This window comes from Ruegeria sp. CK3, from assembly GCF_056536565.1.
Genome location: NZ_JBQFPV010000001.1, coordinates 391,172 through 444,029, shown reverse-complemented (window position 1 = coordinate 444,029; position 52,858 = coordinate 391,172). Strand labels below are relative to the sequence as shown.

The following is a 52,858-nucleotide window of genomic DNA, read 5'->3' as shown; positions in this document are numbered from 1 at the left end:
ACCGCGCGCATCTCGTCAGCGTCATGACAAAACGCGCCGTCCAAGACTGCTCGTAAACACAGAAACAACAAACCCAAAAGCCCCGGGCAAAACCCCGGGGCTTTTGCTATGGTTTTCTAACCTTCGGTAGCTTTGCAGGTTGCCAATAGGCGCCGGTGTCTTCGCGCGTTTTCTCATAGGCTTCCACGCGGCGCAGTGCGTTTTCTCCGCCGGCTGTGAATAGGTGGCTGAGCAGGCATTCCAGAACGGCCATCGCTCCGGAGAAGCTAGAGAAGTGGTGCATCGACCGCGTGCTGATCTGCAGGCTCAGGTCCGGGCGAATACCGGGTGCGATCATGTCGCTGTCCGAGATCAGGATGATCTTCAAACCTCGGTCCGCGGCGAAGCGCATGGTTCGGATCGTCTCGGACGAATAGGGTCGAACGGTTATGGCCAGCAGACAATCATTCGGCCCCGCATCCAGCAGATCGTCGGTTGCGGACCCCATGTGACGCGGGATCAGTTGTAAACCCGGATGGGCCATGCGGCCTGCATAGTGGAAGTAATGAGCGAGCGCATAACTTGCGCGCGTTGCTGTTATGAAGCAGCGGTTAGCGTTTAAGATAAGCTGGATCACGGCGCTTGTTTTCTCCGGATCCATCAAACGTAGGGATCTTGCCACGACGTTCATTTCATTGCGCGCAAACCCTGCCTGAGCGGTGTCGTACGAAGCATCTGTTCGATCCTCGCTCAACCAATCCTGATCCAAGCGGGTCTCGCCATCCGTGACCAGGGCTCGCCGAAAGGGGCTGCGAAAGCCGTTGTAGCTATCAAAGCCCATCCGCTGGGCGAGGCGGACAAGAACGTTTGAGCTGACACCGATCTTTGTCGCGGTCGTTCGGATCGGGTCGAGGCCAAAGTCGCCCGGATGGTCTATCACATATTTAGCTGCCGCCTGTAGTTGCGGCGGCATTTGGTCGATTGATTGCCGGAGAGCAGAGATCAGAGGGCTTAGGGCGTCGGTCATAAAACAGAAGAAAACATATGTTTTGAAAATAGCCAATTGAAAACGATCTGTATGAGCGTAGATCGACCCGAAACAGAACGGAGAGTTTCATGACGTCCGAAGCAAGAAAACCCTATGTGCTTGTTGCCCCCAATGGGGCGCGGCGGGGGCATGCGGATCATCCTCAGCTACCAGTGAGCTTGCAGGAAACCCTTCAAACCGCGCATGACTGCCACGCAGCCGGAGCGGACGGGCTGCATCTGCATGTCCGGGATTCGGAGGGGCGGCACTCTTTGGATGCGGGGCTGTATAGTGAAGCCCTAGGCGAGTTGCGCCAGCAGTTGCCGGGTCTGGAGGTGCAGATCACGACCGAGGCCGCGGGGGTCTATGATGCAGAGGCTCAATTCGAATGCTTGCGGCAGGTGCGACCCACTTGGGCCTCGATCTCTGTGCGCGAAGTCGCGGAGATAGCAGATCGGGTCTACGGTCTTTGCCATGATCAGGGGACGCGCGTTCAACACATCCTCTATGATGCTGAGGACGCGACTTTGTTGGCGCGACTACAGGCTGAAGGCGTTGTGAGGGCCGGGCAGGTGGATCGCCTGTTTGTTTTGGGCCGGTATGCGACGGGGCAGGAATCCGAGCCTGAAGATTTGGATCAGTTTCCGAAGGAGGGTGGTCCGTGGATGCTCTGCGCGTTTGGGGCAAAGGAACACGCGTGTCTGCTGAAGGCCGCACGGCAGGGCGGGGATGTGCGCGTCGGGTTTGAGAACAGCCTGACGGATTCCTCGGGTCAAACTTGGCCGAACAATGCAGCGTCGGTTGCAGCAATCGTGTCGTTGATCAAAGGAGAACAAGAATGAGCCATGTGTTTCCGCGCCATACCAAAGCCCAGTTGCCAATCGCGGCGGGCGGCGACGGGTGTTACCTGATTGACGCCGACGGCAATCGCTATCTGGATTGTGGCGATGCGGCCGTGTCTTGTTTGGGGCATTCCAACCGCGCGGTGATCGAAGCTGTTCAGCAGCAGGTTGAGCAGATTGCCTTTGCCCATAGCGGTTTCATGACCTCGGAACCAGCGGAAGAGCTGGCCGATCTGCTGATCCAGCATGCTCCGGGCGATCTGGACCGAGTGTATTTGGTGTCCGGCGGCTCCGAGGCGACCGAGGCGGCGATCAAGCTGGCGCGCCAGTATTTCCTTGAGATCGGTCAGCCTGAACGTCGCCATGTGATCGCGCGTCGCCAAAGCTATCACGGCAATACACTGGGTGCGTTGTCTGCCGGCGGCAATGCTTGGCGGCGGGCACAGTTCGCGCCGATGCTGATCGAGATGACCCATATCTCGGCGTGTTATGAATACGCGGAAAAGCCCGAGGGTGAGAGCAGCTTTGACTACGGTCAACGCGTCGCGAATGAGTTGGAGCAGGAGATTCTGCGCCTCGGTCCGGAAACCGTCATGGCGTTTATGGCGGAACCGGTTGTCGGGGCGACCCTCGGTGCTGTTCCGGCGGTCGAGGGGTATTTCAAGCGTATTCGCGAGATTTGTGACCAATACGGGGTTCTGCTGATCCTCGATGAAGTGATGTGCGGAATGGGGCGCACCGGGCATCTGTTTGCTTGCGATCACGATGGTGTCGCGCCGGATATTCTATGCATTGCCAAAGGGTTGGGGGCTGGATATCAACCGATTGGAGCGATGCTCTGCACGGATAAAATCTATGATGCGATCCAACGCGGCTCGGGCTTTTTCCAGCATGGTCATACCTATATTGGCCATCCGGTGGCGACGGCTGCGGCTTTGGCGGTGGTTCGTGAGTTGACCAGCCGAGACCTGCCCGCCCGGGCCGGTGTGATGGGGGATAAGCTTCAGTCAGCGCTGGAAGCGGCTTTTGGTCAGCACGCCCATGTTGGCGATATCCGTGGTCGGGGCCTGTTTCGCGGTATTGAACTGGTAGTGGATCGTGAAAACAAAACTCCGTTCGATTCCGCGTTGGGGGTGGCTGCAAAGATTAAAAAGGCTGCGATGGCCGAGGGGTTGATCTGCTATCCGATGTCGGGAACACGCGACGGCAAGGCCGGAGATCACATCCTGCTGGCTCCGCCCTTCGTCATCGAAGAGGAGCAGATAGACGAGCTTGTCACCAAGCTTGGCCGGGCGATCGCCGCCGTGATCTGACAATCCGGTGACAGCCCTTTTCGCGCCACGCAGTTTCGCTAAGTTTGGCGCGAACTGAAAAGAGGGCACGGCCATGGTTCAGGATATTTGGCAGAGTTTCAGAGAGTTACCCCTCTGGGTACAAATCTGGGTGGCCGTGATTTTGGTTCCGGTTAACGTTATGCCGATGTTCTTTCTGGACCAGCCGCAGGGGGTTTTGATTGCCGCTCTAGCGATCACGGGAATGGCGTTGAACCTGCCGATCATGATTGCCGCGCGTGGGATGAGCGAGGCGATGGCCCTGCCGCATATCTTGTGCTGGGTTCCGCTGGTGATTGTGGTGGTGGGGCTTCTGAGCGCAGCAGAAACGCTCAACCCGACCTACATTCGATTCCTGTGGCTGCTGCTGGTTGTCGAAGTCATCTCGTTGGTATTCGACGTGCGGGATGCGGCCCATTGGATGCGCAGCCGAAAGGCGGGATGAAAAAAGCCCCTTCAGCGATCGAAGGGGCTTGGGAATTTGCAGTGATGGGCCGAATTACTTCTGCGGCAGCGGGCCGATCATCATGATCATCTGACGGCCTTCCATCTTGGGCATATTCTCAACCTTGCCCAGTTCCTTGATGTCTTCGGCGACGCGCTCCAGCAGTTCGCGGCCCAAGTTCTGGTGCGCCATCTCACGGCCACGGAAGCGCAGGGTGACTTTGACCTTGTCGCCCTTTTCCAAGAACTTATAGACGTTCTTCATTTTGACTTCATAGTCATGCGTGTCGGTGTTGGGTCGGAATTTGACCTCTTTCACCTCGATGATCTTTTGTTTCTTGCGGGCTTCGCTTTCGCGTTTTTGCTGTTCGTACTTGAACTTGCCAAAATCCATGATCTTGCAGACCGGCGGGTTCGCATTGGGCGAGATCTCGACAAGGTCGAGGCCGGCATCGGCGGCAAGTTGCATGGCTTTGGCGGGATGAACCACCCCGACATTTTCACCTTCGGCACCAATCAGGCGGATTTCGGGGGCACGTATCTTTTCATTGACGCGCGGGCCAGTGTCTCTCTGCGGCGGCGCGTTGTGGGGTCTGCGAGCTATGGGTTCATTCCTTTGATGATTGCAGAATTTCGAGGTGGGAATTTAGACGGGTGCGCGCAGTGTTTCAAGCAGCATAAAGGCTTAAAGACTGGAATTTCCCACGATTGAACACTGGAAACCGCTGGCCAGGACCCGATGGACCCGGCCAAACAGGTTGATCAGCCGACAAATGCTTTTTCGATCACGAACTCTTTGGGCTCCGAGTTTGCACCTTCGCGCAGGCCGAATTCCTCGAGGATTTCCTTGATGTCCAGGTTGAACGCCAGCGAACCGCAGACCATCGCACGGTCGGTTTCCGGCTTGATACCGCCTTCGATCCCCAGATCGGCAAACACGGTGCCGTCCTTCAGCAGGTTGGTGATGCGCCCCATCTTTGGGCTCTCTTCCCGAGTCGTTGTCGGGTAATAGCGGATCTTGTCGGCAAAGCCTTCGCCTATCAGCTCGGCCAGCATTTCGTCCTGACGGATGTTCTCGATCAGTTGGCGGCCATATTCCAGCTCGGCCACTTCGCGGCAGGTGTGGGTGATGATCACCTCGTCATAGTCCTCATAGGTCTGAGGCTCGCGCAGCAGCGAGGCGAAGGGGGCAAAGCCGGTGCCGGTGGCGAAGAACCACAGGCGTTTGCCGGGCAGCAGGGCGTCATGCACCAGTGTGCCCACGGGCTTGGGCCGCAGGATGATCTGATCGCCGGGTTGGATGTGCTGCAGCTTCGAGGTCAGCGGGCCGTCCTGCACCTTGATCGAGTAGAACTCGAGCTCTTCGTCCCAGGACGGAGATGCAATTGAATAGGCGCGCAGCAGCGGTTTCTGCCGACCGGTTTTCGGATCAGGATCGCCCATCAGGCCGATCATCACGAACTCACCCGAGCGGAAGCGCAGCGTCGCAGGGCGCGACACCCGGAACGAGAACAGGCTATCGGTCCAGTGTTTGACCTCGGTCACGGTCTGGGCGTCCGGCAGAACGGGGGCCTTTACGGCGGTTGCTTCACTCACGGGCTTCATCTCTGTCATCGTTTCGCTATCGGTCTGCTAAACCGACATCTCCGTTTAATCTTTGATCCAAGTCAGGAAAAGGGGCGAAATGCCCCTTAAGTGTCACAAGCTGGCGAAGTGGGGTCAGCCCCGCAGGCGAGCTTGATAGTTGTTTTCTTCCCAGTTGGCGCGAGCCAACCACTGATCTTCAGGCTGACGCGAGGCAAGGGCGTCGTTGATCTCGACCTCGTCAAAGCCGCTGCGGCGGGCCATGGCGTATTGATCGGCCAGAACGTGCCCTTTGGCGCGCAAACGGCCCGTATAGCCTTTCAGGCGCAACACGCGGGCAATGGTGAAACCGCGACCATCCGCCGAGGACGGGAAGTCCACCCGCACCATCTGTGCATTGCCAAGGCGCTCGATCAGCTCATCCGGGTCGGTGTCCGAGGCCACATCAAGCGCCACAACATCATTGGCCGCGTCCTCAAGCGTGACAAAGCCGTCGGTCCAGTCATCGGGGGAGAACCCCTCATCCGATACAATTACGTTCATGTTTTTTCTCCGGCGCGCACCATTTTGCCATCGACGAAATGGATGCCGCATTCTTCTTTGTTCTGGTCGCGCCAACGTCCGGCGCGGGGGTCTTCGCCTTCCTTGACCGGCGACGTGCAGGGCGCACAGCCGATCGAGGGATAACCTTTGGCCACCAGCGGATGGCGGGGCAGGTTGTTTTCATCCATATAGGCGCGCACGTCCTCGGGCGCCCAATGGGCCAGCGGGTTGACCTTGATCCGGCCAGTGCCGTCCTCGACCTCAAAGAACTCGAGCGCGGCGCGGGTGCCCGCCTGAAACCGCTTGCGACCGGTGATCCAACCGCAATAGCCGGTCAGGGCCTGTTGCAGCGGGAAAGTCTTGCGCAGGTTGCAGCACGCATCCGTATCCCGCAGACGCAGTGCGCCATAGGGGTCCTCACGCTGAATGTCCTCATCCTCGGCGCGGATGATCTTGACGTTCTTCAGGCCGAGGCGCTCGCTGACTTCCTGTTGATATTCAAGCGTTTCCGCAAACAACATCATGGTGTCAACAAACAGGACCGGCGTCATCTGGTCGACAACGGCAGCCATGTGCAACAGAACAACCGACTCGGCCCCAAAGCTTGAGACCAGAGCCAGATCGTCGATTTCCTCAATCGCTCCGTGCATGACGTCATGCGCCGAGTGATGGCGGAACCGGGCGTTCAGCGCGTTGACCTTTTCGGTCAGTTCAGCGCGGTCTTTACCCAGTTCCGTCTGGATCAGGTCAAGCGGCATTGGCCTGTGCCTCGGGGTAGAGTGCAGCCTTGAAGGGCGCCATACCGACGCGGCGGTAGGTTTCCAGGAAGGTTTCTTCCGCGCTCTCCCGCTGGTTTAGATAGGTGTCGACGATGCGCTCGACGGCGGGAACGATCTCATCATAGGCAAAGCCCGGACCGGTGCGGTCACCAATAGCCGCGGTCTCGGTGCCGTCGCCGCCCAGAGTGATCTGGTAGTTTTCTACGCCAGCGCGATCCAGACCCAGAATGCCGATATGGCCAACGTGGTGATGCCCACAGGCGTTGATACAGCCCGAGATCTTGATCTTCAGGTGGCCGATATCATGCTCCAGCTTCAACTCGTCAAAGCGGGTCGCGATCTGTTCCGCAACCGGGATCGAGCGGGCCGTGGCGAGCGCGCAATAGTCCATGCCGGGGCAGGCGATGATGTCGCTGATCAGACCGATATTGGCAGTGGCCAACTCGTGCTCTTTCAGCTTGGCGTGGATCGCGGGCAGGTCCGATTTGTGGACATGCGGCAGGATCACGTTCTGCTCATGGCTGATGCGCAGTTCGTCATAGGCGAATTCTTCGGCCAGATCGGCCATCACGCGCATCTGCTCGGCGGTTGTATCGCCCGGCGTTTTACCGTGCTTCTTGATCGATATCGTGACGATCGCGTGGTCCGCGTTCTTGTGCGGCGCGATGTTGGTGTCGACCCACGACTGGAAGACCGGATCATTGGTGTAGGCCGATTCAAAGGACGCAACCGAAGCTTCGCGGAAGGCAGGAGCCGCAAAATGGCCCTCGATCTCTTCCAACAGAGCCATGTCGGCGCCTTTGAATTGAGGACGAACCTGCAAGAAGCGTTCGTTGACCTTGGCGCGGATGGCGTCGATGCCATGTTCGTGCACGGTGATCTTGATGCGCGCTTTGTATTTGTTGTCGCGGCGGCCGATTTGGTTCCACACTGAAACAGTGGCTTCGAGGTAAGCCAGCAGGTCGTCGAAAGCGACGAACTCAGACAGTTCCTTGCCGATCATCGGCGTGCGGCCCAGACCACCGCCTACGATCACACGAGCGCCCAGAACGCCGTCACGTTCGACCAGTTGCAGGCCGATATCATGTGCCTTGATCACGGCGCGGTCGTTTTCCGAGCCGGTGATGGCGATCTTGAACTTACGCGGCATGAACTGGAATTCCGGGTGGTCGGTCGACCACTGGCGCAGCAGTTCGGCATATGGGCGCGGGTCGGCGACCTCATCCGCGGCGGCACCGGCGAAATGGTCGGCGGTCACGTTGCGGATGGTGTTGCCCGAGGTCTGAATGGCGTGCATGCCAACCTCAGCCAGCGCGTCCAGCATATCCGGCACGTCTTTCAGTTTCGGCCAGTTGTACTGGATGTTCTGACGGGTGGTGAAATGGCCATAGCCTTTGTCCCACTTCTCAGCCAGCAGGGCCAGTTGGCGCATCTGCGCGCTGGACAGCGTGCCATAGGGAATGGCAACGCGCAGCATGTAGGCGTGCAGCTGCAGATACAGGCCGTTCATCAAGCGCAGCGGCTTGAACTCATCTTCAGTCAGTGAGCCGTCGATGCGGCGTTCGACCTGTGCGCGGAACTGACGGTTGCGCTCGGCCAGGAATGCTGTGTCAAACTCGGAGTAGCGATACATGTGTAGCTGTCCTTAAATGCAGCCCCGAAACCTTGGGGCCTTAATGGGGAGAAAGGGGCCGGAGGTCAGGCCCGGGGCTGCGACTGTGTTTCCTGCTTGCCATGGGCATAGTTCGAGGGTCCGGTGCGGCGGAACTCCTCTCGGAAATGGGTGGGTTCGGGGCCGTTTTCACTTGCAACGGCATCGGCCAGATATGCGCCGACGATCTTGTTCGCTTGACGCGCGGCGTCCAGCAAACGGACCTGTGCATGGGCCTCATCGGTGATCAGCTCGGCCTCGGACAGTTCACGCGACCAGCGGTCATCTTCGGTTTGATAGATCACGTCACCTTCGAGCAGATCGTTGGCAGTGACAACTTTGGGGGTAAAAGCGCGGGCCATCAGGCATGCTCCTTTTTGAATTCAGTCAGGGCCAGGGCCGCTTGGCGCGGAGCGAGACCATAAAACATGAGGGCTGGGCCGTTCATCTCGGCAGCAGCCAGATCCTTGGGTAAACAGTCCAGATTGGTTTCCAGAATGCGTTGGTCAGGGCGCGAGGCGTTCTCGATCAGCGTCACAGGCGTCTGTCGGTCGGCACCGTGCATGATCAGGCGCCCCTGAATGAAGCGTGCTGATTTCTTGCCCATATAGACCGCCGCAACCGATCCCTCGCGAGCAAGGGCCGCCCAGTCGTGATCCGCGAACCCCTTCATATCGTGGCCGGTCAGAAACCGAACCGAGGAGTTGCGACCACGACGCGTCAGGCTTTGACCGATCCCGGCCACGGCGGCAGAGGCCGCAGTGATACCCGGCACGATCTGCCACGGGATACCTGCTGCCGCGACCGCCTCAATCTCTTCATCCAGACGTCCAAAGACGGTCGGGTCACCCGATTTCAAACGCACAACGCGCTTGCCGTTGAGGGCGTAGGAGACCAGCAGCGCGTCGATGTCGTCCTGTTTCCACGACGGACCGAATCCCGCCTTGCCGACGTCGACCAAAACGGCGGATTGACCAGCCAGTTTCAGGACCTCTGCGCTGATCAGGCGATCATGCAGTACGACATCTGCCCGCTCAAAGGCTTTGACCGCCTTGAGCGTGAGCAAATCCAGATCACCGGGTCCAGCGCCGACAAAATCGACGTGGCCCAGGTTCTTTTGTGACTCCGACTGCGTCATCTTCTGTTCCAGTTGGTTTGACTTGTCTTGATATATAGGAAATATTCCCGGTATCACGCCATATGTCGCGCTAAATAAGGACGTGCGTTCTTTTGAATTTGAAATTTGGAACGCTGGTTTCGAAACGCAAGGAAAATTGGAATGTCGGTGCGAATAGATGACACAGATCGGAAAATTCTGGCTGAGCTGCAGCGCGATGCCAGCCAATCTCTGGACGAAATAGCGGCGCAGGTCGGCAGTTCCAAGACGCCCGTTTGGAATCGAATCCGTAAGTTAAAGGGGGCCGGTATCATAGGTCAGCAGACCGTTTTGCTTGATGCCGAAGCGCTGGGTTTCGAGGCCACGTTCTTCGTCTTGATTCGCACCTCTGAACACGAGGCTGAATGGCAGCGCAAGTTCCTGAAGGCCCTGCGTGATCAACCTGAAGTCCAAGAGGCCCATCGCCTGGCAGGGGACATTGACTATATCCTGAAAGTGAGGGTCAAGAATGCCCGCGCCTATGATCAGTTCTACCAACAACTGATCTCAGAGGTACGTGTTCACAACGTGACCGCGCTTTTATCGATGGAGGAGATCAAGTCGACTACAATGCTGCCCCTCAACGCTTTGGTTGAAAGCTGACAATGGGTTGGGGGCGCTGCCCCCGTCGCCCCTGAAGGGGCGACTCCCCCGGGATATTTTTAGCCAGATGAATAAAGGATCCCATGCTTCATCTGGCCCTAAATATCCCCGCCGGAGGCATCGCGCGTCAGCGCGGTTTTGCCGAGTCTTTAGCCTATCCGGAGGTTGATTTGAATCTCCTTCGCAGCGGGACGCAGTCTGGCGCGCAGCTTGTTGGAAGTTGTGCAGACTTGCCATAAGGCGCCGCCAATGCAAGACCGTAGGACATGCAACGCATTTTGGTCATTGCCGGATTTTTACTGATGGTCGGAGTTTTGTCTTCGGCCGTATGGTCCTATGGCTACCGGCAGGCTGTGTTTCAACTCAGCGAAAAGGCCGAGGCGGATTTGGATCTGGCTGCGGATCGGTTGACGACGCAGTTGCAGGTTTATCAGGAACTGGCAGTGCTGATGGCCAGCCACCCCGTGCTTGAGGATCTGGATACACTATCCGGACGCGCCACCGCGCAGGCTTTGCTGTTGGAGGTCGCGGATAAAACGGCGGCGGTCGATGTTCTCTATGCCGACCGCTCCGGGACGGTTCTGGCCTCTGCGCATGAAGGTGTCGCGGGCTCGGTCCAGGACAATCCGGCTTTCATACGCGCCATGCAAGGCGCGCTGGGAAGCGCACATGGTATTCTGCCGGGACCCGGCAATCGGATATTCACCTATGCTGCACCCGATTTCGATGAGAGCGGAGCGGTGATTGGGGCTTTGATCGTAATTGCCGACGTTGAGGACATCGAACAAACTTGGCGCGGCAGCACAGAAGCGGTGTTCTTTGTTGACCACTCCGGTCTGGTTTTCATTTCAAACCGGTTGGAATTGCTGATGTGGCAACGCGTGGGTGAGGAGGTTGGCTTGACCCCTCCGGATGGCCAGACGGTTTCTTTTCATGCGCGGCGTTTGGGGCCATATGAACTCTGGACACTGGATTGGAGCCCATATCTGCCGCGACGGGCTTTGCATCTTGTCAAGAAATTGCCAGTGATCGGCATGACCGGCGAGGTCTTGATGGATGTCGCTCCGGCCCGGCGATTGGCCGGCTTGCAGGCCGCGACAGTTGCAGCCCTCTGTTTGGCTTTCGGCGCGTTGCTGTTTCTGGCAACTGAGCGGAGGCGCACGCTGACAGAGGCAAACGCAGTGCTGGAAACCCGTGTGGCAAAACGCACCAAGGATCTGACGAAAGCAAACGCCGCGCTTCGCCGCGAGATCACGGAGCGGCAGGAGGCTGAAGCCGCCTTGAAGCGGGCGCAGGCCGATCTTGTGCAGGCCGGTAAGCTGAGCGCTCTGGGACAGATGTCCGCCGGGATCAGCCATGAATTGAACCAGCCTTTGATGGCGATCCAGCAGTTTGCCGACAATGGCTCGGCCTTCATGGAGAGGGGGAAATCCGAGAAGGCCGCGGAAAATCTGGGTCGAATTTCCCATATGGCGGCGCGTATGGCGCGCATCATCAAAAACCTGCGCGCATTTGCCCGCAATGAAAGCGAACCGATGGGCCGTGTGGATCTGGTGCAGGTTCTGAACGCTGCTGTCGAGTTGACCGAAGCTCGGCTGCGTTCCGAAAATGTGTCGCTGGACTGGTCCGCGCCCGAACATCCTGTCTTTGCCTGGGGTGGCGAGGTCCGTTTGGTGCAGGTTTTTGTGAACCTGATCAACAACGCAGCCGATGCGATGAGTCAGCAGGAAGATCGCCGCATTCAGATCGAGATTCATCCGGGCGAAAGGCTTTCAGTTACCGTGCGGGACATCGGGCCGGGGATCGAGAACACGGAAAAGCTGTTCGAGCCGTTTTATTCGACCAAGGCTGTTGGCTCATCCGAAGGGATGGGGCTTGGGCTTTCGATCTCATACGGTCTGGTCCAGAGCTTCGGGGGCAACATCCGTGGGATCAACACGGAAGAAGGGGCAGAGTTCACAGTCGAACTGGAGCCCTGCGAGAAGGAACAGGCTGCATGACTCGGGTCGTTTTGCTGGTGGATGACGACGCGGCCGTGCGTGAGGCATTGGCCCAGACCCTCGAACTGGCGGAGTATCAGCCGATTGCGGCGGGGTCTTTTGTGGCCGCCAAAGACCACATTCGATCTGATTTTCCAGGGGTGATCCTGTCAGACATCCGGATGCCAGGGCGGGATGGGTTTCATCTGCTTAGCTACGCGCAAGAAATCGACCCGGAGTTGCCGGTTGTTTTGTTGACAGGCGAGGGTGACATTCCGATGGCGGTTCAGGCCATGGGGCAGGGGGCCTTCGACTTTCTGGAGAAACCCTGTGCCGCGGCGGACCTTTTGGCAGTTCTGGATCGGGCGTTTGATGCCCGTGCGCATATCATCCAGCAGCGGGCGCTGAAATCCGAGTTGGAACGCGGAGACCCGGCGGCGCGGCTTTTGTTCGGCCTTTCGCCTCAGGCAGAGGCCTTGCGTGAGCGGGTACGCAGTGTTGCTCCGACTGGCGCCGAGGTTCTGGTCACCGGCCCGGCGGGCAGCGGGATTTCCAAGGTTGCCGAGGTTGTGCATCTGATGTCGCCCGTTGGGCAGGGACCCTTCGTCAAACGCGCGGCGGCCGGATTGAGTGTCCAGGAATTCACCCGTGCCTGCGAAGATGCCAAGGGCGGGTCCCTGTTTTTGGACGAGATATCGGCCATGCCGCAAGCGACTCAGTATGAAGCGCTGGACGTGATTGAGCGCGGCGCAGGGGCGCGGATCATCGCGGGCACGACCTCGGACCTGTCTGCGATCTCGGCCGAGGGCCGGTTCAACGCCGATCTCTACTACCGTCTGGATGTGATGCGCGTGCGCATACCGTCTCTGGCGGAGCGCCCGGAGGATATCCCAACGCTCTTTCGTCACTATGTCGCCCAGGCCGCCGAGCAGGCGGGGATTGCTGAACCGGAAGTATCACCTGAGCATCTCGCGGCGTTGATGGCCAGCGATTGGCCGGGCAATGCCCGCTCTTTGATGTCGTCGGCCATGCGTTTTGTTTTGGGGATGCCCGAAGAGGTGGCAGAGGCGACCGATCTGGGCTTGAACGAGCAGATGGCACGGGTGGAACGTTCGTTGCTGATCGCTGCGTTGGGGCGGCACAACGGAAAGGCCTCAGACGCGGCGAAGGCGCTGAAGCTGCCGCGTAAGACGTTCTACGACAAACTGGCACGATATCAGATTCGGCCCGAAGACTACCGTCGATAGGTAGGCCTCCCACCAGCTTTGCCCTCATTTGCATGCGGTTAGAGCTGTCGGGCCAAGCAGTCCGCAATGGCGGACTGCGGGTGGTGTCAAAGCGATTCGGGGGTGATTCGAAAAAACTGTGCGGAATTCCGCACGGCGTCGTCGAGAGATGTGCGAGATTTCGCACATGTACGATCATGGTCAAATTTCGTGTTTTAAAATTAGGTTTTAATGCACTGTTTTAAAAAGATAAAACCTGACACCCCAAAGTCTGTTACAAATTGTTGTTTCGTCGTGAAGCAGTCGGTTCACTGCCGTCCATACGGTGCCGAAATGGGGCCGATGAGACAATTCGAGGAAGTCTGGGAGGAAAACAGATGAAATTCCTAACAACAGCAGCCACAGCGCTGGCTTTGACGGTAACGGCGACGGCGGGCATGGCTGCGTGTGACGATGGTGAGATCGTCGTAAAGTTCGCGCATGTGACGAACACAGACAAGCACCCCAAAGGTATCGCTGCCTCGCTGCTGGAACAGCGCGTCAATGACGAGATGCAGGGCGTTATGTGCATGGAGGTCTATCCGAACTCGACGCTCTACAATGATGACAAGGTTCTTGAGGCGATGCTTCAGGGCGACGTCCAGCTGGCCGCACCCTCGCTGTCCAAGTTCGAAAAGTTCACCAAGCAGTTCCGCCTCTTCGACCTGCCGTTCATGTTCAAGAACATTGACGCAGTAGATGCCTTCCAGGCCTCGGATGCCGGTCAGGCAATGAAGGACAGCATGCAACGCCGCGGTCTGCAAGGGCTGGCGTTCTGGCACAATGGCATGAAGCAGATGTCGGCGAACAAACCGCTGGAAACGCCTGCCGATGCAGATGGTCTGAAATTCCGCGTGCAGTCCTCGGACGTGCTGGTCGCGCAGATGGAAGCCATCGGTGGCAGCCCGCAGAAAATGGCGTTTTCTGAAGTCTATGGCGCGCTGCAACAGGGCGTTGTCGACGGGCAGGAGAACACCTGGTCCAACATCTACGGCAAGAAGTTCTTTGAGGTGCAGGACGGCATCACCGAGACCAACCATGGCATCATCGACTATCTGGTCGTGACCTCGGTGGACTGGCTGGACAGCCTCGCCCCCGAAGTGCGTGATCAATTCCTGACCATTCTGGCTGAGGTCACCGAGACCCGTAACAAAGAGGCCTTTGCCGTGAACGAAGCTGCCAAAGCCTCGATCACCGAAGCGGGTGGCATCATTCGTCAGCTGACGCCCGAGCAGCGTCAGGCCTGGGTCGACACAATGAAGCCGGTTTGGGACCAGTTCGCGGATGACGTAGGTCAGGACAAGATCGACGCTGCTCAGGCCATTAACGCTGGGTTCTGATCCCGGTTCAGGCCGCGCGCTGGGGACTGGGGAGTAATCTGCGCGCAGGCCGGGCGGGCCAAACAAAGGCCCGCCCCAACACTCTCATCATCATAAAAAATGTGGGGACAGATAGATGTCTGGTGCGAAATCCGGCCCGGCTGGGCTGGTCGACCATATCGAAGAAACCCTGATCGCGGTGCTACTTGGCCTGATGACGGCCGTGACCTTTGCCAATGTGATCGCGCGGTTCTTCTTCAACTCGAATATCCTGTGGGCGCTTGAGCTGACGGTCTTCCTGTTTGGGTGGCTGGTGCTTTTGGGCGCGTCCTATGCCGTCAAGAAACACGCTCATCTGGGCGTTGATGCGATCCTGAACATGCTGGCCCCTGCGCCGCGTCGAATTCTGGCGCTGATCTCGGTGGCCTGTTGTCTAGCGTTTTCGCTGCTGTTGCTGAAGGGGTCCTATGACTATTGGGCTGTCTTCGCGGATCTGCCGCCAACCTCGGGACGTTGGTTTCCCACGGGTCTGAACTTTGACGCGCGCAGTCAGAGCTTTTACGAAGTTGACGATATCCCGATGATCGCGCCTTTCCGCTTTCTCGAGGACTTGATCAACTACGGCGAATATTACGAGAAGCTGCCCAAAGTTGTTCCTTATTTCATCCTGCCATTGTCGATGTTGCTGCTGGTGATCCGCTTTGCGCAGGTCGCTGTGCAGATCTGGCGGGGTGAGGCGGACCGTCTGGTCGCCAGCCACGAGGTTGAGGATGAGATCGAAGAGGTTCGTGCGCAGCAAGGAGAGCATGACTAATGGACGTTGTACTTCTATTTTCCATGGTCATCGGCCTGCTGCTGATCGGGGTTCCGATTGCGGTGGCGCTTGGCCTCAGCTCGACCCTGTTCCTGCTGATATACTCAGACAGCTCACTGGCTTCGGTTGCGGGCACATTGTTCGAGGCGTTCGAGGGGCACTTCACCCTGCTGGCGATCCCGTTCTTCATCCTCGCGTCGTCCTTCATGACGACCGGAGGTGTCGCGCGGCGGATCATCCGTTTCTCGATTGCCTGTGTGGGGCACCTTCCGGGTGGTCTGGCGATTGCGGGCGTGTTTGCCTGTATGTTGTTCGCTGCGCTTTCGGGGTCGTCGCCTGCAACAGTTGTGGCGATCGGCTCAATCGTCATCGCGGGAATGCGTCAGGTTGGCTATTCCAAGGAATTCGCCGCTGGTGTGATATGTAATGCCGGTACGCTGGGTATCCTGATCCCGCCGTCGATTGTAATGGTTGTCTACGCGGCCGCCGTTGAGGTCTCGGTCGGGCGTATGTTCCTTGCGGGGGTCATCCCTGGCCTGATGGCGGGTTTGATGCTGATGATCACCATCTACGTCATGGCCAAGGTCAAGAACCTGCCCAAGGGCGATTGGAAGGGTTGGGGTGAAATCTTTGTCTCTGCCCGCGAGGCCGGTTGGGGCCTGTTCCTGATCGTGATCATCCTCGGCGGTATCTACGGGGGCATATTTACCCCAACTGAGGCTGCTGCGGTGGCTGCTGTCTATGCCTTCTTCATCGCGAGTTTTGTCTACAAGGATATGGGCCCGCTTAGCACCGAAGAAGGTACGCAGAACCTGTCGCTGCTGAAAAAACCCTATGCGTTGCTCACGGCTTTTTTCCACCCTGATACCAAGCACACGCTGTTCGAGGCCGGCAAGCTGACCGTCACGCTGTTGTTCGTGATCGCCAACGCGCTGATCCTCAAGCACGTGCTGACGGATGAGCAGGTGCCGCAACATATCGCCAGCGCCATGCTGTCGGCCGGGCTGGGTCCGGTGACCTTCCTGATCGTGGTGAACGTGATCCTGCTGATCGGTGGTCAGTTCATGGAGCCCTCGGGCTTGCTGGTGATCGTGGCACCGCTGGTTTTCCCGATCGCGATCGAGTTGGGTATCGATCCGATCCATCTGGGGATCATTATGGTGGTCAACATGGAGATCGGGATGATCACGCCTCCGGTCGGACTGAACCTGTTCGTGACCTCGGGCGTTGCCGGGATGCCGATGATGGGCGTTGTGAAGGCCGCGCTGCCGTTCCTGGCTGTGCTGTTCGTCTTCCTGATCATGGTGACGTATATCCCGTGGATATCGACCTTCCTGCCCAACACCTTCATGGGACCGGAAATCATAACGAACTAGAAATGGCTATCGAGTGCGAACCGGGCGAGTTTTCTCGCCCGGTTTTTTCGTGCCTTGAAGAAGGGTGCAGAGTACCTAACTAGAGCGTCAGAGGACGACCTCCCCACAAAGGGTGATCATTCGGGACGACCCGAAAATCTAAAAGGGGTCCTCGATGTCCTGGATTTTTCTTTTACTTGCCGGCCTGTTGGAAATTGTCTGGGCCGTTGCCATGAAGCAATCGGCCGGTTTCACGCGGATTTGGCCCACGGCTGTGATGGGCGTTTCAATGATCGGGTCCTTCGCGTTACTGGCGCTCGCGATGCGAACCCTGCCACTGGGGACGGCCTATGTAATCTGGACAGGTATTGGCGCGGTAGGCGCGTTTCTGGTTGGCATCATGTTTCTGGGCGAGGCCGTCACCGCCACGCGTATCTTCGCAGCAGTTTTGATTGTTGCGGGCCTGATCACGATGAAACTGGCCTGAGGGTCCTTAGGCCGTTTCCAGCGCTTCAACGATGCCCGAAAAATCGGCTGCTTTCAGGCTGGCCCCACCGACCAACGCGCCATCCACATTGGACACGCCAAAAATCTCGGCTGCGTTGGACGGTTTGACCGAACCACCATAGAGCAGACGCACCGAGCGCCCGACGCCCTCGCCAAAACGGCGCTCAAGTCGGGCGCGGATGAAGTCATGGACCTCTCCGATCTCGTCCAATGTCGGAACCTTGCCGGTGCCGATGGCCCAGATCGGTTCGTAGGCGACAATCAGGTTCTCACCGGTGGAGCGGTCCGGGATCGACCCCGACATCTGACCTCCGATGATGTCCAGCGTATTGGCGGCCTCGCGCTGTTCAAGGCTTTCGCCGACGCAGATGATCGCCTGGAGGCCAGCCTCCATCACGGCGTTGGCCTTGGACCGCACATCTTCGTTCTGTTCGCCATGGTCCTCGCGCCGTTCGGAATGCCCTAGAATCACGGCAGTGGCCCCGGCGTCTTTCAGCATCTCGGCGCTGGTGTCGCCGGTATGCGCACCCGAGGGTGCGGCGTGGCAATCCTGTCCACCGACGGCAACGCCCGTGCCTCGGGTGCGTTCCGCGGCCCGGTGCAGCAGCGTGGCGGGGGGGCAGATCAGAACATCAACGCTGGGCGAGGGGTGTTTCAGGGCCAATGCGTCCAACTCGCTCAGCGCAGCGCTGGTTCCGTTCATTTTCCAGTTTCCAGCCGCCAGTTTGCGCCGCATCTCCGCGTCTCCCTTGTCGCTATCTTGAGGTTTTTCCATGCGATATCACCCTTGGCCCGGCCTTACAATTCCGGTTGCAGTTCTGATACTGGAAAGGCAGGGTCCGCGCAGCGATTCCGAGGGTCCCATGATCGACAAACTTAACCTTGAAAAATTGGACAATCAGGACATTGATGAGCTTGCCAGATTGCTGCGGGCCGTCGGACAGGTGGGGTTTCTGACCGTCGGCAACACCGGGCTGAGCGCCGAGCGGGTTCAGGACGTGATTGAGGCCTACAACGCCTTTTTCCATTTGCCTGAGCAGGAGAAGAAGTCGGTCGATATGGCTTCAACCGGGTCGAACCGGGGCTGGGGCGCGCCGCAATCCGAACAGGTCGATCCAAACGCAAATCCCGATTTCAAGGAAGTGTTCGATTGCGGTTTTGAACTGCCTCTGGAAAACCCATATCGCGTTGAGAATCTCAGCGTCTATGCCCCCAACCTTTGGCCTGCAAAGCCCGAGGGGTTCCGCGAGGCTGTTCAGTCCTATTACACTGACGCCTGCGATGTCGCGATGCGCGTTCTGCGCGCAATTGCGGTGGCTCTGGGGCGCGGCTCAGACAGTTTCGACGACGCTTTTGACACGCCCATGGCGTTGCTGCGTGGGAACTATTACCCGCAGCGTCCGGATTGGGCTGGGGAGAAGGATTTCGGCATCGGCGCGCATACCGACTATGGCTGCCTTACCCTTCTGGAAACAGATGGCACTGCGGGGCTGGAGGTGCGGATGCCCGATGGCAGCTGGGAAAAGGTCGAGGCCGAACCGGGCGTGTTCATCATCAACTTTGGTGAGATGCTGGAATTCTGGACCGCTGGCCGCGTCAAAGCGACCGAGCATCGGGTGGTTGGTGGCACTAATGAGAGGATCTCGGTCCCGCTGTTCTTCAACCCGTCCTACCACACGAATGTGGCACCTCCGACGTCAGACCAGGTGATCACCGCCGGAGAGCACCTGACACGGCGTTACAACGAGACCTACGTTCACTTGAACGCAAGTTAGGATTGCTGGGCGAGGGTTTCGTCGAATTTGATGGATTCGCCGCAACCGCAGGCGTCGACAACATTGGGGTTCTTGAACTTGAACCCGGATTCCAGCAGCGAGACCTCGTAGTCGATTTCGGTGCCGAACAGGAACATCTGCGCCATCGGGGCAATCATCACGCGCGCACCGTCTTGTTCCACGACCTCGTCATGGGGATCGGCCTCATCGACGTAGTCCATGGTATATTCCATACCAGCGCAGCCACCCTTTTTCACGCCAATGCGCAGACCGGCATGGCTGCCAGACTTCATCAGGCGGGTGATCTGCTCTGCCGCTTTGGGCGTCATGGTCACGGCTTGTTTGCCGGGGATGCCGAACATCTGAGTCTCCGTCGTCGCGCGATAGATGTAATTTAGGGTCGTCTTTCAGTAGGCTCAAGTCAGAGCGCCCCTAGAAATTGAAATTTGATACTGAAAGCACAGCCGTGTCCGTGTTGCTTTCGCATTGAGGATAGGCATAGCCTGTTTCTGGGTGATCGCAGCCACGCGCTTGAGGTCAGAGATCTTATTTGGGGAGAATATATTAAAATGAATAGGTTAGAAGGTAAAGTGAAGGTGTGTTTAAGGGCTTTTTTGGTTGGCGGGAATCTTGTGGCCCTGTCGGTTCCAGCTACTGCCGATGAAACTCTGAAACGACATCCTATCAACTGCGCAACCGCGGAAGGCGATCTGCGTGCGATTGCAGCTGAGAAGAAACATGCTGAGGACAAGCAATTGGAAAGCGTCGCGGCCATCACACCTGCTGGCGCTTTGCTGGGTTTGGTGACGGGGACCGAGAACAAGAGATTGCAGATGCTTTCCGGTGACTACATCAAGCAGCTCGATGCGCGTTCGGCTGAAATCAAAGCCAAGTGCGGGGTAAGCTAAGGCTTAAAAAAAAGACCGCCCTCGGGCAAGGGCGGTCCAATTTCGGGGCCGGTACCATGGGGGGCGGTGTCTTCCAGTCAGGCCCATTTGCAAGAGCGTTTGGGAATACAAACACTTGCGCCGCATGTGCCACGCAGAACTGTGACAGTAGCTCTACACTTTGGTAACAGACGGGTTAAGCTTTTGTGACAAAGGCTTAGCTAGGTGCTGATGCTACATAAAGCCTAGCTCAAGCCGCGCTTCGTCTGACATCATTTCCATGCCCCAGGGCGGTTCCCAGGTCAGTTCGACGTCAACTTCCTTCACGCCAGCAACGGGTTCGATGGCTTCCATGATCCAACCCGGCATGTCTCCGGCGACGGGGCAGCCCGGGGCGGTCAGAGTCATGATCACTTTGACGGCGTTATCGTCCTCTATATCTATCGTATAGATCAGGCCCAGGTCGTAGATATTGACCGGAATTTCCGGATCAAAGACCGTCCGGCATGCTTCGACCACTTGATCGTACAGAGGGTGTTCTATGCTCGATGGCGCAATCAAGGGTGTGCCTTCTAACTGTTCACTCGGGTGAGTCATCTTTGCCTCGGGTCAGTTGCCTGAGTGTTTATATAGGGAACAGGTCTGGCAGCGTCCAGTCGTGCAGTGACTCTTGGGCGCTGCCTGTGCTTAGTCGTTGATATCACGTTCAAACGTTTTCACCTGCCCATGCGGGTGCGCGAAGGTCTTGCGCAGGGCCAGCCACGCGACCAGCGACAAAACCGCGAAGATCAGCATCAGAACCGGCAGAGAGGGCGCAAGACCCGGGATCAGAAGCAGCAAGCCGGTGCCCGCGGCCCCGATGGCGAATCCGAGAAAGATGAACCCGGGCAGGACGATCTCGAGAATGCCGAGCGACAAAGCGCCCGCCATCCAGATCCACCACGTCATCCAAAACGGGTCAGCCATCATTTAACCCCTTTGAGCATCTTAAACGCATCGCCAAACGCCTCAAGCGCATTGGCCGGCACAACAATCGTCTGCTTACCTGTACCATTGCCCAAAGCATTCAGCGATTCCACCTGTTTCAGAGCGACCTGGTACTGCGCGGCCTCGATGCCGTTGTCCTGAATGGCTTTGGCAACAACGCCGGTTGCGTAGGCTTCGGCTTCGGCCTCAATGCGGCGGGCCTTTGCGGTTTGCTCGGCCGCGTAGAGTTCGGCGTCCGCCTGCAGCTCAACCGCACGTTTCTGACCTTCTGCCTCAGTGACCTGAGCGCGACGCGCGCGTTCCGCGTTCAACTGCTGCAGCATCGCATCGCGGGTGGCCTGATCGAGGTTCACATCCAGAATCTCGGCCCGGGTCACTTCGATACCCCAGTCGTCGACAGCGGTTTCTACGCTGGCCTGAATTTGGGAAATCAACTGCGCGCGGTTCGATTGGACCTCATCCAGGTCCATCTTGCCGATTTCAGCCCGCACGATACCCGCGACCGTGGTCGCAATCGCGCCGTCCACATCACGGATACGGTAGACAGTCTTTTCCGGCTCGAGAATGCGATAGAAGACCGAGGTATCGATCTGTACCAGCACGTTATCCTTGGTAATCGCGTCCTGCGTTGCGTTGGGCAGCTGGCGCTCAAGAATGGATATCTTGTGACGTGCAACATCCAGAAACGGAACGATAAAGTTGATCCCCGGCCCAAGGACTGAGTGCAGGCGCCCGAACCGCTCCACCACATACTTCTCAGATTGGGGAACGATTTTGATACCTTTGAAAATGACGACCACCACCAGAATGGCGGCCAACAGGTAAATGATATTCGACGAAAGCAATCCGATGATCTGCTCTTCTGTCATAACTGTCCTCTTTTATTGTGTACTATAGTATACATTTGGGGATTGAGTCGCCCGAATTCAACTCTGGTATGGCGGGAACCGGGGTGGTTGCAAATCCGGAATGCTTGAAACTGACTACCGAAACAAGCGACAGTGACCGCTTTGCATCTGTGAATGCTTGCGCTATCGGGTGAGGATGAAACTGATAATCGACACAGACCCCGGCATCGATGATGCATTGGCGATTGCCTACGCTGCGGCCGCACCCGAGATTGACTTGATCGGGCTGACCACCGTTTTCGGAAACACCCATGTCCATCAATCCAGCCGCAACGCGCGCTATCTGGTTGATAAACTTGGACTAGCTGTCCCTGTGGCGCAGGGTGCGCCCTTTGCCTATGGCGAGGACGACCATCGCCCATCCGAGCAGGTGCATGGGCCGGAAGGCTTTGGTGATCTGACTGAAATCCCCGAGATTGGGCAGAACCACGACCTGAGCGCGGCCGCTTTTCTGGTCGATATGGCCCGCCAACATCCCGGAGAGCTTGTCGTGTGCGCGGTCGGCCCCTTGACCAATATCGCGGATGCCATGGCATTGGATCCCGAATTCGCCTCGAATCTTAAACGCCTGGTGATCATGGGCGGCGCAGTCTATTGCCCCGGCAACATAACGAAACATGCCGAAGCGAATATCTACCACGATGCCAAAGCAGCCGATGCGGTGTTTTCGGCACCGCCAGAGACTGTTCTGGTCGGTTTGGATGTGACGCTGAAAACACTCTACAAGAGTGCTGATTTCGAGGATTTGGCCCTGAAATCGCCCGATATGGGGGCATTTCTGCGCGATATCTCTCGGTTCTATCTGAAGTTCTACAAAGAGATCGGAGGGTTGGAGGGCTGCGGCTTGCACGACTCGACCGCCGTCATCGCCTGCACGCATGATCATATGTTTGAGGTCGTTCAAACAGGATTGAAGGTGGCAACCGAAGGCGAGGCAATCGGAGCCACAATCCCGGATGAGGCGCGGCCCCCGGTTTGGGTCTGCCGGGACGTTGACGGGGCAGGGGTCGTTGATCTGTTTACGTCTCGCGCGGCCTCTCTGCCCTGACGGGTTGCAAAGACCCGGCGGATCGGGCAAATCCTGCCCGGTTCCGCGATCCGAGATGATGACATGACCCAGCAGTTTTCCTTTGACCTCAAAGCAAACGACGGCAAAGCCCGCACAGGCGTGATCAACACGCTACGCGGCGAGGTTCGCACACCTGCCTTCATGCCGGTTGGCACCGCAGCGACGGTCAAGGCGATGATGCCCGAAAGTGTACGTGCGACCGGAGCCGATATCCTGCTGGGCAACACCTACCATTTGATGTTGCGCCCCACAGCTGAGCGGATCGACCGTTTGGGCGGGCTGCACAAGTTCATGAATTGGGAACGTCCTATCCTGACTGACTCAGGCGGTTTTCAGGTCATGTCGCTGGCAGGTCTGCGCAAACTGACCGAAAAGGGCGTGACCTTCAAATCTCATATTGACGGCTCCAAGCATGAGCTGACGCCGGAACGGTCGATGGAAATTCAGCGCCTGCTGGGGTCGGACATCGTGATGTGTTTCGATGAATGCCCCTCGCTTCCTGCGGACCGGAAACGTATTGCCGAGTCGATGCAGCTGTCTATGCGATGGGCACAGCGCTCGCGCGATGCGTTCGGGGATCGCCCCGGCCACGCGCTGTTCGGGATTATGCAAGGCGGGCTGGAGCAAGACCTGCGTGAGGAAAGCGCCGAAGCTTTGAAGGCGATTGGATTTGAGGGCTACGCTATCGGTGGTCTAGCCGTTGGTGAGGGGCAAGAGGCGATGTTTGACTGCCTCGATTTTGCCCCCGATTTCCTGCCCGCCGACAAGCCGCGTTACCTGATGGGTGTAGGGAAACCGGATGATATCGTAGGCGCCGTGGCGCGCGGAGTGGATATGATGGATTGCGTTTTGCCGTCCCGGTCCGGTCGCACCGGTCAGGTGTTCACGCGATACGGTGTGGTGAACATCAAAAACGCGCGCCATGCTGATGATCCGCGCCCGCTGGACGAAGAGTGCACATGCCCGGCCTGTTCGAACTACTCGCGCGCCTACCTGCATCATGTCTTCCGTTCGAACGAGATGATCTCGGGCATGCTGTTGACCTGGCACAACCTGCATTACTTCCAAGAAATCATGCAGGGCATGCGCGACGCGATTGCGGCAGGAACGTTTGAGGCCTGGCAGGCCAATTTCCATGCGCAGCGCGCGCAGGGTGATATTGAGCCGATTTAGCGGGCACCGGCACAATTTCGGTGGATATCTTCCCGGCGCGCCTTGCGGTCAGCAGAACCTTTGGTCATGCTGCGCATTGAGCACGGTGGTGAGGTTGAAATAGGGCGGTAACAGCCCCACCTTAAACCATCCAAGACAGGAGACGGCCAGCGGTTGCCTCAAGCAGGGACCAGAGCCGTCTTGCCAATGATAAGGATAGAGCATGCAAGAGCCTCTGAATTCCTCATACCCCGTCCTGCCGCTGCGCGATATTGTGGTGTTCCCACACATGATTGTGCCGCTCTTCGTGGGCCGAGACAAATCGGTCCGCGCGCTGGAAGAGGTGATGCAGGATGATAAGCAAATTCTGTTGTCCAGCCAGATCGACCCGAGTGTCGACGATCCGGATGTGGATGGTATCTATCAGGCCGGTGTTCTGGCCAATGTGCTGCAACTGCTGAAATTGCCCGACGGCACCGTCAAGGTGCTGGTCGAAGGACAGGCGCGTGTGCAGATTACGGAATTCCTTGAAAACGATCAGTTTTTCGAAGCCCGTGCCGAGTATCTGACCGAAATCCCCGGCGACGTCACCACGACCGAAGCGCTGCTGCGCACCGTCGCGGATGAGTTTGAGCGCTACGCCAAGGTTCGCAAGAACATTCCCGAAGAGGCCTTGGCTGCTGTGGGTGAGACCACCGAGCCTGCCAAGCTGGCCGACCTCGTGTCGGGTCATCTGGGCATTGAAGTCGAGCAAAAGCAGGAACTGCTTGAAACGCTCTCGGTCAGTGAGCGGCTTGAGAAGGTCTACGGCCTGATGCAGGGCGAAATGTCGGTTCTGCAGGTCGAAAAAAAGATCAAGACCCGCGTCAAATCCCAGATGGAGAAGACGCAGCGCGAGTATTATCTGAATGAGCAGATGAAGGCCATTCAGAAGGAGCTTGGCGATGGCGAGGACGGCTCGAACGAAGTCGCCGAACTTGAAGAGAAGATCAACGAGACCAAGCTGTCGAAAGAAGCGCGTGAAAAGGCCGAAGGCGAGCTGAAGAAGCTGCGCAATATGAGCCCGATGTCGGCTGAGGCCACCGTCGTGCGCAACTATCTGGACTGGATCCTGTCGCTGCCGTGGGGCACCAAATCCCGTGTCAAAAAGGATCTGGGCCGTGCGCAGGACATTCTGGATGCCGATCACTACGGGCTTGAGAAGGTCAAAGAGCGGATCGTTGAGTATCTGGCGGTTCAGCAGCGTTCGAAAAAGCTGAAAGGCCCGATCCTGTGCCTTGTTGGCCCTCCGGGCGTGGGTAAAACCTCGCTGGGTAAGTCCGTTGCCAAAGCCACGGGGCGCGAGTTCATTCGTATCTCGCTGGGTGGTGTGCGCGACGAATCCGAGATCAGGGGTCACCGCCGGACTTACATTGGCTCGATGCCCGGTAAGATCATTCAGGCGCTGAAAAAGGCGAAGACCACGAACCCGCTGATCTTGCTCGATGAGATCGACAAGATGGGGCAGGATTTCCGTGGTGATCCGGCCTCGGCAATGCTTGAGGTGCTCGACCCGGAACAGAACAGCACGTTCATGGACCACTACCTTGAGGTCGAATATGACCTGTCCAACGTGATGTTCCTGACCACCTCGAACAGCTACAACATGCCTGGCCCTCTGCTGGACCGGATGGAGATCATTCCGCTGGCTGGTTACACCGAAGAGGAAAAATCCGAGATCGCCAAACAGCACCTGATCAGCAAGCAGGTCAAAAACCATGGCCTCAAAGCCAAGGAATTTGAACTGACCGATGAGGCGCTGCAGTCGATCATCCGTACCTATACGCGTGAGGCGGGCGTGCGGAACCTCGAACGTGAAATCGCCAAGGTGGCGCGGAAATCGCTGACCAAGATCATCAAGAAAGAGGCCGACTCGGTCACCGTGACGCCTGAGAATCTGGATGATTTCCTGGGCGTGCCCAAGTTCCGCTATGGTCTGGCCGAGCAGGACGATCAGGTTGGTGTCGTGACCGGTCTGGCGTGGACGTCGGTTGGTGGAGACCTGCTACATATCGAGGCGCTGAAACTGCCCGGCAAGGGGCGGATGAAGACCACCGGTAAGCTGGGCGATGTGATGAAGGAATCCATCGACGCAGCCTCATCTTATGTGCGGTCAATCTCGCCTCAGATCGGGGTGAAGCCGCCTCAGTTCGACAAAATCGATATCCACGTGCACGTGCCGGATGGCGCGACGCCCAAGGATGGCCCGTCGGCTGGTTTGGCAATGGTGACCTCGATTGTGTCCGTGCTGACCGGCATTCCGGTGCGCAAGGACATCGCCATGACGGGTGAGGTCTCACTGCGCGGGAATGCGATGCCGATTGGTGGTTTGAAGGAAAAACTGCTGGCTGCTCTGCGCGGTGGCATCAAGACGGTTCTGATCCCGGAAGAGAATGAAAAGGATCTGGCCGACATTCCGGATAACGTGAAAGAAGGGCTGGAAATCATCCCGGTCAAACACGTCTCGGAAGTGCTGAAACAAGCGCTGGTGGAAGAGCCTGAGCCCATCGAATGGGACGAAGCCGCGGAAGAGGCTGCGGCTGCGGCCGCAAAAGCAGCTGAAAGCTCTGGGCCGTCTGCAACGGCGCACTAAGGCACAAAGAAAAAGGCGGGGCAGGTCCCCGCCTTTTTTCTATAGCCCGATAACGGGTTGTTTCGGGTCCAAGATTTCCTCTTCTTCGATGTATTTCTGAAACTTTTCGTCTGCCAAGGACGACCGGACAGCTATGATGAAGACTGCCGTCGAGAACAGAATGCAGACCAGAATATCCCAGCCGAACGGGATGAGCTTCAGAGCACCTTCTCCGAACTGGCCAAATAGTGAGATTGCACCGATGCCGACGAAATAGGGCATCAGCCAACGCGCTTCGGCCACATCCATTTCATCCAGGCGATTGTGAAAGCGGATCAGCAACAAGATCATTCCGATGATCAACGCGATACCCAGACGCCAGACGGTGTCCCATCCGCTCCAATAAACGATCAGTGTAGCGATGGCGAAGGCCAGAGCGCCTACGAAACGGACAGCGGGGATTCGGATCGAGCGTGGGTGATCTGGCATCAGCTTTCTGAGGCATACGACAGCGATCGGCCCTACCGCGAAGGACAAGACAATGGCTGCCCCGTTCAATGCGATGACCGTGGTAAACGGGACTGTAAGCAGGAACAAAACTCCGATCCCGAAATTCAATGCAAGCGCCCAGAAGGGTACTCCGAACGAGGACAACTGCATAGTGCGATGAGGAAGAAATCCGTTCTTCGAAAGAGCCATAGCAATCCGGGCATTCGAACCCGTTGCAACAAGCCCATTGCCGAACGGTCCGATGACGGAGCCAACATTCAATACGCTTAAGAACCAGACAATGCCGACAGACATAATCACGGCATCCAACGGCCCTTCACCGCCGAAGCTGAGACTGGACCAGCCTTGTGCAAGGGAAGTTGGATCAAGGGCGCCGATGAATGCGATCTGTAGAGCTAGATAGATGGCCGCACACATCACGATCGACAGGACCAGCGCGGCTGGGATGGCGAATTTCGGGTTGCGGACCTCGCCCGCCATATCAACGATGTGGCGAAATCCGATAAAGGAGAAGATCACGCCCCCAGTCGACACTGCAGCCATGATGCCTTGCAGTCCGTATGGGGCGAAACCGTCGGGATGGTTGAAATTCTGCACCTCAAACCTGTTTGCAATCAAGAGTACTGAGAGAATGACGGGAATCGCTATCTTCGCCCAAGTTAGTGTGGCGTTGACACGTGTGAAGAATTTGACACCCAAGGCGTTGACGACAACGAACAGCAGCATGAAGGACAGAGCGACCAGCACACCTGCGCTCGTCAGATCTCCGGTCTCGGCAGCGTGCAACCACGGCGCATAGGGGGCTAAGTATTTCAACATTGCCTCAACCTCGATGGGCGCAGTGGTGTTGTAGCCGATCCAGGCCGTCCAACCCATTGCCATCGAGACGATGTTGCCATGCGAGAATTGGGGAACCCGGGCGATACCGCCGGGAATTGGCAGCATGGCCGAGATTTCAGCGAATGTGATGGCCAGAACAAACATGGCCACCGCGCCAATGATCCAGGACAGAACCGCAGCTGGTCCTGCATGTTGCACAGCCAAGAGCGGGCCGAACAGCCATCCAGAGCCTATAATGCCGCCAACGGAAATGAAGGTCAGACCCAGTAGGCCAATGTCACGCTTCAATTTGGCCATCTGCGTCAACCCTTTACACTGCGTACATCAAGGATACGCAGGCGGCTTCTGACCTGACAAGCGTTGTCTGAAGATGGAAAAATAGGAGGTGGTGGGTGATAAGAGATTTGAACTCCTGACATCTTCGATGTGAACGAAGCGCTCTACCACTGAGCTAATCACCCATTGCCCGGCGTCTTATCGCAGCTCATTCCCGGCTGCAAGACTTATAGGGGCAGGACCCCGGCCAGTCTGTAAGCCGGGGTCTGATGTTCTTAGAGGCCGGGCAGCTTGTCCAGAACGCCACGGCGACCGAAGGTTGTGCCGCGCTCGTTGCCCAGATTGATACGGACACCTGCGCCAAGGAAGGGTTCAGTGCTGCTGCCGCTGCCGATGGACAGGTGCGCCGCGCCGAATTCGCCATAGACCTGTGCGTTGGTGCCAACATTATAGGTCGCGCCGATCGAAAATGCACTGACGTCCAATGCACCTTCAATGTCGTTCAGGTAGTCGTATTTGCCGATCACAGTCCATTTATCATTAACGGCCCCTCCGGCCGAAAAGCCCAGGATCGCGCCATCCGCGCCAGAGGCTTCTTTCAGGTCTTGAAAGCCCAGATACCCTTCGATCTGTGCAGGGCCTGCGCCGAAACCGGCCTCAACACCGTAGAATTGGAACGTCTCGTCTTCGATATGGTCCTGCCCGTAGAAAGCTCCGAAAGAGGCGGTTTGCGTGTGCAGGTTGGCGTGCAGGGTGACGTTTGTGCCGTTATAGTCCTCGTCCTCGAACCGGTAGCCGCCCGCATCCAACTGCAGGCTGAACGCGCGGGAAAACGCCAGCTCGCCCGCGCCGTTAAGGTTGTAGACGTCGCCAAGATCGCTGTCTGTGAAGGTGGAATAGCCCAGGTCCACATATCCGCCAGTCACCTCGACGGCATATGCCGCGCCGGTCAGTAGAAGGCTGGTCAATGCACTGGTAGCAATGATTTTTTTCATGTTGCTGCTCCGATTTGTTTTTTTGTTGGCGCAGGTCAAAATGAGACTAAAGCGCATGAACGTCTGGTTAGTTTTTATCGTTAAGGATGAGTAGGGGTTTGGCGCGATTTCAATATGTTGTTGCAGGCGGGGCACAAATGCGCGGTCACACGCGCCGCGCCTCGAAGGATGGCCGAGGAGCGGCTGCAAACAAAAATCAGGCTTCAGGCAAAAAACTTCAAAACGCCGCTTGACGATGCCCGAGCGTAGCCATAATACACCCCAACGTTCAGCAACGAACGGGCAGCGGGCGGTTGTAGCTCAGTTGGTTAGAGTACCGGCCTGTCACGCCGGGGGTCGCGGGTTCGAGCCCCGTCAACCGCGCCATCGCTGCCAGACTTGGTCCAGTTCAAAGGCCACGAAAATAGATGCGCGGTTGTAGCTCAGTTGGTTAGAGTACCGGCCTGTCACGCCGGGGGTCGCGGGTTCGAGCCCCGTCAACCGCGCCATTTTCCCTTTAAAGTCCCGATAACAGAATGTTCTTGGCGTATCGCTAGCGTCGTTTCGGGCTGATGTCAGTATCTGTCGGCAATAATCAGTGCGTTCACAGTTTGTTCTAACTTTTCTGTTGGAGACTCAGCGCCGCTCGCCTATCTCTGAGGGACGTGTTTGTTGGGGGCCAGAATGGCTGAGCTGAAGAATATCGAGGTGCGCGGCGCGCGCGAGCATAACCTCAAGAGCATCGACGTGGATATCCCGCGCGACCAGTTGGTGGTGATCACCGGGCTGTCAGGCTCGGGCAAGTCCTCGCTGGCCTTCGACACGATCTATGCCGAAGGGCAGCGCCGCTATGTGGAAAGCCTGTCGGCCTATGCGCGGCAATTCCTCGATATGATGGAAAAGCCGGATGTGGACCATATCAGCGGCCTATCTCCGGCGATTTCGATCGAACAGAAAACCACGTCAAAGAACCCGCGCTCGACCGTTGGGACTGTGACCGAGATTTATGACTACCTGCGCCTGCTGTTTGCCCGTGCAGGGACACCTTACAGCCCTGCGACGGGTCTGCCGATCGAAGCGCAACAAGTGCAGGATATGGTCGACCGGATCATGACGATGGAGGAGGGGACGCGCGGCTACCTGCTGGCCCCCATCGTGCGCGACCGGAAGGGCGAATATAGGAAAGAGTTCCTCGAACTGCGAAAGCAGGGCTTCCAGCGCGTCAAGGTGGATGGAGAGTTCTATGAATTGGATGAACCGCCGACGCTGGACAAGAAATTCCGCCACGATATCGATGTGGTTGTGGATCGTCTCGTCGTTCGCGAGGGGATGGAGACGCGTCTGGCCGACAGCCTGCGCACCGCTCTGGATCTGGCTGATGGCATCGCAATTCTGGAAACAGCTCAGCGCGAAGGGGATCCTGAACGGATTACTTTCAGTGAAAACTTTGCCTGCCCGGTAAGCGGGTTTACGATTCCCGAAATCGAACCGCGCCTTTTTTCGTTCAACGCTCCGTTTGGGGCCTGCCCGGATTGTGATGGTCTGGGGGTTGAGCTGTTTTTTGACGAACGCCTTGTGGTGCCGGATCAGACACTGAAGCTGTATGACGGGGCCTTGGCGCCGTGGAGAAAGGGGAAATCTCCGTATTTCCTGCAAACCATCGAAGCCATCGCGCGCCACTATGAGTTCGACAAGAATACACCGTGGAAAGACCTGCCCAAGAAGGTGCAACAGGTGTTTCTGCGCGGCTCTGGGGATGAGGAAATCCAGTTCCGCTATGATGAAGGTGGGCGTGTCTATCAGGTGACGCGCAACTTCGAGGGCGTCATTCCGAATATGGAGCGTCGCTACCGCGAGACCGACAGCGCCTGGATTCGGGAAGAGTTTGAGCGCTACCAGAACAACCGTCCTTGCGGCACCTGCGAAGGCTACCGTCTACGCGCGGAAGCCTTGGCCGTGAAGATCGCTGGCCTCCACGTTGGGCAGGTAGTCGAGATGTCGATCCGTGAGGCTCTTGCTTGGGTCGAGGACGCTCCGAACCATCTGAGCGTTCAGAAAAACGAGATCGCACGAGCGATTTTGAAGGAGATTCGCGAACGCCTCGGGTTCCTGAATAACGTGGGATTGGAATACCTTACGCTGTCGCGTTCAAGTGGTACTTTGTCTGGCGGTGAAAGCCAGCGTATTCGTCTTGCCAGCCAGATCGGATCGGGTCTGACTGGCGTTCTCTATGTTCTGGACGAGCCGTCAATCGGCCTGCACCAACGGGACAATGATCGCCTGTTGGGCACGCTGAAAAACCTGCGAGATCAGGGCAACACGGTGATCGTCGTCGAACACGATGAGGAAGCGATCCGTGAGGCCGACTATGTGTTCGACATCGGCCCCGGAGCGGGTGTCCACGGTGGGCAGGTCGTCAGCAAGGGAACGCCAGCCGAGATCACGGCAGATGCGGCCTCCGTGACGGGGCAATATCTGGCTGGTACGCGAGAAATTGCGGTGCCTACTGAACGGCGCAAGGGCAACAAGAAAAAGCTGACCGTGGTGAAAGCGACGGGCAACAACCTCAAGAACGTGACGGCTGAGTTCCCTCTGGGGAAATTCGTCTGTGTCACCGGCGTTTCGGGTGGGGGCAAGTCGACGCTGACGATTGAGACGCTGTTCAAAACGGCCTCGATGCGATTGAACGGCGCGCGCCAGACGCCTGCGCCCTGCGAGACGATCAAAGGCTTGGAGCATCTGGACAAGGTCATTGACATCGATCAGCGCCCCATCGGTCGGACTCCGCGTTCGAATCCAGCGACTTACACTGGGGCGTTCACGCCGATCCGTGACTGGTTCGCCGGATTGCCTGAGGCCAAAGCGCGCGGCTACAAGCCGGGACGGTTCAGTTTCAACGTCAAGGGCGGCCGGTGCGAAGCGTGTCAGGGCGACGGTGTCATCAAGATCGAGATGCACTTTCTGCCCGATGTCTATGTCACCTGCGAGACCTGCAAGGGCGCGCGGTACAATCGCGAGACGCTGGAGATCAAATTCAAAGGCAAGTCCATCGCCGATGTGCTGAATATGACGGTCGAAGACGCGCAGGAGTTCTTCAAGGCCGTGCCGTCGATCCGCGATAAGATGGATGCTCTGGCGCGTGTTGGGCTGGGCTATATAAAGGTAGGCCAACAGGCGACCACGCTGTCTGGAGGTGAGGCGCAGCGGGTCAAACTGTCGAAGGAGTTGTCGAAGCGCTCAACCGGGCGGACGCTGTATATTCTGGATGAGCCGACGACGGGTTTGCATTTCGAAGATGTTCGTAAGTTGTTGGAAGTTCTGCATGAACTGGTCGATCAGGGGAATACGGTTGTCGTGATCGAACACAATCTGGACGTTGTGAAAACCGCGGACCACATCATTGATATCGGCCCGGAAGGTGGCGATGGCGGTGGCGAGATCGTTGCCACCGGAACACCGGAAGAGGTGGCCGAGGTCGAGCGGAGCCACACGGGGCGTTACCTCAAGCCGATGCTTTCAGGCACCCGTGTCGCGGCTGAATAGGCTGCGACACGGTTTTTTGCGAGGCTCTGCCTCGCGCTCCGGGATATTTTTAGCCAGATGAATGAAGGATCATTGTGCCTTATTCTCGGCTGCGTTTTTCAAATCTGGGCAGCATGGCTGAGAAATCCTGGCCCAAACCACCTTCGGCTTCAACGAACTGCTGATAGAGCGCAGTTGCGGCTTTGCCCATCGGGGTGTCGGCATCGGCACTTTCGGCAGCTTGCTGGCTGAGGCGCAGGTCTTTCAACATCAATTCGGCGGCGAAGCCCGGCTGATAGTCATTGTCCGCGGGGCTGGTGGGGCCGACGCCGGGAGCGGGGCAATAGGCGTTCATGGTCCAGCTATAGCCGGAGGACGTGCTGACCACGTCGAACATCTTTTGCCGGTCCAGACCCAGTTTGTCGGCCAAGGCGAAGGCTTCACAGGTTGCGATCATGGTGACGCCAAGGATCATGTTGTTACAGATTTTTGCCGCTTGTCCGGCTCCGGCCTCACCACAATGCACGGCTTTTTGCCCCATGATGTCGAAGAGCGGGGCGGCTTTGGCAAAGGCGTCGGATGATCCGCCAGCCATGAAGGTCAGGGTGCCGGCTGAGGCCCCTCCGATCCCGCCGGAGACCGGCGCGTCCACGGACAGAAGATGTGCGGCGACGGCTTGCTCTGCCACGGCTCGGGCGTTGTCTACGTCGACAGTCGAACAGTCTATCAACACCGCGCCCTGTTGCATGGCCGGGATGATCTGGTTGGCGACCGCGCGCAGGATGTCACCGTTCGGCAGCATGGTGATGACGGCATCGGCGCCCGAGACGGCCTCGGTTGCGGATTGCGCTTGCGTCACACCATCAACGCTTACGCCCGCCGTGTCGAAACCTGTCACCTGATGCCCGGCCTTCGCAAGGTTGGCCGCCATCGGCGCGCCCATATTGCCCAAGCCGATAAAACCGATTTGCATCTCTTAATCCTCCTGAAAAGTCAGTGCGTTCGCGCCAAGCGGTTGCAGCATTTTCGACACCGCGACAGCGGGTACTTTCATATCCGGATACTGCCAGCTTGGGCTACGATCCCTATCTATGATCAGCGCGCGAATACCTTCGATGAGATCTCCGTGTTCCTGCGCGCGGTAGGTGAACCGATACTCCATATCCAATGCACGATGCATTGTCAGGGACGGGCCGCGCAGGCGGTGGATCATCTCAACCGTGCAGGCCATGGAGAGCGGGGCATGCTTGCCCATCATGTCCATCGCTTTCGACGTGAAATCAGTATCTTCTGAGCGAAGGCTGATGAGGATATCCTCGAGTGTCTCGCCTGCAAAATACTGGTCGATCTCTGGTTGCATCTGTTGCAATTTCCCGTCGGGCGCGGGTTGGGCGTGATCGGTGACCAGTTCGGCATTGCCCGACGCCTCAAGCAATTCGATAAGGTCTGGCCAAGTGGCTTGAGGGATGAAGTGATCGGCGAAACCGGCGTAGATGGCATCCGCTGGCCCCATCCGGAAGGCGGTGAGGCCTAGATATTCGCCAAGCCGCCCAGGCGCCAATGCCAACATCAACGAGCCGCCGACATCCGGAACCAGCCCGATCGCGCATTCCGGCATCGAGATTTTCGAGGTCTCTCCGACTACGCGATGGGTTCCGTGGCAGCCGATGCCGACTCCGCCGCCCATTGTGAAACCCTGCAGAAAGCTGATGATGGGTTTGGGGTACGCGAAGATCAGCGCATTCAGGCGGTATTCATCGCGCCAGAAGGTTTGCCCGTGTGAGAAATCCCCCGCGAGACCGGTTTCATAGAGTTTGGCAATGTCGCCGCCTGCGCAAAAGGCTTTGTCGCCCTCGGCGTCGATGATGATCAGGTCGACCTCGTCGTCTTCGCGCCAGTTGCGCAGGGCGGTGTCGATGGCCAAGCACATCTCATAGCTCAGGGCGTTCAAAGCCTTTGGGCGGGTCAGGGTGATGCGCCCGGCGCGACCGGTCGTGCGAATGTCGATGTCAGGCATGATCCCCTCAGGTTCCGGCCAGCAGGTGGCGCGCCACGATCACGCGCATGATTTCGTTTGTGCCTTCGAGTATCTGATGCACCCGTAGGTCGCGCACAAGCTTTTCGATGCCATAGTCGGCAAGATATCCGTAGCCGCCATGAAGCTGCAGGCATTGATCCACGACATTTGAGCCGGTCTCGGTTACGAATTTCTTCGCCATTGCGCAGAATTTCGACGCATCCGGCGCGCCTTGATCCAGTTTCCAGGCAGCCTGCCTCAGGAAGGTGCGCGCGGCCTGCAATTCGATCTCCATATCGGCAAGGCGGAATTGCAAGGCTTGAAATTGGTCGATGGATTGCCCAAACGCCTTACGCTCGGACATGTATTGCAGGGTCATGTCCAACCCGGCCTGCGCAGCCCCAAGCGAGCAGGAGGCGATGTTCAGACGCCCTCCATCAAGGCCCATCATGGCGTATTTGAAGCCGTCGCCTTCGGAACCGACCAAATTGCCCGCGGGGATGTTGCAATCGTCGAACTGGACCTGCGCGGTGGGTTGGCTTTTCCAGCCCATCTTCTGTTCCAGCGCTCCAAAGCTCAGACCCGGCGTGCCGTCTTCGACATAGACGGTCGAGATTCCTTTTGGACCTTCCGCGCCCGTGCGGACCATGCAGACATAGGCATCCGAGTATCCGCCACCCGAGATGAAGGCCTTGGTACCGTTCAGAGTGTAGCCCTCGTTCGTGCGCTCAGCCCGCGTCTTCAACGCGGCGGCGTCCGAGCCGGAGCCGGGTTCGGTCAGGCAATAGCTCAGCACTGTATTCAGGCTCAGTACATCGGGCATGACCCGTGATTTCAGCTCATCACTGGCGAAACTGTCCAGCATCTTGGCGCACATATTGTGGATCGACAGGAACGCCGCGACCGAGGGGCAGGCCATGGACAGCGCCTCGAACACGAGGGTTGCGTCGAGACGGCTGAGATCGGCTCCGCCGCTGTCTTCCGAGACGTAGAGCGCGCCAAAGCCAAGCTCTCCGATACGGGGCCAAAGCTCTTTGGGGATTGTGCCTTCTGCCTCCCACTGGCGGGCGAATGGGGCAACGTTGTCCTGCCCAAATCCATAGGCCATATCGAAAATGGCCGTTTGTTCCTCGGTCAGCCCGAACTCCATTGCGCACCCTCCCACAGGCAAAGAATTGAACGATTGTTTATTTAGTAATCGTTACAGAACTATTTCAGGATGAGCAATCCTGAGAGCTGTTTGAGTGTAGGGTTCGCTAGAGGTCCGCGTGAAACTCCTCGATCAGATGGCGGACAACGGCCTGGCCGGGGTCTTCGCCCTTCGCGACAGCTTCAGCATGGACGCGCCGCTGGCGGGTGGCCGAGGTGCCTGTTTCTGCGATCTGACGCAGTCGGGCCAGTTCAGTCATGGTTCCCAAAGCCTCGGCATCTTCAGCCAGCATCCCCATGAGTTCGCCGATCAGCTCGGCCATGGGTTTGATCGACCGATCCCCAAAATCAATCAGCCCTTCGCCGACCCCATAGCGTTGCGCACGCCAGCGGTTTTCACCGATCAGGAAGCGGTCATACTGTCGCCAGCGCAGATTACGGGCCTTCAGGCGACACAGCATACGGGTCAGGGCCTGCACGAGCGCGGCCAGAGATAAGGTGTGCTCAAGCCGCGGCTGGACGTCCATGATGCGTGTTTCCAGCGTCGGGAACCGATGAGAGGGGCGTAGATCCCACCATATTTTCGTGGTGTCCTCGATCACGCCAAGCTCGACCAGGACGCCGGTTGTGCGTTCGTACTCGCTCCAACTATTGTAGACCGGCGGCAATCCCGTGCGCGGCAGGTTGTCGAACACGGTCAGGCGGTAGGAGGAAAGCCCCGTATCCTCGCCATTCCAGAACGGGGAGGACGCCGAAAGCGCCAGCAGATGGGGTAGGAAGTAACTGAGTTGCGGCATCAGGTCTGCGCGTAGGGCCGGGTCCGCGACCCCCACATGCACATGCATCCCGCAAATCAGCATCCGCCGTGCAACGCCGCCCAAAGCGTGTTGCAGCGCGTCGTAACGCTCTTTCCGTGTGTGGTGCTGTTTTTTCCAATCGGCAAACGGATGGCAGGACACGGCGATCGGGCTGAGGTTATACTCGGCGGCCCGCTTTGAAACACAAGAGCGCAGACGCCGGAGATCTTCGCGCGCGCTTTTGACGGTCGTGTGGGGGCGGGTACCAACCTCGATCTGGCACTGTAGAAATTCGGGGCTGACCTGTCCTTCAAAATCCGCCTGGCAGGCCTCCATCAATGCGGCGGGGGCCTCGGCCAGATGCAGGCTGTCGCGGTCGACCAGCAGGTATTCTTCCTCAATGCCGATCGTGAAATCTTGTTGCATGGGTCTACCTGCCATTTTCCAATGCAATCAGTGAATACGTAAATCAACGTTTTGCCAAGGGTTTGCCGCTGCGCCGCTTGCGGAGCGACCGCAAGCAGCGCTAAGGAACGGGCAGCAATGCGATAACGGAGCCGGCCTCGTGAAACCCAGAAAATTCCCACAGATCAACGCAGCCCTTGATGAGCTAGGGGTGAAGCTGGTCGACAAGGTGACCGAACAGGACGAACGCGCCCGGCTGGAGGCGTTCGAGCGGGCAGGCGGGCTGGAGCGCCCCGCTTACGCGCTGTCACCGGGTATGGAAAATTTTGACTTCGCTCAGCTGATCGCCGAATACGGCCAGCACAAGGATGCACTGGAGGCATTGAAGGACCCGGCCAAGAACCAGACGGGCTACCTGCGGGGCAACGGTTATTATGACAGCCCTGATGCCGATGCGCTTTATCTGATGATCCGCAGGTTCAAACCAAAACGCGTGATCGAGGTCGGCTGCGGCAACTCAACCCGCGTCACGCGGCAAGCCATCCTCGACGGAGCGTTAGATACGCAGATCACAGCCATCGACCCTTACCCGCGCGCAGATATCGCCCATGTGGTCGATGCGTTCGAACAAAAAAGGCTGGAGGAGGTCGATCCAGCGCTGTTCGAACAGCTTGAGGCCGGGGACGTTCTGTTCATCGATTCCAGCCATGTTGTTAGGATGAGCAATGACGTCGCGCATCTGTTCTGCCGCATCATCCCGACGCTGAAACCGGGCGTTGTCATTCACGTGCATGATGTTTTTTTACCTTACGAATATCCCAAGCGTTTTTTCTACGACTGTCCAGGTTGGGGTGAGCAGTACATGTTGCACGCCCTTCTGCAATCGGGAGCGTTTTCAATGCTTTGGCCGGGGTATTATCTGCAACAGGACCGCCCCGATGCGTGTTACGCGCTACCGTTTTTGAACGATGGCCGGGCGCAGAGTATCTGGGTTCAGATCAAAGAACAGTGATCCTAAAGTGATCCGGTGTGAAACATGCGCCGTAAACCTTTCCATAACAAGCTGGAGAGGAGAAGACAGCCATGTTTCGTCGCACATTGATGGGCGCTGCCGCCGCCGTTGCACTTGCCATGCCGATCAAGGCTCAGGCTGCTGACATCGTTGACACCGCCGTATCTGCGGGATCGTTCACCACACTGGTCGCAGCCGTTCAGGCTGCCGGTCTTGTCGACACTCTGAAGGGCAACGGCCCGTTCACCGTTTTTGCACCGACGGATGAGGCGTTTGCTGCTCTGCCCGAAGGCACGGTGGAAAGCCTGCTGCTGCCGGAAAACAAGGACAAACTGGTTGAGATTCTGACCTACCACGTTGTACCTGCCAAAGTGATGTCGGGTGATATCGCTGGCAAGCGCGCGAAGGTTCTGACCGTTCAGGGCGATCGCCTGAGCGTCAACGCTAAAAATGGCGTCCGCGTGAATGGCGCTGATGTGGTGCAGGCCGACATCGAAGCCAGCAATGGCGTTATCCATGTGGTCGATGAGGTTATTCTGCCCGAATAACCTTGGCGCCCCGCTAAACAAAAAGCCCCGGTCCTGATGGCCGGGGCTTTGCTGTTCCTAGGTTTTGAACCTCAGACCAAACGCACCTGCGTTCCGATTTGGACCAGCGGGTACAGCTCTTCCACATGTTGGTTGTAAAGGCCGATGCAGCCCGACGAACTCTGCCGTCCGATCTTGCGGGTGTCGTGGGTTCCATGGACCAGATAAGCTGGCCAGCCCAGATACATCGCGCGCGTGCCCAGCGGGTTGCCGGGGTCACCACCCTCCATTCGAACGGGCAGAGACGGATCGCGCTCCCGCATAGAGGCGGTCGGCGTCCATGTCGGGTATTCGGCCTTGCGGACGACCTTGGTGTAGCCGCGCCTAGTCAGCTCTTCACTCATCGGAACCGAACTGGGGTACAGCTTATACGTCCCGTCCGGTCCCCAATAGTGAACCGCGCGGCTGGTGATGTCGGCCAGCAGGCAGCCTGCACCCAGCTGATCAAAATGGTCTTGCCAGTTCTGCTGCGAAAACGACGAGACATTTCGGCGTACCGGCAGTTGCGTGCTGATCGCATCTTCACTTTGCGGGAAGGCGTCAGAACTTTGCGCGCGCACGAGGGCAGGTGTGGCCAGAACGGATGCAGCCCCCAAAAGGGCCGAACGGCGAGTCATGTTGGATTTGGACAAGGCGACCTCCGGAGGTTCTATCTGCTCGAAAATATAGTTGCGCCGAAAATATTTGCCAGGCTCGCAAATAGCCAGCCTCTACAGTTTGAATTTATCGTGAGATTCCGGGTTTTGGAGGGTTTTGGCGGAACCCTGCCAATGAAAAACCCGGCCAGAGCGGCCGGGTTTGAACAGATTTGGCTTTGGATCAGTCCATCGCTTTGAAGTTGAACTCGCCACCTTCCTTGATGCCCGACGGCCAGCGGGCCGTGACAGTCTTGGTGCGGGTGTAGAACTTGAAGCTATCCGGGCCGTGCTGGTTCAGGTCACCGAACATGGATTTCTTCCAGCCGCCAAAGGTGTGGTAGGCCAGCGGAACCGGGATCGGGACGTTGATGCCAACCATGCCAATGTTGATCCGGCTCGCGAAGTCACGTGCAGTGTCGCCATCGCGCGTGAAAATCGCGGTGCCGTTGCCGTATTCATGGTCCATCGCCAAACCGATGGCCTCTTCGTAAGACCCTGCGCGAACGGTCGACAGAACCGGGCCAAAGATTTCCTGCTTGTAGATATCCATGTCAGGCGTCACGTGGTCGAAGAGGTGCGGGCCGACAAAGAAACCGTCTTCATAGCCCTGCAGGCTGAAATCGCGGTTGTCGACGACCAGCTTCGCGCCTTGCTCAACGCCCGAGTTGATCAGGCCGAGGATACGCTCTTTCGCAGCTCCGGTCACAACGGGGCCCATGTCCACGTCGTCTCCGGCTGTGTAGGGGCCGACTTTCAATTTTTCTACGCGCGGGATCAGCTTCTCGATCAGACGGTCTGCGGTTTCTTCACCCACAGGAACGGCAACCGAGATTGCCATGCAGCGTTCGCCCGCCGCGCCGAAGCCTGCACCGACCAGCGCATCCGCGGCTTGGTCCAGATCCGCGTCGGGCATGACGATCATGTGGTTCTTGGCGCCGCCGAAGCACTGCGCGCGTTTGCCATTGGCCGTCGCGCGGCTGTAGATGTATTGCGCGATCGGGGTCGAGCCGACAAAGCTGACGCCCTGAATGATTTCGCTGTCGAGGATGGTGTCCACGGCCTCTTTGTCGCCATTGACGACCTGGAAGACGCCCTTGGGCAGACCGGCCTCAATGAACAGTTCGGCCAACATCAGCGGAACCGAGGGGTCACGCTCGGACGGTTTCAGAACCACGGCGTTGCCGCAGGCCAGTGCCGGACCAACGTGCCACAGAGGCATCATCGCCGGGAAGTTGAACGGCATGATCGAACCGACAACGCCCAGGGGCTGACGCATCGAGTACATGTCGATACCTGGACCTGCGCTGTCTGTGAATTCACCCTTCAGCATTTGTGGTGCGCCGATGCAGTATTCGATCACCTCCAGACCACGCTGCAGGTCGCCCTTGGCGTCGGGGATGGTCTTGCCATGCTCACGGCTGAGCGCTTCGGCCAGTTTGTCCATGTCGCGGTTCATCAGGCCGACCATGGCCATCATGACGCGCGCGCGCTTCTGCGGGTTCGTCGAGCCCCATGCGGGTTGTGCGGCTGCGGCAGCTTCGATCGCGGCGGTGGTTTCGGCCGCGCTTGCCATTGGGCATTTGTACTGAACTTCACCCGTTGCCGGGTTGAAAACGTCATCGAAACGGCCCGAGGTACCGGCCACGTTCTCGCCATTGATGAAATGAGTCAGATCTTGCATTGCAAACTCCTCCGATATGTTTGCGCGCAGAATAGGCTTGCAGAAATAACCTGAACAGAGGCAATGTCTCAAAAGAGCTTTGCAAAAATGCAAGAGGGACGGTATGACGCCAAATTGGGATGATATGCGCGTTTTTCTTGCCGTCGCGCGTGAGGAAAGCCTGTCGTCAGCGGGGCGGATCCTCAAGATCGACCCCGCTACGGTTGGCCGAAGGATCGCCCGGTTAGAGGGCAGCCTGGACGCACAGCTGTTCACCAAGTCGCAACAAGGATACATTCTGACAACGGCCGGGGAACGCCTGCTGGATCACGGCCTGCAAGCCGAAGAGGCGATGCGCGCTGCCGCAGGCGCAGTGGTTGGGTCGACCGAGTCGCTGAGTGGTCAAATTCGGATCGGCGCTCCGGATGGTTCGGCGAACTACCTTTTGCCTCAGGTCTGCGCGAAGATCAGCGATGCCAATCCGGATCTGGATATTCAGATCCTGGCGCTGCCGAGGATCATTAACCTGTCGCGGCGTGAGGCGGATATGGCTGTCACGGTCAGCTCTCCGACCGCAGGCAAGCTGCTGGTGCAAAAAGTCAGCGACTACAAACTGCATCTGGTTGCGGCGCAGGACTATCTGGACCGGCACGCCCCGATCCAGACGGTCGAGGACCTGAAAGCCCACCGTTTGATTGGCTATATCCCGGACATGATCTTTGATCGCGAGCTGGACTATCTCAACGATTTGGGCATCGACCGGGTGGCGCTTGCATCTAACTCGGTACCGGTTCAGCTGCGTCAGGTGGCGCTTGGGGCGGGAATCTGCGTTGCGCATGACTTCACGCTTCCGTTTCATCCGAACCTGCGCAGGTTGTTGACCGATCAGGTCAGTCTGACCCGCAGCTTTCATCTGGTTCGGCATCAAGGCGATCAGCGAAACGAACGCCTCAACCGCTTTGCGCAGGCATTGACCCGTGGGATTCGCGACGAAGTTGCACGGCTTGAGGCGGAAGCCGGAACTTGACACACATGACCATTCCGGCAACGCTTTGGAAAACAGTACGTTATTGCCGGAGGTTTTTTTATGCTCGTTCAAGCCATTCTGACATCCAAAGCCACCGATGAGGTGGTGACCGTCGCTCCATCCGCGACTGTGTCCGAGGCGGCGAAGATACTGGCGGAAAGACGCATCGGCACAGTTGTTGTCTCAGAAGACGGAGGCAGAACGGCCGTCGGTATCCTGTCCGAACGCGACATCGTCCGAGAACTGGCGGCCAGCGGCAGCGGGTGCCTGAACCAATCGGTCGATAGCTATATGACCAAGGACCTGATCACTGCGACACGACAGGAATCGGTCGAAGATATTCTGGCACGCATGACCGAAGGCCGGTTCCGCCACATGCCAATTGTCGAGGATGGCAAGCTTGTCGGCATCGTCACCCTCGGGGACGTGGTCAAGGCGCAACTGACCGAGCTTGCAATGGAAAAAGACGCCCTGCAGGGCATGATCATGGGGCATTAAAGCGCTTTGCGTTTCATCGTAAACCCATCGAAATGCGCGTTCGACCGCAGGGAGAGGCAGCGTATTTCGATTCACATCAAACGCAAAGCGATACGGGGGAAGGGCATATCGCCCTCTTGCACCTGCAGCATGATTGTGTTTGCTATCGCCCAGTTTTTGAACGCAGGAGAGCGTGATGCGGGTTGGCCTTTATCCCGGAACTTTTGACCCGATCACCTTGGGGCATATCGACATCATCCGTCGGGCCTCGGCGCTGGTGGACAAGCTGGTTATCGGCGTGGCTATCAACCGCGACAAAGGCCCTTTGTTTTCGCTGGAAGAACGTGTTGCCATGATCGAGGCGGAATGCGCGCATTTGTCAGAACAGACCGGGACCCAGATCGTGGCGCATCCGTTCGAGAACCTGCTGATCGACTGCGCGCGGGATGTGGGCGCGCAGGTCATCGTGCGTGGACTGCGGGCCGTTGCTGATTTTGAATATGAATTCCAGATGGTTGGCATGAACCGGGCTCTGGACGATTCCATCGAGACCGTGTTCCTGATGGCCGAAGCTCGGCATCAGGCCATTGCTTCGAAACTGGTGAAAGAGATCGCGCGTTTAGGCGGGGACGTGTCGAAATTCGTCACGCCCCGCGTGAATGTGGCCCTTAAAGAGCGGTTAGGATAACGCGCCCATCGCGGCGGCTGTGTCCAGCATCCGGTTCGAGAAGCCCCATTCGTTGTCATACCATGCCAGCACGCGCACCAGCGTGCCATCCGTGACCTTGGTCTCCGCCAGCGACACGGTCGAGCTATGGGCATCGTGGTTGAAATCGATCGAGATCAGCGGTCGATTTTCTGCGGCCAGCACGCCAGGGATTTTGGCAGCGGCCTCAACAAACAGGGCGTTGACCTCGTCCTCGGTCGTTGGGCGAGAGACTTCGGCCACCAGATCAACCACCGAGACATTCGGGGTCGGCACGCGGATCGCCTGACCGGTCAGCTTGCCCGCCAGCTGAGGTAGAACCAGACCAACAGCTGCGGCAGCACCGGTGGTTGTCGGGATCATCGACAGAGCCGCCGCGCGTGACAGGTAAGGGTCTTTGCCTGCGGTATCATGCACCGGCTGGCTTGCGGTATAGGCGTGAACGGTGGTCATGTTACCATGCACGATCTCCAACCCGGCATCCAGCGCCGCAGCAACAGGCGACAGGCAGTTGGTTGTGCATGAGGCATTCGAAACGATCATGTCCTCAGCGGTCAGTTCGGAGTCGTTCACCCCAAATACGATCGTCTTGACGCCGCCGTCTCCACGGGCCGGGGCCGAGATCAGGACTTTCTTGGAGCCGTTCTTCAGGTGACGTTCAGCCGCTTCTCGGGTCCGGAATACGCCGGTGCATTCCAGCACGACATCGACATCCGACCAGTCTAGCGCTTCGGGATCGCGTTCGCTGGTCAGTCGGATCGGACCCGCGCCAACGTCGAGACCGGCCTCGGACAGCAAGACGGGCTTTGAGTAGCGGCCATGAACGCTGTCAAATTCGAACAGATGGGCGTTCATTTCCGGCTTGGCCAGATCGTTAATCGCAACGATTTCTACGTCGGTCCTTCCCGACTCCATAACCGCACGCAAAACTCCGCGCCCGATACGTCCAAATCCGTTAATGGCCAGTTTAAGTGTCATGTCCTGCTCCGTCAGAGTCTCTGCTCGAAATGAGTTAGCGCTAACAAACGGAGATCGGCGAGAAAGTCAAGTAAAACCTTGCTCAGCGCCAGAAGGCGAGCCAGTCGAGAAAGTCGTAAAGTTTCTTGCCGAGGAACAGAAAATGCTCAGTTCCGAACAGGGCATAGTCCAACATGATTGCGCCAAGGATCAACAGCGCCAGCCAGATGGCGATTTGATTTGTCATGAGGGCCCCGAACAAAAACGCCCGCTCAGATAACCTGAGCGGGCGAAGCTGTTCAAGCGATCATGGGGAAATCAGTTAAGGCGCCCCATGGCGACGGCGACATCGGCCATACGAACCGAAAAGCCCCATTCATTGTCATACCACGCCAACACGCGGACCATTCGGTTATCCACCACGCGGGTCTGGTCCGGAGCGAAGATCGAGCTTTCCTCGGTGTGGTTGAAATCGGTCGAGACCAGCGGCGCGGGCTCATAACCCAGAACGCGCTGCATCGGGCCTTTGGCGGCCTCTTCAACGATTGCGTTGATCTCTTCGACGGTCACGTCGCGCGAGGCGCGGAAGCTCAGGTCTACGGCCGAAACATTTGGAGTAGGGACGCGGATTGCCGAGCCGTCCAGACGACCTTTCAGATTTGGCAGAACCTCGCCCAAGGCAGCCGCTGCACCAGTCGAGGTCGGGATCATCGACATCGCCGCCGCGCGAGCGCGGTACAGGTCGCTGTGGCGACGATCCAGTGTCGGCTGGTCGCCGGTATAGGCGTGAATGGTGGTCATGATACCGTGTTCGATGCCGACACCTTCGTCCAGAACCTTGGCAAGCGGAGCAAGGCAGTTCGTGGTGCAGGAGCCGTTCGAGACCATGTTGTCATTTGCGGTCAGCGTGTTGTGGTTCACGCCAAACACGATGGTCTTGTCGACATTTTTGCCGGGGGCCGACAGCAGAACCTTCTGCGCGCCGCGATCCAGGTGGGTTTTTGCCTTGGTGCCGTCGTTGAACTTGCCGGTGCATTCCAGAACGACGTCGCAGCCTTCCCAATCCAATTCGTTCATGTCGTAGGTCGAGAACATCTGCATCGGGCCTCGGCCCAGATCCATGGTGTCGCCTTCGATCGACACTTCGCGCGGGAAACGGCCGTGAATGCTGTCATATTTCAGCAGATGCGCCGATGTTTCGAGCGGGCCGGTGGCGTTGACTTTGATCACTTCGATGTCGTTGCGGCCCGAGGCGGCAATGTGCGACAGGGTACAGCGGCCTATGCGGCCAAAACCATTGATACCGACCTTGATGGTCATGTGACGTCTCCAAATGCGCTTGCGTTTGGGGCCATATAGCCTTGAAACCGGAATCTCAAAAGGGCAAAAGCGGCATATTTTTAAGGTGTTAGCGCAAACCTGAACAGATTGCGCTAACGCTTGCGCTAGCTGTTGGATCGGGTAGGGTCCGTTTGCGGCAGGTGACAGGAAAGGACACGCGATGAGCGGACTGTTGGCCCTTTTGGATGATGTGGCGGGGATTGCCAAGGTGGCTGCGGCCTCGGTGGATGATGTCGTGGCGGCTGCTGGCAAGGCAGGGGCCAAAACGGCCGGGGTGATTATCGACGACGCTGCGGTTACGCCGAAATACGTACAGGGCTTCGCGCCCGCGCGTGAGTTGCCGATCATTTGGCGCATTGCCCGTGGGTCGGTTTTCAACAAACTCATTCTGCTACTACCAGTCGCCTTGTTGCTTGCGAATTTTGCGCCGTGGCTGATCACACCTTTGCTGATGCTGGGTGGGTCATATCTGTGTTTCGAAGGGGCCGAGAAGATATTCCACGTTCTGTTCCCGCATGGTAGCCACGCCATCGAAAAGGACATGGATGTACGCGATCCGGGCCATCTTGAAGAACAGAAGGTCAAGGGTGCGATCAAGACGGATTTCATCCTGTCAGCTGAGATCATGACCATTGCGCTGGCCGCGATTGAGGCTCCGAATGTGTGGATGCAGGCGGCGACTTTGGCTGTTGTCGGGCTCGGGGTGACGGTGGCCGTCTATGGCTCGGTCGCCTTGATCGTGAAGATGGACGATGTCGGGCTATATCTGGCCGGAAATGCTCCGACGCCGGTAGGCCGAGGGTTGGGGCGAGGATTGGTCAAGGCCATGCCCACGGTGATGAAAACCCTTTCGATCGTCGGAACGGCGGCCATGCTGTGGGTGGGCGGATCAATCGTCATCCACGGGATGGAGGTTCTGGGCTTTGGTTGGCTGGGTCATCATATCCATGACTGGGCCTATGCTGTTGGTCATTCGGTCTCGGCCCAATGGGAGGCCGCGGCGGAGTGGATCGCCAAGGCGACCATGGACGGCATCTTTGGTCTGGCCTGGGGGATGGTCTTGATCCCCCTGGCAACCAAAGTCATCGGGCCCGTGATGGGGGCGTTTTCAGGTTCATCCAAAGAACACTAGGCGGTGACGTTAGGTCCTGCTGGCCTCCGTCTGCGGTCAGATTATCCTCGACATGCCAATAGCTAAGTGGAATTCCCATGTCCGAGCCATCCCTGTTCGATGTCCTCAGCGCCGCTGAGGCGCAAGGCGATTGCCTCTGCTACCCGGTGCCGCAGAACTGGAAGCAAGGCCGCACAACATTCGGTGGGTTTTCGTCGGCCCTAATGCTGTCAACGGTTTACAATCGGCACAAAGATTTACCGCCCCTCAGATCAGCTCTGGTAAATTTCACGGCGCCGATCAGTGATCCGCCGCTAGTCAAAACGGAAATCTTGCGCGAGGGGCGCAATGTGAAGACCATCAGCGCTCGTGCCGAAATCGGTGGCAGTGTTGCGGTGCAAGCGACATTTTCCTTTGGCCGCGCGCAAGACAGCCATGTCGCGTTCGATTGCCCGGCGAAGCCCGCAGATGCGCCCGAGATGACGGAGTATTATTACCCTCCAGACTTGCCGCGACCGCCGATACCTTTCCTTACAAACTTTGACGTCAGAAAGGTCGAGGGTGAATTGCCTTTCATGGGTGCAGATCGCGGGTATCTGCGCCTTTGGGCCCGACACAACGATCCTCGGATGTGGAACAGGACGGAGGGGGTGATTGCAATCGCTGACCTGCCACCGCCAGCTATCTACCCCACGCTAAAGAAACCCGGACCAAATTCGTCAATGAACTGGATTTTCAACGTGTTGTCCGAGGATATTCAAACACGCGACGGTTGGTTCTTACTGGAGCACCAACTGACCGCAGGCCGCGATGGTTATAGTTCGCAGGTCATGCGCGTTTGGAACACAGAAGGCGATTTGATCGTGGATGGAATGCAATCCGTGATCATCTTCGTGTAAGAAAAAAGCCCTGGCGTGGACCGGGGCTTTTCATTTTGTGGCAGGCTGGATTAGCCCAGAAGTTCTTTGACCTTGGCTACGGTCGCTTCGGCGGTAATGCCGAAATGCTTATACAGCTCACCAGCCGGAGCAGAGGCACCAAAGCTCGACATGCCGATGAAACCTGCCTTGGCTTCACGTCCACGCTCACCCAGCAGCCAGCGGTCCCAGCCACCGGCGCGAACGGCGGCTTCGATGCCGACGCGGACAGCACCGGCGGGCAGCACGCGCTTGCGGTAGGCTTCGTCTTGTTCAGCGAACAGCTCCATACACGGCATGGAGACGACGCGGGTGCCGATGCCTTCGGCTTCAAGCATTGCTTTGGCTTCCATCGCCAGCGAAACCTCCGAGCCCGTGGCGATCAGGATCGCCTGACGTTTGCTCTCGGCCTCGGCCAGAACGTAAGCGCCCTGAGCGGTCAAGTTCTTGGCTTTGTGATCCTTGCGCACGGTCGGTACGCCCTGACGGGTCAGCGACAGGACCGAGGGGCTGTCCTTGAAGGTCAACGCCAGTTCCCAGGCTTCGGCGGTTTCAACGGTGTCGGCGGGGCGGAACACATAGGTGTTCGGGGTCGCGCGGCTGATTGCCAGATGCTCGACCGGTTGGTGGGTCGGGCCGTCTTCACCCAGACCGATCGAGTCATGGGTCATCACGAAGACCGACGGGATTTTCATCAGTGCCGCCAGACGCATGGACGGGCGCGCATAGTCGGTGAAGGCCATGAAGGTGCCGCCATAGGGGCGGATGCCGCCATGAAGCGCCATACCGTTCATCGCGGCGGCCATACCGTGCTCACGGATACCGTAGTGGATGTAGCGACCCTTGCGGTTTTCCGGCAGGAACACACCCATATCAGCCGATTTGGTGTTGTTCGAACCGGTCAGGTCAGCCGAGCCGCCCACGGTCTCTGTCATGATCGGGTTCACAACGTTCAGAACCTTTTCGGACGAGGCGCGGGTGGCCAGCTTGGGCTGATCCTCGGACATCTGTTTCTTGAACGAACGGATCGCACCGGCCAGTTTCTTGGGAGCCTCAAACGCATAGGCACGGTTGAACTCGGCCTGTTTACGCTCCGAGATTTGCGTAAAACGCTCTTCCCATTCCGCTCGCTCGGCGGCGCCACGGGAACCGATGGCTTCCCAAGCAGATTTCACGTTGGCAGGGATTTCGAAGGCGTCATGCGGCCAGCCATAGCCTTCTTTGGCGGCTTTCAGCTGCTCCTGATCTGTCAGCGCGCCATGACCTTTCGAGGTGTCCTGCGCGGCGTGACCCAGAGCGATGTGGCTTTTGCAGGCAATCATCGAAGGCTTTTTCGACTTTTTCGCCTGCGTGATCGCCGCGTCGATGGCTTGCGGATCATGGCCGTCGATTTCGATTACATGCCAGCCCGAGGCTGCAAAACGACGCACCTGATCGGTACGGTCGGCGATATCCACGGTGCCGTCGATTGTGATGTTGTTGTCGTCCCAGAAAACGATCAGCTTACCCAGCTCATGACGGCCGGCGAGGGTGATCGCCTCTTGGCTGACGCCTTCCATCAGGCAGCCGTCGCCGGCGATCACGTAGGTGTAGTGATCAACGATCTTCTTGCCGTAATGCGCGCGTTGGATTTCCTCGGCCATGGCAAAGCCCACAGCGTTCGAGATGCCCTGACCCAGAGGGCCGGTGGTTGTCTCGATCCCGTCGACCAGGAAGTTCTCCGGGTGACCCGCAGTTTTCGCGCCCAGCTGACGGAAGTTCTTGATCTCGTCCAGCGTCACATCCGCGTGGCCGGTGAGATACAGCAGCGAATAGATCAGCATCGATCCGTGGCCCGCCGACAGAATGAACCGGTCGCGGTCCGGCCAGCTCGGGGCCGAGGCGTCGAATTTCAGGTGCTTTTCGAACAGGACGGTCGCAACATCGGCCATGCCCATCGGCATACCGGAATGGCCGGAATTGGCGGCGGCGACGGCGTCAAGGGTCAGGGTGCGGATGGCCGCAGCTTTGTCCCAGTGTTCGGGGTTTGCATTGCGCAGCGCAGTCAGGTCCACGGGCGTTGTTCCTTTGGGTTTGAAGCAGATTGGGCGCTCAATAGCATTCAGCCCTCAAAGTGCAAGCGGAACCGGGCGAAACAAGGTCGCACCGCTTGAAGAGAGCTGTCCAAGCCTTTGAAACCAAACAGTGGGTATTTTCCGTCACATTCCGTTAGACTGGGGCCAAGCGGGACCGATTCTTGATTCGGACGGTTCGGCAACAGAATGAACCTTGGTTAAGAGGTGACAGGGGCATGAGCCAGATTGAAGAGTTACAGCGACGCATTCTTGCCGCGATGGAGCGAATTGGCATGGGCGTGACAGCCCTGCAAAATGCGCCGGCGGGCGATGCAGATGAAGGGTTGCAAGCGGCGCTGGACGATGAACGTGTTGCCAACGCTCAGCTGCAAGAGCGCCTGACTTCGTTGAAGGAACGCCACGAGCAGGAAGTTGACGGTATGCGCGCCGATATGGAGGCGCTGCGTGCTGCTCCAGAGCCTACGGCCGATGTCGACGCGCTGCGGGCTGAGTTGGCCGAAGCTGCGACCAAGCTTTCAGCGGTCGAGGCTGCGCGGGCCGAACTGGCCGAGGCGAAGGCGGCACTGGAAAACACAGAAGAACTGGACGCTCTGAAAGCCGAAAACGCGCAATTGCGGGCCGATCTGGAAGGTCACGAAGACCCGGCCGCGCTGCGGGCCGAGATTGAAGAGATGAGGGCTGCTATTTTGCGGGCTGGAGACATCGAGGCCGAAAATAGTCGTATGCGGGCCGAATTGGCCGATAGCGAAAGGGTGGCCGAGCTGAACGCGGAGCTGGAGATGTTGAGGGCCGAGCGCGCCAGCCACGGGGCTGCCATGTCACGTCTGGATGACGATCTGCAGAGGATGCGGCAGGCGAATGAGCAACTACGCAACTCGGTTGATGCCCTGCGCGCTGCGGCGCAAGAGGGAGTTCAGGACGCGGAGCTGTTGAATCAGGCGACTGTGGCGGAGTTGGAAGCAACGCGCGCGGCGCAAGCGACCGATGCGGCCGAGGCACGGGCTGTTCTGGCTCGCCTTGAGCCTCTGCTATCGCAGGCGAAACTGGCAGAAGGTGAGGTTGAGTAATGCCCGAAGTGACCATTCATATCGGCGGGCGCGGGTTTGACGTGTCTTGTCAGGACGGGGAAGAAAGTTTTCTGCAGGCCGCCGCGAAAATGCTGGATGACGAAGCGCAGGTGCTTTCGGATCAGATTGGGCGTATGCCCGAATCCCGCATGTTGTTGATGGCCGGTCTAATGTTGGCGGATAAAACAGCCGCGACCGACGACAAGGTCAAAGCGCTTGAGGCGAAACTGGCGGAAACCGAGGCCGAGCTTCAAACGTTGCGCAGCGCACCTGCGCCTGAACCCGAACGGATCGAGGTTGCTGTCGTGCCGCCTTCAGTTACGGATACACTGGCCGAATTGGCCGCACGGGCCGAAGCCCTGGCATCAGACATCGAGGAAAAAACAAAATGAAACGAGCATGCGGCTTGATCTGTGGGGCCGTGGCCCTTGTTTGTGCGTCCAAGGCAATGGCCGAGATCGACATACTGACGGTGACGTTCAACTGCGAGAACGGTATCCCGCTGCCAGTGACCTATTTCAACGCATCCGACGGCTCGGGCGCCGCGGCGACGATGGTCGACAATTCTCTGGTCGCGATGCGTCAGGTCGAGAGCGGCTCGGGCATTCGGTACGAATCCGTGGATACGAACGGAACCTATATCCTGCGGTCCAAAGGCTGGAATGCCACGGTGAGCTTCCTGGCGACAAACGCCGCCAGTGAGCAGATTATTTTTCAGGATTGCTCCAGCCGTTAAGGCCGGGTCAGGCGTTGGCCTCACGGATTTTGTCGGCTGCGTCCTTGTTGTAGCCGACACCGTTTTCGTCAAACAACGTGTCCAATTCACCCGACAGGGTCATTTCAGTGATGATATCGCAACCACCGACAAACTCGCCTTTGACATAGAGCTGCGGCACGGTCGGCCAGTCCGAATAGTCCTTGATGCCCTGACGGACTGCTTCGTCGGCCAAAACATTCACATCAGCGTAGTCGACGCCCATGTAGTTCAGCACACCTGCCACACGGGATGAGAAACCGCACTGAGGCATCTCTTTGGTGCCTTTCATATACAGCACAACGTCGTTGGCTTTGACGGTTTCGTCGATCTGGGTCTTCACGTCGGTCATTTCGCGTTTCCTTTGCTCTTCGGCATCATAGCTTTGGCGTAATCTTGCGTATCCTTGGGGATATGGGTCTCTGCCGAGCTAATTGTAGCGTCATGTGATTGATAGGAGGAATATAGGAGGTGTTATCCCTGTCCGGGCGGCGATCCACGCCTCGTCTTGCGCCCAGTCTTTGAGTTGTTCCGCGCCAACAGCGCGATGAGCAAAACAAAAACGAAAACCGCAATTGAGATTACAATCGCATGTTCCATTTTACTCAGGAACTTTGGTGGTCAAAGCCAGCGCGTGCAGGTCACCGTCCGGGCCGTCCATTTTGCCTTTCAAGGCCGCATAAACAGCGCGCTGTTGCTGGACGCGGTTTTTGCCGCGAAAGCTCTCGTCCACGACCATGGCGGACATGTGAACGCCATCGCTGCCGCCAACCTGAATTTCCGCGTTGGGAAAGCTCTCGCGCAGCAGGGTTTCAATCTCGTGGGCGCTCATTGGCATCTAGGCTTACTCCTGAAGGTCTTTCTCAAGATGTAGAGCGATGGGAAGGCGCGTGCAAGATGTGGAAGGTCTTTCAGATATGCAAATCCCGCACCGATCAGGGCGCGGGACTATTCGTTTGTAGAAAGAGTAGTGTGATCAGGCGACCGCGGTGGCAAAGCTTTGGCGGAAAACCTCAGTTAATTCGGCCAGAGGGGCTTCGGAACTGCCGATCTTGACCGTCTCGCCCGTAAAGCGACCAACCGAGGTCAGCGGGACGCCGGCCTGACCAGCTGCGATCATCAATGCCTCGGCCTGATCAAAGTTGCAGGCGACCAGATATCGGGCCTGATCTTCGCCGAATAGGATTTCGGTCGAGGCATCGTCAAGGTGAACGCCAACGCCCGCTGCTTCTGCCAGTTCAAACGCGGCAAGCGCGAGGCCACCGTCGCTCAGGTCGGTGCAGGCCTTGATCATCTCGCGGTTGGCTCGAATGAAATCACCGTTACGCTTCTCGGCCTCAAGATCCACGTGGGGCGCATCGCCTTCTTCGCGGTTGAACACCTCGGCCAGAAGGGCGGATTGGCCCAGATGGCCTTCGGTTTCCCCGATCACGAGGGCCACGTGACCTTCGCGCACCTCGTTTCCGATGATC

General features: G+C 58.0%; 54 protein-coding genes and 3 tRNA genes (1 of these 57 only partly in view). 28 read left to right on the top strand and 29 right to left on the bottom strand.

Annotation, left to right across the window (positions count from 1 at the left end):
* Positions 1 to 106: 106 nt before the first annotated feature.
* On the bottom strand, positions 107 to 1,006 hold the full coding sequence (locus ACR0C3_RS02260; RefSeq protein ID WP_480756931.1) for a MurR/RpiR family transcriptional regulator: 900 nt from the start codon (positions 1,004 to 1,006) through the stop codon (positions 107 to 109).
* A gap of 89 nt (positions 1,007 to 1,095) precedes the next feature.
* Between ACR0C3_RS02260 and ACR0C3_RS02255 the strand changes: the two genes are divergently transcribed.
* From ACR0C3_RS02255 to ACR0C3_RS02245, 3 genes are all read left to right on the top strand, one after another.
* Entirely contained in the window at positions 1,096 to 1,848 is a 753-nt protein-coding gene (locus tag ACR0C3_RS02255; RefSeq protein WP_480756929.1) for a beta-keto acid cleavage family enzyme, read from the top strand.
* On the top strand, positions 1,845 to 3,161 hold the full coding sequence (locus ACR0C3_RS02250; protein ID WP_480756928.1) for an aspartate aminotransferase family protein: 1,317 nt from the start codon (positions 1,845 to 1,847) through the stop codon (positions 3,159 to 3,161). Before ACR0C3_RS02255 ends, ACR0C3_RS02250 begins: the two co-directional genes overlap by 4 nt.
* Positions 3,162 to 3,234: 73 nt before the next feature.
* On the top strand, positions 3,235 to 3,624 hold the full coding sequence (locus ACR0C3_RS02245; RefSeq protein WP_480756927.1) for a hypothetical protein: 390 nt from the start codon (positions 3,235 to 3,237) through the stop codon (positions 3,622 to 3,624).
* A gap of 54 nt (positions 3,625 to 3,678) precedes the next feature.
* Here the strand turns inward: ACR0C3_RS02245 and infC are convergent, their stop codons facing one another.
* The 7 genes from infC to cobA form a co-directional block, all read right to left on the bottom strand.
* Positions 3,679 to 4,140: a translation initiation factor IF-3 gene (gene infC / locus ACR0C3_RS02240; protein WP_475216281.1), complete on the bottom strand. Its 462-nt coding sequence runs from the start codon at positions 4,138 to 4,140 to the stop codon at positions 3,679 to 3,681.
* 245 nt (positions 4,141 to 4,385) lie between these two features.
* The gene (locus ACR0C3_RS02235; RefSeq protein WP_480756926.1) at positions 4,386 to 5,237 is read right to left on the bottom strand and encodes a ferredoxin--NADP reductase; all 852 of its coding nucleotides are present in this window, start codon (positions 5,235 to 5,237) and stop codon (positions 4,386 to 4,388) included.
* A gap of 105 nt (positions 5,238 to 5,342) precedes the next feature.
* Positions 5,343 to 5,750 carry a DUF934 domain-containing protein gene (locus ACR0C3_RS02230; protein WP_480756924.1) on the bottom strand — a complete coding sequence of 136 codons (408 nt, stop codon included), beginning with the start codon at positions 5,748 to 5,750 and terminating at the stop codon, positions 5,343 to 5,345.
* A complete protein-coding gene (locus tag ACR0C3_RS02225) occupies positions 5,747 to 6,508 on the bottom strand; it encodes a phosphoadenylyl-sulfate reductase (protein ID WP_170764072.1) in 762 nt (253 codons plus the stop codon). Before ACR0C3_RS02225 ends, ACR0C3_RS02230 begins: the two co-directional genes overlap by 4 nt.
* Positions 6,498 to 8,162, bottom strand: a complete 1,665-nt coding sequence (locus ACR0C3_RS02220) for a nitrite/sulfite reductase (protein ID WP_480756923.1) — start codon at positions 8,160 to 8,162, stop codon at positions 6,498 to 6,500. The genes ACR0C3_RS02225 and ACR0C3_RS02220 overlap by 11 nt, the downstream gene beginning before the upstream one ends.
* Positions 8,163 to 8,227: 65 nt before the next feature.
* The gene (locus tag ACR0C3_RS02215) at positions 8,228 to 8,542 is read right to left on the bottom strand and encodes a DUF2849 domain-containing protein (RefSeq protein ID WP_170467173.1); all 315 of its coding nucleotides are present in this window, start codon (positions 8,540 to 8,542) and stop codon (positions 8,228 to 8,230) included.
* A complete protein-coding gene (cobA, locus tag ACR0C3_RS02210; protein ID WP_480756922.1) occupies positions 8,542 to 9,318 on the bottom strand; it encodes a uroporphyrinogen-III C-methyltransferase in 777 nt (258 codons plus the stop codon). Before cobA ends, ACR0C3_RS02215 begins: the two co-directional genes overlap by 1 nt.
* Before the next feature lie 141 nt (positions 9,319 to 9,459).
* Here cobA and ACR0C3_RS02205 point away from each other — a divergent pair, with 141 nt between their 5' ends.
* From ACR0C3_RS02205 to ACR0C3_RS02175, 7 genes are all read left to right on the top strand, one after another.
* Positions 9,460 to 9,939 carry an Lrp/AsnC family transcriptional regulator gene (locus ACR0C3_RS02205; protein WP_170373577.1) on the top strand — a complete coding sequence of 160 codons (480 nt, stop codon included), beginning with the start codon at positions 9,460 to 9,462 and terminating at the stop codon, positions 9,937 to 9,939.
* A gap of 266 nt (positions 9,940 to 10,205) precedes the next feature.
* Entirely contained in the window at positions 10,206 to 11,939 is a 1,734-nt protein-coding gene (locus tag ACR0C3_RS02200; protein WP_480756921.1) for a sensor histidine kinase, read from the top strand.
* Positions 11,936 to 13,165: a sigma-54-dependent transcriptional regulator gene (locus tag ACR0C3_RS02195; protein WP_480756920.1), complete on the top strand. Its 1,230-nt coding sequence runs from the start codon at positions 11,936 to 11,938 to the stop codon at positions 13,163 to 13,165. The genes ACR0C3_RS02200 and ACR0C3_RS02195 overlap by 4 nt, the downstream gene beginning before the upstream one ends.
* Before the next feature lie 356 nt (positions 13,166 to 13,521).
* On the top strand, positions 13,522 to 14,523 hold the full coding sequence (locus ACR0C3_RS02190; RefSeq protein WP_480756918.1) for a DctP family TRAP transporter solute-binding subunit: 1,002 nt from the start codon (positions 13,522 to 13,524) through the stop codon (positions 14,521 to 14,523).
* Between the two features lie 115 nt (positions 14,524 to 14,638).
* Positions 14,639 to 15,316 carry a TRAP transporter small permease gene (locus tag ACR0C3_RS02185; protein ID WP_170373581.1) on the top strand — a complete coding sequence of 226 codons (678 nt, stop codon included), beginning with the start codon at positions 14,639 to 14,641 and terminating at the stop codon, positions 15,314 to 15,316.
* Positions 15,316 to 16,692 carry a TRAP transporter large permease gene (locus ACR0C3_RS02180; RefSeq protein WP_170549035.1) on the top strand — a complete coding sequence of 459 codons (1,377 nt, stop codon included), beginning with the start codon at positions 15,316 to 15,318 and terminating at the stop codon, positions 16,690 to 16,692. The genes ACR0C3_RS02185 and ACR0C3_RS02180 overlap by 1 nt, the downstream gene beginning before the upstream one ends.
* A gap of 154 nt (positions 16,693 to 16,846) precedes the next feature.
* Positions 16,847 to 17,158 carry a DMT family transporter gene (locus tag ACR0C3_RS02175; RefSeq protein ID WP_480722818.1) on the top strand — a complete coding sequence of 104 codons (312 nt, stop codon included), beginning with the start codon at positions 16,847 to 16,849 and terminating at the stop codon, positions 17,156 to 17,158.
* Between the two features lie 6 nt (positions 17,159 to 17,164).
* Here the strand turns inward: ACR0C3_RS02175 and tpiA are convergent, their stop codons facing one another.
* On the bottom strand, positions 17,165 to 17,914 hold the full coding sequence (gene tpiA / locus ACR0C3_RS02170) for a triose-phosphate isomerase (protein WP_480722835.1): 750 nt from the start codon (positions 17,912 to 17,914) through the stop codon (positions 17,165 to 17,167).
* A gap of 127 nt (positions 17,915 to 18,041) precedes the next feature.
* Here tpiA and ACR0C3_RS02165 point away from each other — a divergent pair, with 127 nt between their 5' ends.
* The gene (locus tag ACR0C3_RS02165; RefSeq protein ID WP_480756917.1) at positions 18,042 to 18,953 is read left to right on the top strand and encodes an isopenicillin N synthase family dioxygenase; all 912 of its coding nucleotides are present in this window, start codon (positions 18,042 to 18,044) and stop codon (positions 18,951 to 18,953) included.
* On the opposite strand, the gene ACR0C3_RS02160 is transcribed toward ACR0C3_RS02165, so the two are convergent.
* A complete protein-coding gene (locus ACR0C3_RS02160) occupies positions 18,950 to 19,315 on the bottom strand; it encodes a HesB/IscA family protein (RefSeq protein WP_480756916.1) in 366 nt (121 codons plus the stop codon). The genes ACR0C3_RS02165 and ACR0C3_RS02160 overlap by 4 nt on opposite strands.
* A gap of 207 nt (positions 19,316 to 19,522) precedes the next feature.
* Here ACR0C3_RS02160 and ACR0C3_RS02155 point away from each other — a divergent pair, with 207 nt between their 5' ends.
* A complete protein-coding gene (locus ACR0C3_RS02155) occupies positions 19,523 to 19,861 on the top strand; it encodes a hypothetical protein (RefSeq protein ID WP_480756915.1) in 339 nt (112 codons plus the stop codon).
* Positions 19,862 to 20,074: 213 nt separating this feature from the next.
* Here the strand turns inward: ACR0C3_RS02155 and ACR0C3_RS02150 are convergent, their stop codons facing one another.
* The 3 genes from ACR0C3_RS02150 to ACR0C3_RS02140 form a co-directional block, all read right to left on the bottom strand.
* A complete protein-coding gene (locus ACR0C3_RS02150; protein WP_480756914.1) occupies positions 20,075 to 20,437 on the bottom strand; it encodes an SUF system Fe-S cluster assembly protein in 363 nt (120 codons plus the stop codon).
* Between the two features lie 90 nt (positions 20,438 to 20,527).
* Positions 20,528 to 20,806 carry an NfeD family protein gene (locus ACR0C3_RS02145; protein WP_480756912.1) on the bottom strand — a complete coding sequence of 93 codons (279 nt, stop codon included), beginning with the start codon at positions 20,804 to 20,806 and terminating at the stop codon, positions 20,528 to 20,530.
* Positions 20,806 to 21,696 carry an SPFH domain-containing protein gene (locus tag ACR0C3_RS02140; protein WP_480756910.1) on the bottom strand — a complete coding sequence of 297 codons (891 nt, stop codon included), beginning with the start codon at positions 21,694 to 21,696 and terminating at the stop codon, positions 20,806 to 20,808. The genes ACR0C3_RS02145 and ACR0C3_RS02140 overlap by 1 nt, the downstream gene beginning before the upstream one ends.
* A gap of 175 nt (positions 21,697 to 21,871) precedes the next feature.
* Here ACR0C3_RS02140 and ACR0C3_RS02135 point away from each other — a divergent pair, with 175 nt between their 5' ends.
* From ACR0C3_RS02135 to lon, 3 genes are all read left to right on the top strand, one after another.
* Entirely contained in the window at positions 21,872 to 22,783 is a 912-nt protein-coding gene (locus ACR0C3_RS02135; protein WP_480756908.1) for a nucleoside hydrolase, read from the top strand.
* Positions 22,784 to 22,846: 63 nt separating this feature from the next.
* Complete coding sequence (gene tgt, locus ACR0C3_RS02130; RefSeq protein WP_480756906.1) at positions 22,847 to 23,977, top strand: tRNA guanosine(34) transglycosylase Tgt; 1,131 nt, start codon at positions 22,847 to 22,849, stop codon at positions 23,975 to 23,977.
* Positions 23,978 to 24,179: 202 nt separating this feature from the next.
* Positions 24,180 to 26,588, top strand: a complete 2,409-nt coding sequence (lon, locus tag ACR0C3_RS02125) for an endopeptidase La (protein WP_170373590.1) — start codon at positions 24,180 to 24,182, stop codon at positions 26,586 to 26,588.
* Between the two features lie 39 nt (positions 26,589 to 26,627).
* On the opposite strand, the gene ACR0C3_RS02120 is transcribed toward lon, so the two are convergent.
* From ACR0C3_RS02120 to ACR0C3_RS02110, 3 genes are all read right to left on the bottom strand, one after another.
* Positions 26,628 to 28,214 carry an APC family permease gene (locus tag ACR0C3_RS02120; protein ID WP_480756904.1) on the bottom strand — a complete coding sequence of 529 codons (1,587 nt, stop codon included), beginning with the start codon at positions 28,212 to 28,214 and terminating at the stop codon, positions 26,628 to 26,630.
* An 89-nt stretch (positions 28,215 to 28,303) separates the two neighbouring features.
* Positions 28,304 to 28,378: transfer RNA gene (locus ACR0C3_RS02115), tRNA-Val, on the bottom strand.
* Between the two features lie 90 nt (positions 28,379 to 28,468).
* Positions 28,469 to 29,188 carry a porin gene (locus ACR0C3_RS02110; protein ID WP_425082702.1) on the bottom strand — a complete coding sequence of 240 codons (720 nt, stop codon included), beginning with the start codon at positions 29,186 to 29,188 and terminating at the stop codon, positions 28,469 to 28,471.
* 289 nt (positions 29,189 to 29,477) lie between these two features.
* Here ACR0C3_RS02110 and ACR0C3_RS02105 point away from each other — a divergent pair.
* The 3 genes from ACR0C3_RS02105 to uvrA all read left to right on the top strand — a co-directional run bounded on the left by ACR0C3_RS02105 (position 29,478) and on the right by uvrA (position 32,710).
* A tRNA-Asp gene (locus ACR0C3_RS02105) sits at positions 29,478 to 29,554 on the top strand.
* 45 nt (positions 29,555 to 29,599) lie between these two features.
* Positions 29,600 to 29,676, top strand: a tRNA-Asp gene (locus ACR0C3_RS02100).
* A gap of 175 nt (positions 29,677 to 29,851) precedes the next feature.
* A complete protein-coding gene (uvrA, locus tag ACR0C3_RS02095) occupies positions 29,852 to 32,710 on the top strand; it encodes an excinuclease ABC subunit UvrA (RefSeq protein WP_480756902.1) in 2,859 nt (952 codons plus the stop codon).
* A gap of 79 nt (positions 32,711 to 32,789) precedes the next feature.
* On the opposite strand, the gene mmsB is transcribed toward uvrA, so the two are convergent.
* The 4 genes from mmsB to ACR0C3_RS02075 all read right to left on the bottom strand — a co-directional run bounded on the left by mmsB (position 32,790) and on the right by ACR0C3_RS02075 (position 37,078).
* Positions 32,790 to 33,662, bottom strand: coding sequence for a 3-hydroxyisobutyrate dehydrogenase (gene mmsB, locus ACR0C3_RS02090; protein WP_480756901.1), 873 nt, complete (start codon positions 33,660 to 33,662; stop codon positions 32,790 to 32,792).
* Positions 33,663 to 33,665: 3 nt separating this feature from the next.
* A complete protein-coding gene (locus tag ACR0C3_RS02085) occupies positions 33,666 to 34,706 on the bottom strand; it encodes an enoyl-CoA hydratase/isomerase family protein (protein ID WP_480756899.1) in 1,041 nt (346 codons plus the stop codon).
* 7 nt (positions 34,707 to 34,713) lie between these two features.
* Positions 34,714 to 35,856: an acyl-CoA dehydrogenase family protein gene (locus ACR0C3_RS02080; protein WP_480756898.1), complete on the bottom strand. Its 1,143-nt coding sequence runs from the start codon at positions 35,854 to 35,856 to the stop codon at positions 34,714 to 34,716.
* A 106-nt stretch (positions 35,857 to 35,962) separates the two neighbouring features.
* Positions 35,963 to 37,078 carry a carboxylate-amine ligase gene (locus ACR0C3_RS02075; RefSeq protein WP_480756897.1) on the bottom strand — a complete coding sequence of 372 codons (1,116 nt, stop codon included), beginning with the start codon at positions 37,076 to 37,078 and terminating at the stop codon, positions 35,963 to 35,965.
* Between the two features lie 139 nt (positions 37,079 to 37,217).
* Between ACR0C3_RS02075 and ACR0C3_RS02070 the strand changes: the two genes are divergently transcribed.
* Positions 37,218 to 38,069 (top strand): class I SAM-dependent methyltransferase, encoded by an 852-nt coding sequence (locus ACR0C3_RS02070; protein ID WP_480756895.1) that lies wholly within the window; start codon positions 37,218 to 37,220, stop codon positions 38,067 to 38,069.
* A 71-nt stretch (positions 38,070 to 38,140) separates the two neighbouring features.
* Positions 38,141 to 38,617 (top strand): fasciclin domain-containing protein, encoded by a 477-nt coding sequence (locus tag ACR0C3_RS02065; RefSeq protein WP_170373597.1) that lies wholly within the window; start codon positions 38,141 to 38,143, stop codon positions 38,615 to 38,617.
* Between the two features lie 71 nt (positions 38,618 to 38,688).
* On the opposite strand, the gene ACR0C3_RS02060 is transcribed toward ACR0C3_RS02065, so the two are convergent.
* Positions 38,689 to 39,273, bottom strand: a complete 585-nt coding sequence (locus ACR0C3_RS02060) for a L,D-transpeptidase (RefSeq protein WP_170641445.1) — start codon at positions 39,271 to 39,273, stop codon at positions 38,689 to 38,691.
* Between the two features lie 202 nt (positions 39,274 to 39,475).
* On the bottom strand, positions 39,476 to 40,975 hold the full coding sequence (locus tag ACR0C3_RS02055) for a CoA-acylating methylmalonate-semialdehyde dehydrogenase (protein ID WP_480756894.1): 1,500 nt from the start codon (positions 40,973 to 40,975) through the stop codon (positions 39,476 to 39,478).
* Positions 40,976 to 41,078: 103 nt separating this feature from the next.
* On the opposite strand from ACR0C3_RS02055, the gene ACR0C3_RS02050 reads away from it, so the two are divergent.
* The 3 genes from ACR0C3_RS02050 to coaD all read left to right on the top strand — a co-directional run bounded on the left by ACR0C3_RS02050 (position 41,079) and on the right by coaD (position 43,146).
* Positions 41,079 to 41,981, top strand: coding sequence for a LysR family transcriptional regulator (locus ACR0C3_RS02050; protein WP_480756893.1), 903 nt, complete (start codon positions 41,079 to 41,081; stop codon positions 41,979 to 41,981).
* A 60-nt stretch (positions 41,982 to 42,041) separates the two neighbouring features.
* Entirely contained in the window at positions 42,042 to 42,479 is a 438-nt protein-coding gene (locus ACR0C3_RS02045; protein WP_480756891.1) for a CBS domain-containing protein, read from the top strand.
* A gap of 175 nt (positions 42,480 to 42,654) precedes the next feature.
* The gene (gene coaD, locus ACR0C3_RS02040) at positions 42,655 to 43,146 is read left to right on the top strand and encodes a pantetheine-phosphate adenylyltransferase (RefSeq protein ID WP_170548987.1); all 492 of its coding nucleotides are present in this window, start codon (positions 42,655 to 42,657) and stop codon (positions 43,144 to 43,146) included.
* Here the strand turns inward: coaD and gap (ACR0C3_RS02035) are convergent.
* The 3 genes from gap (ACR0C3_RS02035) to gap (ACR0C3_RS02025) form a co-directional block, all read right to left on the bottom strand.
* Complete coding sequence (gap, locus tag ACR0C3_RS02035) at positions 43,138 to 44,142, bottom strand: type I glyceraldehyde-3-phosphate dehydrogenase (RefSeq protein WP_480756890.1); 1,005 nt, start codon at positions 44,140 to 44,142, stop codon at positions 43,138 to 43,140. The genes coaD and gap (ACR0C3_RS02035) overlap by 9 nt on opposite strands.
* Before the next feature lie 82 nt (positions 44,143 to 44,224).
* A complete protein-coding gene (locus ACR0C3_RS02030) occupies positions 44,225 to 44,368 on the bottom strand; it encodes a hypothetical protein (protein ID WP_170458101.1) in 144 nt (47 codons plus the stop codon).
* A gap of 71 nt (positions 44,369 to 44,439) precedes the next feature.
* Entirely contained in the window at positions 44,440 to 45,441 is a 1,002-nt protein-coding gene (gene gap, locus ACR0C3_RS02025) for a type I glyceraldehyde-3-phosphate dehydrogenase (RefSeq protein WP_170688597.1), read from the bottom strand.
* 181 nt (positions 45,442 to 45,622) lie between these two features.
* Between gap (ACR0C3_RS02025) and ACR0C3_RS02020 the strand changes: the two genes are divergently transcribed.
* Both ACR0C3_RS02020 and ACR0C3_RS02015 read left to right on the top strand, forming a co-directional pair.
* The gene (locus ACR0C3_RS02020; RefSeq protein WP_170373605.1) at positions 45,623 to 46,594 is read left to right on the top strand and encodes a DUF808 domain-containing protein; all 972 of its coding nucleotides are present in this window, start codon (positions 45,623 to 45,625) and stop codon (positions 46,592 to 46,594) included.
* 77 nt (positions 46,595 to 46,671) lie between these two features.
* Positions 46,672 to 47,472, top strand: a complete 801-nt coding sequence (locus ACR0C3_RS02015; RefSeq protein ID WP_480756889.1) for a thioesterase family protein — start codon at positions 46,672 to 46,674, stop codon at positions 47,470 to 47,472.
* Between the two features lie 50 nt (positions 47,473 to 47,522).
* Here the strand turns inward: ACR0C3_RS02015 and tkt are convergent, their stop codons facing one another.
* Positions 47,523 to 49,544 carry a transketolase gene (tkt, locus tag ACR0C3_RS02010; RefSeq protein WP_480756888.1) on the bottom strand — a complete coding sequence of 674 codons (2,022 nt, stop codon included), beginning with the start codon at positions 49,542 to 49,544 and terminating at the stop codon, positions 47,523 to 47,525.
* Positions 49,545 to 49,780: 236 nt separating this feature from the next.
* Here tkt and ACR0C3_RS02005 point away from each other — a divergent pair, with 236 nt between their 5' ends.
* The 3 genes from ACR0C3_RS02005 to ACR0C3_RS01995 are packed head-to-tail and all read left to right on the top strand — an operon-like array spanning position 49,781 to position 51,368.
* The gene (locus ACR0C3_RS02005) at positions 49,781 to 50,632 is read left to right on the top strand and encodes a hypothetical protein (RefSeq protein ID WP_480756887.1); all 852 of its coding nucleotides are present in this window, start codon (positions 49,781 to 49,783) and stop codon (positions 50,630 to 50,632) included.
* Positions 50,632 to 51,024, top strand: a complete 393-nt coding sequence (locus tag ACR0C3_RS02000) for a cell division protein ZapA (protein ID WP_170638781.1) — start codon at positions 50,632 to 50,634, stop codon at positions 51,022 to 51,024. Before ACR0C3_RS02005 ends, ACR0C3_RS02000 begins: the two co-directional genes overlap by 1 nt.
* Complete coding sequence (locus ACR0C3_RS01995; protein WP_170665195.1) at positions 51,021 to 51,368, top strand: MliC family protein; 348 nt, start codon at positions 51,021 to 51,023, stop codon at positions 51,366 to 51,368. Before ACR0C3_RS02000 ends, ACR0C3_RS01995 begins: the two co-directional genes overlap by 4 nt.
* A 7-nt stretch (positions 51,369 to 51,375) precedes the next feature.
* On the opposite strand, the gene grxD is transcribed toward ACR0C3_RS01995, so the two are convergent.
* The 3 genes from grxD to purL form a co-directional block, all read right to left on the bottom strand.
* Positions 51,376 to 51,738, bottom strand: a complete 363-nt coding sequence (grxD, locus tag ACR0C3_RS01990; RefSeq protein ID WP_170458109.1) for a Grx4 family monothiol glutaredoxin — start codon at positions 51,736 to 51,738, stop codon at positions 51,376 to 51,378.
* A gap of 249 nt (positions 51,739 to 51,987) precedes the next feature.
* Complete coding sequence (locus ACR0C3_RS01985) at positions 51,988 to 52,224, bottom strand: BolA/IbaG family iron-sulfur metabolism protein (RefSeq protein WP_170373612.1); 237 nt, start codon at positions 52,222 to 52,224, stop codon at positions 51,988 to 51,990.
* A gap of 138 nt (positions 52,225 to 52,362) precedes the next feature.
* On the bottom strand, positions 52,363 to 52,858 hold the final stretch of the coding sequence (gene purL, locus ACR0C3_RS01980) for a phosphoribosylformylglycinamidine synthase subunit PurL (RefSeq protein ID WP_170548958.1). It continues 1,664 nt past the right edge of the window; the window shows 496 of its 2,160 coding nt (coding positions 1,665-2,160); its start codon lies beyond the right edge, outside the window; the stop codon is at positions 52,363 to 52,365.

Coding starts and splice junctions, on each gene's coding strand:
- ACR0C3_RS02260 (WP_480756931.1), bottom strand. CDS start 1,006: ATGACCGACGCCCTAAGCCCTCTGATCTCTGCTCTCCGGCAATCAATC.
- ACR0C3_RS02255 (WP_480756929.1), top strand. CDS start 1,096: ATGACGTCCGAAGCAAGAAAACCCTATGTGCTTGTTGCCCCCAATGGG.
- ACR0C3_RS02250 (WP_480756928.1), top strand. CDS start 1,845: ATGAGCCATGTGTTTCCGCGCCATACCAAAGCCCAGTTGCCAATCGCG.
- ACR0C3_RS02245 (WP_480756927.1), top strand. CDS start 3,235: ATGGTTCAGGATATTTGGCAGAGTTTCAGAGAGTTACCCCTCTGGGTA.
- ACR0C3_RS02235 (WP_480756926.1), bottom strand. CDS start 5,237: ATGACAGAGATGAAGCCCGTGAGTGAAGCAACCGCCGTAAAGGCCCCC.
- ACR0C3_RS02230 (WP_480756924.1), bottom strand. CDS start 5,750: ATGAACGTAATTGTATCGGATGAGGGGTTCTCCCCCGATGACTGGACC.
- ACR0C3_RS02225 (WP_170764072.1), bottom strand. CDS start 6,508: ATGCCGCTTGACCTGATCCAGACGGAACTGGGTAAAGACCGCGCTGAA.
- ACR0C3_RS02220 (WP_480756923.1), bottom strand. CDS start 8,162: ATGTATCGCTACTCCGAGTTTGACACAGCATTCCTGGCCGAGCGCAAC.
- ACR0C3_RS02215 (WP_170467173.1), bottom strand. CDS start 8,542: ATGGCCCGCGCTTTTACCCCCAAAGTTGTCACTGCCAACGATCTGCTC.
- cobA (WP_480756922.1), bottom strand. CDS start 9,318: ATGACGCAGTCGGAGTCACAAAAGAACCTGGGCCACGTCGATTTTGTC.
- ACR0C3_RS02205 (WP_170373577.1), top strand. CDS start 9,460: ATGTCGGTGCGAATAGATGACACAGATCGGAAAATTCTGGCTGAGCTG.
- ACR0C3_RS02200 (WP_480756921.1), top strand. CDS start 10,206: ATGCAACGCATTTTGGTCATTGCCGGATTTTTACTGATGGTCGGAGTT.
- ACR0C3_RS02195 (WP_480756920.1), top strand. CDS start 11,936: ATGACTCGGGTCGTTTTGCTGGTGGATGACGACGCGGCCGTGCGTGAG.
- ACR0C3_RS02190 (WP_480756918.1), top strand. CDS start 13,522: ATGAAATTCCTAACAACAGCAGCCACAGCGCTGGCTTTGACGGTAACG.
- ACR0C3_RS02185 (WP_170373581.1), top strand. CDS start 14,639: ATGTCTGGTGCGAAATCCGGCCCGGCTGGGCTGGTCGACCATATCGAA.
- ACR0C3_RS02180 (WP_170549035.1), top strand. CDS start 15,316: ATGGACGTTGTACTTCTATTTTCCATGGTCATCGGCCTGCTGCTGATC.
- ACR0C3_RS02175 (WP_480722818.1), top strand. CDS start 16,847: ATGTCCTGGATTTTTCTTTTACTTGCCGGCCTGTTGGAAATTGTCTGG.
- tpiA (WP_480722835.1), bottom strand. CDS start 17,914: ATGCGGCGCAAACTGGCGGCTGGAAACTGGAAAATGAACGGAACCAGC.
- ACR0C3_RS02165 (WP_480756917.1), top strand. CDS start 18,042: ATGATCGACAAACTTAACCTTGAAAAATTGGACAATCAGGACATTGAT.
- ACR0C3_RS02160 (WP_480756916.1), bottom strand. CDS start 19,315: ATGTTCGGCATCCCCGGCAAACAAGCCGTGACCATGACGCCCAAAGCG.
- ACR0C3_RS02155 (WP_480756915.1), top strand. CDS start 19,523: ATGAATAGGTTAGAAGGTAAAGTGAAGGTGTGTTTAAGGGCTTTTTTG.
- ACR0C3_RS02150 (WP_480756914.1), bottom strand. CDS start 20,437: ATGACTCACCCGAGTGAACAGTTAGAAGGCACACCCTTGATTGCGCCA.
- ACR0C3_RS02145 (WP_480756912.1), bottom strand. CDS start 20,806: ATGGCTGACCCGTTTTGGATGACGTGGTGGATCTGGATGGCGGGCGCT.
- ACR0C3_RS02140 (WP_480756910.1), bottom strand. CDS start 21,696: ATGACAGAAGAGCAGATCATCGGATTGCTTTCGTCGAATATCATTTAC.
- ACR0C3_RS02135 (WP_480756908.1), top strand. CDS start 21,872: ATGAAACTGATAATCGACACAGACCCCGGCATCGATGATGCATTGGCG.
- tgt (WP_480756906.1), top strand. CDS start 22,847: ATGACCCAGCAGTTTTCCTTTGACCTCAAAGCAAACGACGGCAAAGCC.
- lon (WP_170373590.1), top strand. CDS start 24,180: ATGCAAGAGCCTCTGAATTCCTCATACCCCGTCCTGCCGCTGCGCGAT.
- ACR0C3_RS02120 (WP_480756904.1), bottom strand. CDS start 28,214: ATGGCCAAATTGAAGCGTGACATTGGCCTACTGGGTCTGACCTTCATT.
- ACR0C3_RS02110 (WP_425082702.1), bottom strand. CDS start 29,188: ATGAAAAAAATCATTGCTACCAGTGCATTGACCAGCCTTCTACTGACC.
- uvrA (WP_480756902.1), top strand. CDS start 29,852: ATGGCTGAGCTGAAGAATATCGAGGTGCGCGGCGCGCGCGAGCATAAC.
- mmsB (WP_480756901.1), bottom strand. CDS start 33,662: ATGCAAATCGGTTTTATCGGCTTGGGCAATATGGGCGCGCCGATGGCG.
- ACR0C3_RS02085 (WP_480756899.1), bottom strand. CDS start 34,706: ATGCCTGACATCGACATTCGCACGACCGGTCGCGCCGGGCGCATCACC.
- ACR0C3_RS02080 (WP_480756898.1), bottom strand. CDS start 35,856: ATGGAGTTCGGGCTGACCGAGGAACAAACGGCCATTTTCGATATGGCC.
- ACR0C3_RS02075 (WP_480756897.1), bottom strand. CDS start 37,078: ATGCAACAAGATTTCACGATCGGCATTGAGGAAGAATACCTGCTGGTC.
- ACR0C3_RS02065 (WP_170373597.1), top strand. CDS start 38,141: ATGTTTCGTCGCACATTGATGGGCGCTGCCGCCGCCGTTGCACTTGCC.
- ACR0C3_RS02060 (WP_170641445.1), bottom strand. CDS start 39,273: ATGACTCGCCGTTCGGCCCTTTTGGGGGCTGCATCCGTTCTGGCCACA.
- ACR0C3_RS02055 (WP_480756894.1), bottom strand. CDS start 40,975: ATGCAAGATCTGACTCATTTCATCAATGGCGAGAACGTGGCCGGTACC.
- ACR0C3_RS02050 (WP_480756893.1), top strand. CDS start 41,079: ATGACGCCAAATTGGGATGATATGCGCGTTTTTCTTGCCGTCGCGCGT.
- ACR0C3_RS02045 (WP_480756891.1), top strand. CDS start 42,042: ATGCTCGTTCAAGCCATTCTGACATCCAAAGCCACCGATGAGGTGGTG.
- coaD (WP_170548987.1), top strand. CDS start 42,655: ATGCGGGTTGGCCTTTATCCCGGAACTTTTGACCCGATCACCTTGGGG.
- gap (WP_480756890.1), bottom strand. CDS start 44,142: ATGACACTTAAACTGGCCATTAACGGATTTGGACGTATCGGGCGCGGA.
- ACR0C3_RS02030 (WP_170458101.1), bottom strand. CDS start 44,368: ATGACAAATCAAATCGCCATCTGGCTGGCGCTGTTGATCCTTGGCGCA.
- gap (WP_170688597.1), bottom strand. CDS start 45,441: ATGACCATCAAGGTCGGTATCAATGGTTTTGGCCGCATAGGCCGCTGT.
- ACR0C3_RS02020 (WP_170373605.1), top strand. CDS start 45,623: ATGAGCGGACTGTTGGCCCTTTTGGATGATGTGGCGGGGATTGCCAAG.
- ACR0C3_RS02015 (WP_480756889.1), top strand. CDS start 46,672: ATGTCCGAGCCATCCCTGTTCGATGTCCTCAGCGCCGCTGAGGCGCAA.
- ACR0C3_RS02005 (WP_480756887.1), top strand. CDS start 49,781: ATGAGCCAGATTGAAGAGTTACAGCGACGCATTCTTGCCGCGATGGAG.
- ACR0C3_RS02000 (WP_170638781.1), top strand. CDS start 50,632: ATGCCCGAAGTGACCATTCATATCGGCGGGCGCGGGTTTGACGTGTCT.
- ACR0C3_RS01995 (WP_170665195.1), top strand. CDS start 51,021: ATGAAACGAGCATGCGGCTTGATCTGTGGGGCCGTGGCCCTTGTTTGT.
- grxD (WP_170458109.1), bottom strand. CDS start 51,738: ATGACCGACGTGAAGACCCAGATCGACGAAACCGTCAAAGCCAACGAC.
- ACR0C3_RS01985 (WP_170373612.1), bottom strand. CDS start 52,224: ATGCCAATGAGCGCCCACGAGATTGAAACCCTGCTGCGCGAGAGCTTT.